Genomic DNA, 57,671 nt, shown 5'->3' on the forward strand with positions numbered 1-57,671 from the left:
CAAGGCGCATCTGCGCCTGGCTGATAGCTATGAGCCTTAAAGTATTTATCGTTATCAACATAATCAACCGAATAAGTGTGAACCTGTCCCTGGCCGCTTCTTGTGTAGTAGTCCACAGCTAATGCCGTCAGCGCACTAGAGTCAAGTCCTCCGGACAGAAGAGTGCAGACAGGGACGTCTGAGAGAAGCTGACGTTCAACCGTATCCTTCAGAAGCTCTCTAAGCTTCGCGGCAGTCTGCGTCTCATTGTCCTCATGCTCGTAGGTTTCAAGCTTCCAATAGGTATAGATTCTTAGGCCGCTCTTGCTGTAAATCATGGCCTGCCCAGGACGAAGCTCCCGTAAATGCGTATAAACCCCGTGACCCGGTGTTCTGGCTGGTCCGAGGATAAATATTTCTGCTAGTCCTTCAGCTCCTACAACAGGATCAACCTTCGGGTGCTCCAAAATGGCTTTGGGTTCCGAGCCGAAGATCAGTGTACCCTCTCGCTCGCTATAGAATAGAGGTTTGACTCCAAGCCGGTCCCTCGTAAAAAATACATGCTCCCGCACACTATCCCAGATCGCGAAGGCAAAGATTCCGTTAAGCTTATGAACAGAGTCCGGTCCCCATTCGATATAGGCCTGGAGCAGCACTTCCGTATCGCACTCAGTCCGAAATTTGTAACCCCGTTGCTTTAATTCTTCTCGTAGCTCAGGCGCGTTATATATTTCCCCGTTGTATACAACGGTATATATGTTGTCATCTTTATGGATAACCATGGGCTGAGCTCCGTTAGCCGGGTCCATGACACTGAGCCTTCGGTGTCCGAATGCACAAGGTCCATAGATCCAGGTACCACGGGCGTCGGGTCCTCTTTTACCCAGTGTCTCAGTCATAGTAAGCAATAAGGCAGCGTCCCCAGTTAGGTCTCGATTCCACTCGATAAACCCGGTAATTCCGCACATATATGGATTCATCCTCTCTCTTCGTTACTCTAAATATGCGGTTTGTTCCGCGGTGATACAAATTATGCCGAACCTAGGCATAAAATGTCTGTCCTTTATGGAAAACTATGCTTTGGAAGAATGAAAGGAGGATGGTCATGAAGAAGACATTTTATGTATCGGTTCAGGGCCGTTCGGTGCTTGAGGATCAGGGAGCAGCTGCTTACGAATGGGTTATCCAGGCTACACCAGAGGAAGCTGAAGAGCTTAGACGCAAGCTTTCTGCAAGCGCGGAAGCTGACGAAGATGGATTCATGGATTTCGTATTTCCTTGGCCGGATACTCCGGAGGATGAAATTTATGCACAATATTCAGAAAGAATCAATCGGGTGTACCAGGAGATTTACCGGCTTGGGACCACGGATACCCGCAGTCAGATGGCAAATTCAAAATTAATTCATGCATAATACTAAATTCAATAAGGAGTGTTCAGCATGTATACAATCAAGGACGCGAAGCTAACGAGAACTACAGACTATAATGGCAGCGCATGTGTTGAAATCGAAGTAACTCCGGTGGCCTCCGAAGAACCAGGGCTGCTTGTTTATGTGGCCCGGGCGGGGAATGGGGAAGATTTCGAAATTGTCCGAATGGTTCGGAACGAATCAAACCTCGCTATAGACTGGTACAATAACAATCTGCATAATGCTTATGAGGAAATCGCCGAGGAGAATTTTGGTGATGAAGGGGATCTGGATGCGCCGCTGCAAAGAGAACAATTCCGGCAAAGTCTTCTGGCTTCCGGGAGTATCTCGGCACAGCTGGAACAGATGCTGCCTAAAGGCAGCTAAGGGGCTGGGAGCAGCTATACAGAGCAGGCCCTCCCGGTGGCGGGAGGGCCTATAGTCTTTAGTAATGTTGCGGCCAGTTTGCGTCAGCAAGAACACGAATCCCTTGAATGACGTTATAGAGGAAGGCGCAAAAATAAATGATGGCAAAGATTGAAATATACATAAAGATTGAGGCAATATATTGGGCTGAGAACATAAAGATAAGCAGAGGGATCGCGGCAAGAACCGGAAACACATGGGAGAAAAGAGCCCTGCCAGCATGCTTTCGAACAAAAGCATCATCTGATATGAACCAAATAATTATAGGTAACAGAAAAGGGGCAAAGAAGATGCTAAAGTAGGACAGCGCTGCCAGGATTGGTCGCATACGTAGTTCACGCTCCTCAGGAGTAGTTATTATATATTACCCGAATTTCATAATTTCCTTTGACTTTAATCCAAGATACGTTATAATAAATAACGCATCCTTTTTTCTTTCTGGATCGCACCACATAAGATTACATATATGTCTCAGTAGCTCAGCTGGATAGAGCAACGGCCTTCTAAGCCGTCGGTCGGGGGTTCGAATCCCTCCTGGGACGTAATAAAAATCTCTCCTTTGGAGAGATTTTTTGCGTACCAATTAGAGGGATTTGAACCCCCAGAGGGGTTCGTCGTAGCAAAGCCACCTATGCCGAATGGCAGGGGGATGAGCGGAGTCTCGAGCTTCGTTCAGAGTATCCCTCCTGGGACGTTCTAGATGGATTTCACAGGTTCCTGATACCAGAAGAGTGCGTAGTCGTTCATGGTGGATGCATGGCCCAGCTGACGCAGCATTGTAGAGATATTGCCTCTATGATAAGTCCCGTGATTGACCACATGCAGCACAATTTCCGACAAGCGGGTTTGACGGATTCCCGCATATGGATTGTCAAGGAGAATGGTTTGCTCCAAATCGGCCTGGTTTTCGAGCCATTTTTCAAAGTGTCCCGCTAACTCATCAAAGCTTTTGACGCATTCATTCACTGAAGCCGGGATGCTCTCATTGAGAGACATGCACATTTGCAGTGCCTCTGGCATGCCCGTGCCAGTCAGCACAAGATACCACATTTTATCTACCGCATAGATATGATTAAGGGCGTGGGCGATTGTGGGGAAAGAGGAATTTACTTCTTGACTCAGTACAGAGGGCGGGAACTGCTTGATTCTCCCCAGGATCGTCTGGTTGGCCCATGTGTGGTATTTATACATTTCTACTGGATGATTCGTCATTTTTATCGTCTCCTTTTGGTTGGATATGGATTTGTATTTAAATCTGTTATTAATATAAAAAAAGAAGTATGACAGCAGTCTGTCATACTTCTTCATAAAGTTTGAGTGTATTTTTAAGCTGCTCTCTCAAGATCCCTCGCAGTTCAAAGGGTTCAAGAACTTCGGCACCGCTGCCAAAGCTCAGCAAAATGGACCAAAGCCAGCGCGCTTCCAGCGGCTTATATACAGGAATTCGCATCGTCATGCTTCCATCCGGATCAAAGTGCTTATCTACATGATGAAACTGATCGAGCACTTCGGCCAAGGCTTCCGGTCTCACCCGAATTACTACGTTCTCCACGTGATCTTGCCATTCCGAGTATGAATTCCCGGCCTTTTGGGATATCCCTTCATGTGGCTGAAAGAGCTCTGGTGACAAGAACAAATTCATCATCCGCGATAACCTGAACTCCCGATAATCCCGCCTTGTTCGGCAGTAAGCATAAACATACCAGTTGCTGTGCTTAAAATGAAGCCTTAATGGTTCCATATCACGGGTTGTGCGTTCATTTTTTGCATTAATGTAATCAAAACGAATGATATTCCGCTGCATAATCGCTGTGCGCAATAGAGGGAGCACGTCTAGCCCGGTGGTACGGGTTGCCAGGTCCACAGAAAGATTCGGGGTCCCATACTCGGGTCCAATCGTTTGCAGTCGTTCAATGGTTCCTTTTACACGTTCGTCTTCGAATACGGAGGAGAGGCTGCTGAGCACGGTAATCAGGGAATAGACATCGTAAGAACCGAGTAAACTTCGGTCCATTTTGTAACCGTCCATCATGCCATATCCGCCTTTGATTCCCTGATACGATATGACCGGAAAGCCCGCTGCGCAGATCGCATCAATATCCCGGTAAATGGTTCTTTGGGAGACTTGAAACTCCTCAGCCAGCATCGAAGCAGACAAAACCTCGTGATTCAGCAGCTTGTAGATGATGGAGATTAATCTTTCTAATTTCATCTATATCCTCCAGTTATTCCGTGTCATATTATAACCTCTCCTATGGAGAGGATTTTTGCGTTCCAGTAACGATAAAGCTGAAGCGGGCTCCTCCAAGAGCGGATCTTTCGCAGACCATCCTGGCTCCCATTCGTTCCGCAATCTGATAGCAAATGGCGAGTCCAAGGCCCGTCACTCCATGTTGCCCCTTATAGAACCGATCAAAAATAGCTTCGTATTCTTCCTCAGGTACTCCATCCCCGTCATCATCGATATGAATACTCCAATTGGGCTGTTCAAGTGAGGCAGAGCTGCTTATCACATTCCCTGCTTCTATACGCACGACAATGTGGCTGTGGGCATACCGGACCGCATTTTGCAGCAGGTTCACCAGTACCTGGAAGATCTGCTCCGCAGGTATTGTGACATTAACTGAGTCCCCAATAATCTCCAGCGTAATATGATTCTCAGCAGCGGCAGGGGCCAGCAGATCCGCAGCCTGTTCCGCCATGTTTCTAAGATCCTCTTTACTAAGTGTCCAGGGTTCATCTAGCGACTCAAGCCGCGACAATTGCAATAAGCGCTCGACCATATGAATCATTCGCCGCGCTTCCTTACTGATGACATCAAGGCCTTGGTCCACGGTGACAACCTGATCTTTGATGGCCATGGAGTAGCCTTGGATAGACATAAGCGGTGTCCTGAGTTCGTGAGAGACATTCTGCAGAAATTCAATTTGATAGACCTGATGTTTAGCGATTCTCTCTGACATTTCTTGAAAAGTGGCGATGAGCTCTCCGATTTCCGTACCATCCGCTTTTGGCAGGACTGGATTATGCGGCCGATAGGGCTCGTATTGACTCACAGCCTCGGTTAGTTTTTTCAGGGGACGTGTGGTCTTCCAGACGACCAGTAGACCGATTGCCAGAACAAAAAGAAAGCTGCCCAGAATGGCAAAAATCGTGGTGCTCAGCAGCTGTCCAACAATTGTCCGAAGGGAAGAGAGGGGAGCAAATACAACGATCTGGAGTGATGGCTCCTCATCAATTTTTTTGGTGGCATAGAGCATTTCTCTATGATCAAGCTTCATCACACCGTCTTCATCGAGAATAGGCACGTGCAGCTGAGCATTAATTTTCCTTGGATCACTGGCCGCTATAATAACATGTTTCGCATTTAGAATCATAAAATCCGCATCATACAGCTTGTCCTTGAACTTCAGCTTCAAGTCTTTGTCATCAATATCCCCGATATCTCCGTCGTTAAGAATCTGGACGGCCTTATCAATTTGACTGTGCAGCTCGGTCTTGGCCTGGTCAATGGTAAGGCTGTGAATCAGCCTGACAAATAGGAACACCGTGATGCCAACGGTGATGAACATCCCGGCAATCAAAGATAATAATACCCGGCCTCGGAGTGTCCTCATCCTGTTTTGACCAAGGCCTTATAGCCATATCCCCACAAGGTATCAATTTGGAATGAGGCTGCGTATTCGGATAGCTTCTTACGTAGTCTTTTGACCAAATCATCAACCACCCGTACATCCCCGAGATAATCAAAATGCCATACCTGCTGAATGAGCTGTTCACGTGTGAAGGGCCTTTCAAGATGTTTTGCGAAAAATACCAAGAGATCATACTCCCGTGAGGTGAGGACAAGCTCGGTCTCTTCCACGGATACTTTACGGAACTCCTCGTTCACCTTTAAATTCCCCGCCTGGATGACTTTGGAGAAGGCCTCTGATTCTTGATCCTGTCCTAACCGGACGAGGCGAAGCATGGATTTGACCCTGCCCACCAGTTCCCTAGGATTGAAGGGCTTGGTTAGGAAGTCGTTACATCCCAGCTCCAGCCCGATAATTCGGTCCATTTCATCCCCGCGGGCGGAGATCATAATAATAGGCATTTCCGTAAAAGTCCGCAGCTCAGTCAGCAGAGTTAATCCGTTAATACCGGGCATCATAATATCCAGGACCAGGAAATCGGGTTTGTGCAGACGCACTTCCTCAATTAAATGCTGTCCGTCCGGATACTCCGTGACATGAAATTCCTCTTTGCGTAAATACTCAGAGATCAAACGCAGGATGGAGGGATCGTCATCAACTACGAAAATGCTTGTCATCGCCTTACTCCTTCTCTCCCAGATTTAACGAGGCTCTTGTTACAATCTACCAAAAACAAGCAAAAACGGGAAGGCTTAAAGCCTTCCCGTCTCTAGCTCAGCCTATTTTTTTGTAGTTTTCTTAGTCGATGCTTTTTTAGCGGTTGTAATTTTGTGGTGAGCTTTCTTTACCAGTTTGTGATGTTTCTTGTGGGCTGCTTTGGTGACTTTTACCTTTTTCACAACCGGCTTCTTGGATGCCTTCTTCACATCGGACTTGGCTGCTGTCTTCTTGTCTGCCTTAACAGGAGCAGCTTTGGTGGAGTTCTTTGTGCTTGAGGCAGGCTTTGCAGCTGACTTAGTTGTGACAAGAGCTTTCGCTGGTGCGGCTACGGCAGCCTTGACCGCAGGCTTGACTGCTGGAGACTTAGCCGGACTTGCCATGGCACTGGTCGCTCCTCCTACCAAACTCACAACAGTTAATAGAGCCACCAAATTCTTTTTCCAATTCAACATGGTCATCACCTCTTCCTAAGATTAACTTCATCTTAACAAGACCAAGTGAGAGGCCCGTGTGAGAATTGTGTAAAAAGTATATGAATAGGCCTTCTATCTGGAGGCCAGACCGTGGAGTATGAACTGAATCGTCTGCTCAATCTCCTTCTCTTCATCCCACGGAAGATCGGGGGCGAGGAGCAGGTGAAAGATAAACAGACCGACAGCTGAGGAGACGGTAAAGCGGATAGCCGCGAGAGTAGGTACTTCCACCAGTTCCCCTTTATCCTGAAAATGCTTCACAATCTTTTGGAAACGATCTAAAATCTTCGCTCCAATATGTTCTATAAATTGCTCCTTCAAGGCCGGTTGAAAAGGAATCTCCTGAAGCAGGATTTTAATGATCTTAAGATGCTTGCGCGCAAAGGCGAGGCGGTTAATCAGAACCGCTCTAAGGAAAGCCTCAAAGGTAGGGTAATCCTTCTCTAAGACATCGTTGAAATTATTAAGAATGAATGGGGCAAGCAGCTTGCCCATCATCGGAGTTACGATAGAGAGCAGTAAATCCTTCTTCGTCTTGTAATGACGGAAGATCGTTCCTTCCGCCACACCTGCCATTTGCGCGATTTCACTGGTAGAGGCGGCGGCATACCCTTTTTGCGAGAATACCTCAACAGCAGCTTCAATAATCTTCAGCTGTTTCTCGGTAAGTTTTCGTTCATCTGTATGAAGCAGCGCTTCCAGCCATGGCTCTAGCGGCTCCTGATGGTGTGGCATGATGGTCAACCTCCTGTGTCACGTTTAAGGATTAATCTTCGTATTCTACCATACTTTACACATGCCTTTAAATCTTGCGATATTTACGCAGGGCTATGATATTTAGAAGAATGAACAAGGCGGAGAAGCCGGTGAGCACATACACATCCAAGGCTATCGCCCCCCAGCCCTGCCCGCGGATCATCACATCGCTGAGTCCTTTCGTGCCGTAGGTCAGTGGCATAATTACTTCAAATTTACGGAGCCAGTCCGGGAGCGTATCTATGGGGAACAGACCAGACAGGAACAACTGCGGCACGATAATGAGAGGAATGAACTGGATCATCTGCAGCTCGTTATTTGCATACGCTGAGATGAGAGTCCCTAAGGTTAGTGCGCTAAGTGACATTAGCAAGGTCAGAAGAATGACCAGACCAAAGGAACCTACCATCATGATGCCAAGGACCTGAGTACAGTACCATGAAATGAGAAGTGCCTGAATGATCGTGAAGATCCCGAACCCGCCAACATACCCGAGCACAATTTCATAACGCTTAAGCGGGGTAGCCAGTAATCGTTCAAGTGTTCCCGTTGTTCTCTCCCTGAGGAAGGAGACACCCGCAATCAGGAATACAAAGAAGAAGATGAAGAACCCGATAAGTATAGGGCCGAACTGGTCAATACTGGTCATATCCGCAGAACCATGGAGGTAACTGATGACTGGCTTAATGGAAGCCGCCTGGTTCTGAAAATGTTCCGCTGCTTTCTGCACCGCTTGGAGCACGGCACGGTTAACTGCGGGCTCACTGCCTTCAAGCTTGACGGCAGGTACATGTCCGTCAATTGTGATCAGTGCATCGATGGTCCGATCGCTAAGTGCGGCCTCAGCGAGATCTCGTCGATCATAATTGATAGTAGTGGCACCCTCAGCCTGTAGGCTGGATGTTAATATTGGTGATGTATTCAGCAGACCAAGTGTAGGCTTATATTCCTTCCCGTTAAAGACAAGGTTCATCAGAGTCAGGACGAATAGGGGGGCAATCAACATTAAGGCGAGAGTCCGTTTGTCCCGGCGGAACTGGCGTAAGATTCGAATTACGATAGCCCATATCTTCATGCTTGATGACCTCCATAATATACAAATGCCTCTTCAATAGAACGGGTGCCAGTTTGAGAGATCAGCTTCTCAGGTGAATCCACGGCCAGAAGCTTTCCCTCCCGGATCATCCCCAGCCGATCACATTTCTCCGCTTCATCCATGACATGCGTCGTTAGCAAGATCGTTGTTCCCTGTTGATTTAACAATTTTAGTTCCTTCCAAATCGCTTGGCGAAGCAGGGGATCGATCCCGACTGTGGGCTCATCGAGGACCAGAATGGGAGGATGGTGAAGGAGGGCGGCAGCCAGGGATAGACGGCGCTTCATCCCTCCTGAATATTGGTCTACTCGTTTATCCAGATGATCGCTAAGGGCAACGATTTCGGTAACCTCCATAATGCGCTTACGCAGGGAAGCCCCTTTCAATCCATAAAGTGCACCGAAAAACTCCAAATTCTCCTTTGCGCTCAGCTCGGTATAAAGGGCGTCGGACTGAGCCATATAACCGATTTGATTCAGAATGGACAGCTTTGGCATCAGCGTACCTTGAACGTGTACCTGACCGGTCGTAGCTTGCAGCGTTCCGGTAAAGAGCTTAACCAGGGTGGTCTTCCCCGATCCTGATGGACCAAGAAGCCCAAAGGTCTCCGCGGGGTGAATCTCAAGCGTAATATCCTCAAGCACAGTTTTATTCCCAAAACGTTTACTGACCCGGGCGGCCGTAATAACATTTGGATGCTCAGACATAGTAACACTCCTTCATTCAGATAATGAGTGAGTACTCACTTTTGTTTCGAGTATATCGGACGTTCCTGGATTTGTAAATGAGCAATAGTAAAGACTGCCGATTGAATCGGCAGTCTTGGATTTAAAGCGCTATATCACTTTGATTTTATTATTACCCGCAAGCTTCCTCAAATCAGCATTAATCTTTTCTCTCTCATCAGCTTCAAGCATTAGGGACAGGCCATAATGAAAGAAAGGAGGCTCGATTTGACGCTGCCAGCGAATTTGAGCATTTAAATCATACTCTTCTTCACTTAATTTGAGCCGCAAAATTCCTTTAATAGAATTGGAAAAAGCGTGGAGATTAAGGGGGGTCCGAATTTTGCATCCTCCCTTGCTGATATCGATTAAATCTGCTTCAGCAGGCTTACTTGTGATGATCGTACCATTAATCTCAGAAATTCGAATCCAGCAGCTCATAGGTTCTTCCATAGAGTAGCGGAAAGGTTCTTTTCTATTATTAGTGCCCATAGCCCCTCCAGAACATCGGTGTATAACGTAATTATACCTAATATTTGGATTTTATTAAACTTTATATTTTATATATCTTCAATACTTCTTCCATATATCAACTTTTAAATATATTTCTATGGTCACGGGTCCATTCTCCTAGATTTTTATATGTTTTTTCAATAATTTAACATTCCATTACAAACTACAAGAATTCTTTTAACAATCTTATACGAAAATGACATCATAGCACTTATGTATTAGGAAAAGGGTGAGCTGATGAATAAGGGTAAAGTATTCAGTATGTTAGTTGCTTCTGCACTGGTAACCTCAGCAGTAACAGCAGGGACAGCGGGTGCGGCAGCTGCAAAAACATCTAGTCCGGCAAAAACGACTGCAACGAAACAAACAACAACCAAGTTTAAAGTCATTAATTCAGGGCTTCAAGTAGATGGCGACAACATCAACTTGAGAGCGATTGAAGTGAATGGTACCAAGCTGTACTCGATCCGTGATTTGGCGGATGCGCTTAGTGCGGGGCTTAAGCTTGAGAATGGAAGTGTAGTTCTGAATGATTCTTACGGATACCACACCGTAACAATCAAACCTAATATTAAAAGCCTGCAGGTAGATGGCGCTACCCAAGATTTCAATGTGGCCCCTAAGCTTCAGGATGGCAATATTTATGTCGAGCTGAATACTACGGTGGACGCGCTCGGTGCTGAAATCGCAGGCAGCGGCAGCGTCTACAAATTAAAACGTCTGGAAGGCGAATTCTCTTCTCCTGGTTTTGATGAGAATGGCAACGTTATAGCAACCAAAGAGGATGGAGAGGCTCTGCAAGTATTCAAATTGCGTCCTTCAGTTGGTACTCCAAATGAAGTGCTGTCTTCGAATGAGGGTGCCGCAACTGCCGTAGTTTCTCCAGATCATAAATGGGGAGCCTTCACAGATGGCAATGGCCAGTTGTTTGTCTATGATCTAGGAACCGGCTTGACAAAGCAAATCGGGTCGGATAGTTCAGTGAAGACAGACCTTACCTGGTCCGCAGACGGCAAGAAAGTGTACTTTATCCAAGGTGACAAGCAAGAGAAGATTTCTTACATAACGATAGACAGCGGTGTACTTACCGAGGTCCTTGCAGATAAAGTGGAGAATAAGTCCGATCTTCAAGTATCGAGTGATGAGAAGAAGGTAGCTTACCTGGTTAACACAACAGGTGTTGCCAAGAATGATGCTGACAGCACTGAGGATTCCCTTAGCATTGATTTCTCTGGAGCTGGCGCACAGGTCTACTCTTTGGATCTGACAACCAAGGGCGCAAAGCCTGTACAGTTGACAAAAACTACGGACAATAAGCTGCTGCCTTCTATTCTCGCAGATGGAAGCATCGTCTATGTAAGTGCAGATCCGGATGGGAAAGATGTGAACAGTGTACTGAAAAGCATCTCTGCAGACGGAACCAAAGTCACTGATCTCATCTCGGATATTGATGTGACCTTGGATGTAGTGACAAAGGATGGAAAATTGCTGGTGGCTGGTCTGAAAGCGGATGGTTCTTCGCAGTTATTCGAGGTGACTGGTGGAGTCAAGAAAGAAATTTACAGCACACCGAACGGAATTTCCGAAGTTGCTGTATCCAAAGACGGCAAGATCGCGCTGATTAGTGATGGCAAGATTGTTCTAGTAGAAGGCGGAAAAGGCACTGAGCTAACTAAATAAATATAATTCGAGAATTCGAGAGGAGTAATTCAATCATGAAATTGTTCAAAAAAATCTCTTTGGTAGCCGTAGCTGCCGCATTCATTCTTTCTTCAGCAGGTGTAGGATCATCAGTTCAAGCTGCAGGATCTGTATCGGGTAAAATTACGATTAATGGTTCCACTGCACTTCTTCCACTATCATTGCAAGCTGCAAAAGAATTTCAAAGATTAAATCCTAAGGTGAAAATCGCCGCTTCCGGTAAAGGTTCTGTAACAGGCCCTCAAGCCGTTAATAAAGGTATTGCTCAAATCGGAGCTTGCGACTGGGATGCAAGCACAGATGTTCCTGGATTCAAAGCATTCGCGGGTCAAGTGGCTAACAAAGTAGCTGTAATTCCTTTTGCGACAGTGGTTAACAAAAACGTGGGTGTTGATAACTTGACTACTGACCAGCTTAAAGGGATTTACAGCGGTAAAATCACGAACTGGAAAGAGGTTGGCGGAAGTGACGCGGACATCGTTGTCATCACTCGTGCCTTCGGTTCCGGTACACGTGTTAACTACCAAGCCAAAGCACTTGGCGGTGGAGATATCGTGAAGAAGGCTAAGAATTACAAAGAAGTTGGATCCAGTGGTGATATGAAGACAGCTGTGTCTACAACTCCAAATGCTATCGGATATATCGACCTTGTGTATGTAAGTGGCGGTGACATGAAAGCAGTTAAACACAATGGTGTAGCTGCAACTGTTGATAATGTAATTAAAGGTACTTACAAAATTTGGTCCTATGGTTACTACATGACTAAAGGTCAACCTACTGGCGCTACTAAAGCTTTCATCGACTATGTACAAAGCAAGAAGTTCCAAGAAGGTTCACTGAAGAAGCTTAAATTCATTCCGATTTCTGCTATGAAATAAGAGGAAAGCTAAGCTGAAGTAGAATTAAAATGTAACGTTAACCAGCCAGCCCCTGTTCGGGGCTGGTTGCTGTATGGGAGGAAGCAGAACGAAATGAGCACACCAGTTCATGATTTACCTGCACAAAAGGGTACTTTATTGCAGACGCCGATTCAACCATCCAGTTGGAAGCGGGGCCGAGGATCAAGAGTGCGGTTCACCAATGGATTATTCAAATATTATTTCTTATTCAGCATACTGGCACTTTGTCTGGTGCTGGCCTTGGTTATTTTCTTCATCGGCAAAACAGCAATTTTGACCTTTAAGGACATCTCACTAGCCGATTTCTTTCTATCCTTTGATTGGACACCGGAAGAGGGCAAATTCGGAGCTGCTTCATTTATCGTCAATACGATATCCTTAACAGCTCTAACCTTAGTATTCGCAGTTCCCATTTCGATCGGAATGGCGATCCTGATTGCTGAAATTGCTCCAAAATGGCTGAAGTCATTTATACGTCCGATTCTCGACCTTCTGGTTGGTATTCCATCCATCGTCTATGGTTATCTGGGCCTGACGGTGCTGATCCCGATTATTCGAGAATTAAGTGGAGAGAATCTGGGAGACGGTATGCTTGCAGCTTCTCTGGTGCTGACCATTATGATTCTGCCTACAGTTAGCCGGATCAGTGATGACGCGATATCAGCTGTACCCAAGAAATATCGAGAGGCGGCTTATGCTCTTGGATCTACCCGACTGCAGGTAATTATGAAGGTTGTGCTGCCGGCTGCAGCAAGAGGAATTGCGGCTGCTGTCATTCTAGGTATGACACGTGCGATTGGAGAGACGATGGCTGTGGTGATGGTCATTGGTAACACGGCTCAGCTGGCGACATCCTTGTTCTCCCCAACCTCTGTGCTTACCAGTAATATTGTCATGCAAATTTCCAACGTGGAATTTGACTCTACCTGGAACTATGCTCTGCATATGATGGCCTTCCTTCTGCTGATTATCTCTTTTGGCTTGATTATGATTATTCGTCTAATTAGCAGAAAGAGAGGGGATGCCGCATGAGCAGCTTCACACCAACACGCAAGAACAAACGAGCACTGATTTGGGATAAGGCAGCTACGGGTTCCTTTTATGCACTGGGAGCTGCTGTCCTGCTGTTCATATTCTGGCTGCTGTATACCATACTTAGCAAAGGTCTGCCGGGTATCAATCTGGAGTTCTTGACTAAGCTGCCTGAAGAAATTGATGTAGGCGGAGGAATAGGGCCTGTTCTGTTCAACTCCTTCTACATTCTAATTCTGTCGTTAATCATTTCTATACCGATAGGTGTAGGGGCAGGTATCTACATGGCGGAATATGCGCCCAAGAACAAATTTACGGAAGGGCTGCGGATTTGCGTGGAGACTCTCTCTTCCGTACCTTCCATTGTGTTCGGGATGCTGGGACTGGCTATTTTTGCCGAGTATTTTGATATTGGCCTGACGATTCTGGGCGGTGCGGTCAGCTTGGCATTTCTGAATCTTCCAACCTTGGCGCGTGTCACGGAAGAAGCGGTCAGAGCGGTACCAACTGAACTCCGCAATGCCTCCTATGCGCTTGGAACGACCAAGTTCCAGACCATTCGCACTGTAATTCTGCCAGTATCCCTTCATGCCATTGTTACAGGGATCTGCCTGGTAGCCGGCCGGGCCTTCGGAGAGTCCGCGGTTATTATTTTGACAGCGGGGCTTAGTACTTCAGGAGAAATGTGGGACTTCAGCTTATTCTCGCCGGGCGAGACTCTTGCCGTTCATCTCTGGTATGTTCAATCCGAAGCCATTGTAGAGGATGCTAAGCAAATCGCTGACAAGTCTGCGGCGGTTCTGGTATTCGTGGTTCTTTTCCTCAATCTGCTGTTCCGTGTACCGCTTTGGTTCAATAACCGTAAGCTTAAGAAATAGGCAGGCACTTCCTAGATTCAACATAATTGCTTAGGCAGACGCTCCGCGAACGGATCGTTGTTCCAATCGCTGTTGTTTCCAGATTTTTTTCATTCCCCTTAGCGGTAAAAATCCGGACACAAAGGCGACCGCTATCGCTTTTCCACAATCGTTCCGTCCACTCCGCTGGTTAAGCGAAAATAACTGTAACCCAAAACTAACTTTACTGATACGAGCCGGTGACCAAACGCAGAGCAGCGATCCTCCACAGGAGAATCGCTGCTCTGTTAGCGTTTCGGTGAGAGCATGAAAGGGGGCTATCTCAGCTTGTAGAAATCTGCTCTGGGTCAGCCCTCTTTGTGTTTCTACAAAAGGCCCTTGATATCGGCTTCGATAGCTTCGGGTTCCGTCCGTGCGCTGAATTGCTTGATTACATTCCCATCACGGTCTACCAGGAACTTAACAAAATTCCACTCGATCTCTCCTGTATGGTAAGGGGATGGTGTACGATCGACCAGATGTACAAATAAAGGGTGCGCGTTCTCGCCTTTAACATCAATTTTGGAGAATAAAGGGAAAGTGACCTGATAATTAAGCTCGCAGAATTGTTTGATTTCCTCTTCAGTTCCAGGCTCCTGGCCGGCAAATTGATTGGACGGGAACCCAAGCACCACCAGTCCCTGATCCTTATACGTGTCATATAAAGCTTGCAGTCCCTTGTAATGCGGGGTAAGGCCGCAGGCGCTGGCCGTATTCACAATTAGGAGTACCTTTCCTTTGTACGCTTCCAGGGTAGTTTCTTTACCCTCAATCGTGGTTACTTTGAAATCGTAAATTGACATGTTAAGCCTCCTTTTATTGAATCTTCATCAAGGTTATTCTACATGATTGTGCGCACAGTGCTCAAATATGTTGGGTTAACTTAGCATGATTTCGGAGCGGTTAGCAAATGCTAAGTTTGCTAAGAATAGAGCATTCGACAAGGGGTTGTTAAGATGAAAAAGGTAAGCTTGGCATTATTGGTACTCTGGCTATCTATCGTTGCTGTGGGCTGTGGTGTCAATAAAAGTAATAACACATCTAGGACGAATCAGGGACAAACTAATACTTCTGGTAATGCTGCGCAGACAGCGCTTGAGGAGGTCAAAGCAAGCGGCAAGCTGCGGATTGGCACTGAGGGGACCTATGCTCCATTTACTTTCCATGATAGCACGGGGAAATTAACAGGGTTTGATGTGGAGATTGCTGAGGAGATCAGCAAGCGAATTGGAGTCCAGCCTGAATTTGTTGAGTCAGCGTGGGACAGCCTTATTGCGGGACTTGATGCCAAACGCTTTGATGCCGTTTTTAATGAGGTATCTATAACAGATGAGCGAAAAGCTAAATATGCTTTCTCAGATCCGTATATTGTGTCCAAAGCGGTGCTGATTGTGCGGCAGGATAACACAAGTATCAAGAAATTTGCCGATCTGAAAGGAAAAAAATCGGGTCAGTCTCTTACTAGTAATCTCAATAAAATTGCCAAAGAGAATGGAGCCCAGATTGTTCCGATCGAAGGGTTCAATCAGGCCATTGATCTGTTAACCTCGAATCGGATTGACGCCACGGTTAATGACGGCTTGTCGTTCCTGGATCTGAAGAAGCACAAGCCAGATGCGCCTATCAAGGTTGTGGATACATCAAATGCTGCTTCCCAAAGTGCAGGTCTGTTCAATAAAGGGGCCGATGACCTTGTGACCGCTGCAAATAAGGCCCTTGCTGATATGAAGAGTGACGGAACTTATTTGAAGATTTCCAAGAAGTACTTTGGAGAAGATGTCTCGAAATAACTTGATGGTAAAAGGATGCATGCCCAATGGATGAGCGTAAAATACAGATTTTGATGGATTCTCTGCTACCGCTGTTAAAAGCTGCGGTAGCTTTTACCGTTCCGCTGACTTTGATTTCATTTGCTCTGGGCCTCATTTTGGCTGTACTCACCGCTTTAATAAGGTTATCCAGTTGGAGAGTTGCGAGACTTATTGCCAGGTTTTATGTGTGGATCATACGTGGAACACCTCTGCTGTTGCAGCTCTTTATCATTTTCTTCGGTCTTCCCAGTATTGGGATCACACTGGATCCTTTAATAGCTTCTGTTATCGGATTCTCGCTGAGTGTAGGGGCCTATGGCTCGGAAATTGTTCGGGCTGCAATCCAGTCTATTCAGGCGGGGCAATGGGAGGCTGCATACTCGATTGGCATGACCCGTATTCAGGCGCTCCGTAGGATCATTTTGCCGCAGGCTGCAAGAGTGTCAGTTCCTCCTCTGGCGAATTCATTTATAAGTCTGGTTAAGGATACCTCTCTTGCTGCCAGTATTACTTATGTCGAAATGTTCCGAACAGCTCAGGAAATTGTTGCTGTCACTTTTGAACCTCTGCTTCTATACTCTGAAGCCGGATTTCTTTACTTAATGTTAAGTACCGTTCTATCAGGACTTCAAAATTTTCTGGAGAGGCGGTTTAACCGTTACTCCACAAGATAAGGAGATATGCGATGATTGAGGTTCACAATTTACATAAGTCCTTTGGTACACAAGAGGTGCTGCGGGGTATTGATCTGAAGCTGGACAAAGGGAAAGTGCTGGTGATTATAGGCCCTTCGGGTTCAGGAAAGACAACACTGCTGCGCTGTTTCAATCTGCTGGAACAGCCTGACAGTGGAACTCTGAAAGTGGGCGAGGTGGTTCTGGAATTTCATGAAGGATCCAAGCCAAAGCAGGAGCAAATTCTTAAGCTCCGCAAGCAGAGTGGAATGGTCTTTCAAGCCTATCATCTATTCCCGCATATGACCGCCCTGGAGAATGTGATGGAAGGGCAGATTACGGTTCAGAAGAAGAACAAATCGGAAGCACGGAAATTCGCGCTGGAGCTTCTTGCAAGAGTAGGTCTTGAGAATAAGACCGATTCATACCCTCATATGCTATCAGGAGGTCAGCAGCAGCGGGTAGGTATTGCCAGGGCCATGGCGGTTAATCCCGAGGTTCTGCTGTTTGATGAGCCGACCTCGGCTCTGGACCCGGAACTGGTGGGCGAGGTGCTTAGGGTAATGAAAGGTTTGGCTGCTGAAGGGATGACCATGGTAGTCGTTACTCACGAGATGAAATTTGCTGCCGAGGTAGCGGATCGGATCATTCTTGTGGATAGCGGCCGCATTATAGAAGAGGGTTCCCCGCAAGAAGTATTACAACATCCCAAGAACCCGCGTGCAGCACAGTTTCTAAATATTTTGACAGAAAATAAGCTTTAACAAAAAAATCTCTCCAAAAGGAGAGATTTTTTGATGACGTCCCAGAAGGGATGCTCTCGCACGCTCGAGACTCCGCTCATCCCCCTAGCCAAGAGGCAAGGGTGGCTTCACTACGACGAACCCCAACTTTGGGGTTCTCATCCCTCGGGACGCAAAAAAATCTCCCCAAAAGGAGAGATTTTTTGATGACGTCCCAGAAGGGATACTCTCGCAGGCTCGAGACTCCGCTCATCCCCCTAGCCAGAAGGCATAGGTGGCTTCGCTACGACGAACCCCACTTTGGGGTTCTCATCCCTCGGGACACAAAAAAATCTCCCCAAAAGGAGAGATTTTTTGATGACGTCCCAGGAGGGATACTCTCGCAGGCTCGAGACTCCGCTCATCCCCCTAGCCAGAAGGCATAGGTGGCTTCGCTACGACGAACCCCACTTTGGGGTTCTCATCCCTCGGGACACAAAAAAATCTCCCCAAAAGGAGAGATTTTTTGATGACGTCCCAGGAGGGATTCGAACCCCCGACCGACGGCTTAGAAGGCCGTTGCTCTATCCAGCTGAGCTACTGAGACATATGAAAAAATTCAAGCAAAAAGAATTTTACCACAACCTGGCTTGCTAAGCAACTGGAAAGTGAATAGAATTTAGCCAATCTTTTTAAATTGGGTACTCTCTATGCTATAATCTACGAAATAATTGAAAACGGCAGAAAGGAGGGACATTTATTAACACGCATGGACCCGAAGGAAGGGATAACGTTGTATTGTTTCCCAAGACACTGGATTTTTATCAGATGGAGTTAACCCGGATGCTGGAGACCGAGCGTTACGGCGAGGCAGGAGACCTGCTGGAATTTCTGCTTCAGTGTCAGGGACAGGAGCCCAGACAGTATGAAGAATGGAAGGCGCTGCTTGAATGGCTGAGAGATGCTTTTCCCGGAGTAGTTGGTGAAGGAAGCGAAGCCGACTTTTATGAAGAGAATGAAGAGTCACTGGCTCGCTTGCATATTGAAGCCAAGCTTGCTTTGGACAAAGATTATGGGAATAAGCTGCTTAAGGCCGCTATGGAAAGCCCTTTATCCGAGCATTCTCTTCTGGCCCTTGAGCAGCTGTCATATCTCGATATGCCTGAGATTGATGATGCGCTGCGCAGCTGGCTGGACAGGGAGAATGTTCATCCCCTGATTCAATTTCATATCCTGCAGACTTTGCGCCGGCGGGGAGCACAGGGGATTGTGTCGTTTCTCCGCGGACAGGAGCCGGTGGAAGTTGAGATTGAGACAGTCCCGTTAAAGTCAGGTGATTTCCCACCACAGGTCCAAAGAATATTGGAGCGTGTAGGTGATCAGACCCAGGTTCATAATCCAACTCTCTTTTATTTCGCTCAGGAATTCTGGTTCCAATTCGTAATGGGTGTATACGGAACAAGAGATTATGCGTCCATTCTGACCGAAGAAGATAGTACAATGGACATCTGGGCAGCAGCGCTGCATCAGACGATTTCTGAGAGTCTACCCGATGGCAAAAGCGACAGTGATATCAGATTGGTATATGGGATTACGGATGCGCTTCGCCTCCGTTTTGAGCAGGTGTACAGATCTATGAAACAGTTTGTTCATTCAGGACAAGGAAGATAATTAATGGCTGACAGTTCTTCCTGGTTCGCCCAGCCGTGGAACACTTGTAAAAAGCTGTATTGTTGTTTATAATGTAATGGTTGTTCTTGTTCTGTACGTGAGTAAGGAATAATGAAATTGAAGCCGGATACATATCAGGATTCAATATATGTGAACTTATTTTGGAGGGGAAAGCATAAAATGAAAGCAACTTGGGAAAAAATAGAGAAGAACCTCGGCGTTCTCGAGGTCGAAGTGGATGCGGATCGTGTATCTGCAGCGCTGGATAAAGCTTTTAACAAAGTAGTAAAGAAAGCAACCGTACCAGGATTCCGTAAGGGTAAAGTGCCTCGGCCAATTTTCGAAGCGCGTTACGGGGTTGAAAGCCTCTACCAAGACGCGATCGACATTTTGCTCCCTGAAGTATACAGCGAAGCTGTTGAGCAAACAGACATCTTCCCGGTAGATCGTCCTGAAGTGGACGTTGAACAGTTTGGTAAGGGACAAGTTTTCAAATTCAAAGCTAAAGTAACTGTTAAGCCAGAAGTGAAGCTTGGCGAATACAAAGGCATTGAAGTTGCAGCTGAGAACGTAGAAGTTACTGAAGAAGAAGTAGCTCAAGAACTTGAGCGTCTTCAGCAGCGTCATGCTGAGCTTGTTGTTATCGATGAAGAAACTGCACAGAACGGTGACACTGTCGTAATCGACTTTGACGGTTCTGTTGATGGTGTTCCTTTCGAAGGCGGTAAGTCTGAGCGTTATTCCCTTGAGCTGGGCAGCAACACATTCATCCCAGGTTTTGAGGAACAAGTGGTGGGCCTTGCAACAGGCGACTTCAAAGATGTTACTGTTACTTTCCCAGAAGCTTACCATGCAGAAGAATTGGCAGGTAAGGAAGCCGTATTTAAAGTGAAAGTTCATGAAATCAAGCGTAAACAGCTTCCAGAACTTGATGATGAGTTCGCGAAAGATGTTAGCGAATTTGATACTCTTGAAGAATATAAAGAAGATGTGAAGAAACAGCTTGCTGATCGCAAATCGAAAGAGAACGAAGCAGCTCGCGAATCCTACCTGGTTGATCAGGTTGGAGAGAAAGCTGAAGTTGAAATTCCAAGAGCTATGGTACAAGGTGAAGTCCAAAACATGGTTCGTGATTTCGATAACCGCCTTCGCACTCAAGGTATGAACCTTGAAATGTTCCTGAGCTTCTCTGGTCAATCTCTTACTGAGCTTCAAGAACAAATGGAAGGCGACGCTGAAAAACGCGTTCGCAACAACCTGGTTCTTGAACAAATCGCAAAAGAAGAGAACATCGAAGTTACTGAGGACGAGCTTAATGCGGAGCTGAACACTATGGCTGAAGCTTACAAGCGCACTCCAGAAGAAATCCGCAATATCCTTGCGGCTAATGGTTCCCTCGGAAGCATGCGTGAAGAAGTGTTGCTTCGCAAAACGATCCAATTTCTTCTTGAGAACAGCAAAGAAGTTCCAGCTGACCAGCTGAAACCATCTGCTGATGCAAAAGAAGAAGTGAAAGAAGAAGCAGCTGAAGAGAAGTAACTTCTATTGAACGAATAAGCTGATTCAGCATATAGTCTCACTATGCAAGGTATGACCTTAAGGCACGTATTTCAAATGCGTGCCTTATTTTTCACTAAGGAAGCATACATTTTCTTCCATAACGCTAGGATCTCCTGCTAAACTCCGTCATCACTTGTGTGAAAAATGACAGAGGTCCTTGAACATGGTAAAATAGGAAGTGTGATATACAGAATGACCTCAGTGTATGCTTTTTGGAGTTCTGTATGGATAATACGAATAGAGAAAAGAGGCTTGGGATTATGAGTATCGTACCTATGGTTATAGAACAAACGAGTCGGGGAGAACGATCTTACGATATTTATTCCAGACTTCTTAAGGATCGTATTATCTTTCTCAGTAACGCAATCGACGATGAGGTAGCTAACCTCGTGATTGCCCAACTCTTGTTTTTGGAAGCTGAAGACCCTGAGAAAGACATCCATCTATACATCAATTCACCTGGTGGTTCTATTACAGCAGGTATGGGTATATATGATACAATGCAGTTCATTAAAGCGGATGTTTCTACCATCTGTGTCGGAATGGCAGCGAGCATGGGTTCATTGCTGCTTACTGCTGGAGCACCAGGCAAGCGTTTTGCTCTGCCAAATAGTGAAGTGATGATTCACCAGCCTTTGGGGGGAGTACAAGGTCAAGCATCAGATATTAAGATCCATGCTGAATGGATCATCAAGACAAAACAAAAGGTCAACCAAATATATTTGGAACGCACCGGTCAAACTCTGGATAAGATTGAACGGGATACAGACCGTGATTTCTTCATGAGTGCGGAAGAAGCAAAGGCCTACGGGATTATTGACCAGGTCATTAATAAACCCATTAAATCTTAAAGGGGTGTATACCATACATGTTCAAATTCAATGAAGAAAAAGGACAATTGAAATGTTCTTTCTGTGGTAAGTCACAGGAACAAGTACGCAAACTTGTAGCCGGACCAGGCGTTTATATATGTGATGAATGTATTGAGCTTTGCACGGAAATTGTGGAGGAGGAGCTCGGTCACGAGGAAGAACTCGATCTGAAGGAAATACCGAAGCCTCGTGAAATTCGTGACATTCTTGACCAATATGTTATTGGACAGGATCAGGCTAAGAAATCTCTATCGGTAGCGGTGTACAACCATTACAAACGGGTGAATACTCAAAGCAAGATTGAAGATGTAGAGCTTCAAAAGAGTAATATCCTGCTTCTGGGACCAACGGGTTCTGGTAAGACTCTTCTTGCCCAGACTATGGCCAAAATTTTGAATGTTCCTTTCGCCATTGCGGATGCAACTTCTCTTACAGAAGCGGGTTATGTAGGTGAAGATGTAGAGAATATTCTCCTCAAATTGATTCAAGCTGCTGACTATGATGTGGAGAAAGCAGAACGCGGGATTATCTATATCGATGAAATTGATAAAGTTGCCCGTAAATCTGAGAATCCATCCATCACACGTGATGTATCCGGTGAAGGTGTTCAGCAGGCCCTGCTCAAGATCCTTGAAGGTACTGTAGCCTCTGTACCTCCGCAAGGTGGACGCAAGCACCCTCATCAAGAATTTATTCAAATTGATACAACAAATATCCTGTTTATTTGTGGCGGTGCCTTTGATGGATTGGAACAAATGATCAAACGCCGTGTAGGTAAGAAAGTAATCGGATTTAATGCTTCTGCTGATGGCCAGAAGGATCTTAAGCCAGGCGAATATCTTGGAATGGTTCTTCCGGAAGACTTGCTTAAATTCGGTCTTATTCCTGAATTTGTAGGTCGTCTGCCGGTCATTTCCACATTGGAGCCGCTTGATGAGACTACGCTAGTTCGTATTCTGTCCGAGCCGAAGAATGCTTTGGTGAAGCAGTATCAGAAGCTTCTAGAACTCGACAACGTGAAGCTCGAGTTTGAACCTAAAGCGCTTGAGGCTATTGCCCGGGAAGCAATCAAACGGAACACAGGAGCACGGGGTCTTCGCGCAATTATCGAAGGAATCATGCTGGATGTGATGTATGAAGTTCCTTCACGCGATGACATTACGAACTGTGTTATTACCGAGAAGGTTGTCGAGGAGAAAGTGATTCCTGAGCTTCAAGTTCAGAAGAAGAACAAACAAGAAGAGAGCGCATAAGGCTGATTAGCAAAGTGCTTGATTAAATAATATGCTGAATCTCCACCCTAATGGTCCCGAGTGGCCAGATGATAGGGTGGAGTTTGGCGTTATGGGAGAGACCTGAAAATGACATTCTTGAGACAAGATACCCGGCCTGTCAAAGTGGGGAATCTGACCATTGGCGGCAGTAATGAAGTGCTCATTCAAAGTATGTGTACAACGAAGACAGCGGATGTTGAAGCAACCGTTGCGGAGATCCTACGTCTAGAAGAAGCAGGCTGCCAGCTGGTTCGTGTAACCGTAAATAACGAGGAGGCAGCTGCGGCAATCAAGGAGATCAAGAAGAGAATTCATATTCCTCTAGTTGCGGATATTCACTTCAATTATAAGCTTGCGCTTCAAGCAATCGAGAACGGCATTGATAAGGTCCGGATTAATCCGGGGAACATTGGCCGCAGGGAAAAGGTTGAAGCTGTAGTGAAAGCCTGTAAGGAGCGTGGTATACCTATCCGTATCGGGGTAAATGCGGGCTCGCTGGAGAATCACTTGCTTGAGAAATATGGATATCCAACTCCTGAAGCTATGGTGGAAAGCGCACTTTACCATATAGGTATCTTGGAAGAACTTGATTTTCACGACATTATCGTGTCCCTGAAAGCTTCCGATGTGCCTATGGCTATTGCCGCTTATTCCAAAGCTGCAGAGGTTATTCCTTACCCGCTTCACCTTGGTATTACAGAGGCAGGGACCTTATTCTCTGGTACTGTGAAGAGTGCGGCAGGTATTGGTGCACTATTATCAATGGGGATAGGCTCAACATTGCGGATCTCACTCAGTGCCGATCCGGTTGAAGAAGTGAAGGTAGCCCGTGAGCTGCTGAAGACTTTCGGTCTGATCTCTAATGCTGCTACTCTAGTATCATGCCCGACTTGTGGACGATTGGATATTGACTTATTCTCCATAGCTAACGAGGTTGAAGAGTATATTTCTAAGATTAAGGTTCCGATTAAAGTATCTGTACTAGGCTGTGCCGTTAACGGTCCGGGCGAAGCGCGCGAAGCGGATATTGGTATTGCCGGTGCGCGAGGAGAAGGCATGCTCTTCCGTTACGGGGAAATGATCCGGAAGGTACCGGAAGCGGAGCTTCTGTCCGAGCTTAAGAAAGAGATCGACCATATTGTTGAAGTGTTCGAGAGAACAGGTGAGATACCTGGCCGTAAAGAACATATTTTGCGTTAATGATGAAAGCCGTGAACGGATTTGAACCGTTTACGGCTTTTTTGTTGACTAATATTGTTAATCACTCCTGTCCAAAAAACCTAAGTTTTGGCGTTTTACCCTCATACAAAAAGGCAATACTACCAAGTAGCAGGTTTTGAAAATGGGAGGTTGGTTAGCTATGGATTTAAGCATGATTATTATGGCGGTACAGCTGTTCTTCGCTGTAGTTATCGGAATATATTTCTGGAACTTGCTTCGGAGTCAGAAGGGTAACCGGAGTGCGGTAGACAGGGAGTCCCGCAAGGAGATGGATAAGCTGAGAAAGCTTAGGGCCGTCTCGCTTACTAAGCCTCTGGCAGAACGTGCTCGTCCTGCAACCATGAGTGATATTGTAGGCCAAAAGGATGGACTTAAGGCTCTGAAAGCTGCTTTGTGCAGTGCGAATCCTCAGCATGTCATTATATACGGACCGCCTGGGGTGGGTAAGACGGCAGCTGCGAGAGTAGTAATGGAAGAGGCGAAGAAGAACCCCTCGTCTCCATTTCGTTCAGATGCTAAATTCACAGAGATTGATGCCACAACTGCACGCTTTGATGAGCGTGGGATTGCTGACCCTTTGATTGGATCGGTTCATGACCCGATCTATCAGGGAGCGGGTGCCATGGGGGTCGCGGGTATTCCCCAGCCGAAGCCGGGTGCCGTGACCAAAGCTCATGGAGGGATTCTGTTCATTGACGAGATTGGTGAGCTGCATCCCGTTCAAATCAACAAGCTGCTTAAGGTGCTTGAGGATAGGAAAGTATTCCTCGAAAGCGCATATTATAACTCGGAAGACAATGGGACCCCGGCTTATATCCATGATATCTTCCAGAATGGGCTTCCTGCTGATTTTCGATTAGTGGGAGCAACGACCCGTTCGCCTCAGGAGCTCCCTCCTGCCTTAAGATCCCGCTGTATGGAGGTTTTCTTCCGCCCTCTTCTTCCCGAAGAGATAGCCCAAATTGCGGAGGATGCTGTGAAAAGGATCGGACTTGAGCCTTGCAGTGAAGCGGTTGAAGTCATCAAGAAGTTTGCTACGAACGGCCGGGAAGCTGTGAACATGGTACAGCTTGCGGCCGGACTTGCTCTAACGGAGAAACGAAATCACCTGCTCGCATCGGATCTGGAGTGGGTTGCTACAAGCAGTCAGTTGGTACCAAGACCTGAACGCAAGATCTATGAACATCCGCAGGTAGGTGTGGTTAATGGTCTGGCAGTATATGGACCTAATATGGGGGCTCTACTCGAGATAGAAGCGACTGCCGTCCTAGCCGTGAAGGGGATGGGGAACTGCAATATAACAGGGGTTGTTGACGAGGAGGAAATTGGTGGGGGGAATCGGACCCTTCGCCGGAAGAGCATGGCCAAAGGCTCTGTGGAGAACGTCTTGACTGTACTCAAGAGCATTGGGCTCGATCCTTCAAATTATGATCTCCACATCAACTTTCCGGGTGGCACACCGATTGACGGGCCATCTGCAGGACTTGCCATGGCAACCGCTATTGCTTCCGCGATACGGAATATTCCGGTCGATAACCGGATTGCGATGACAGGTGAACTTGGCATACATGGCAAGGTCAAACCGATCGGCGGAGTTGTGGCCAAGGTGGAAGCCGCCTTTCAGGCTGGTGCAACGACCGTATTGATCCCGAAAGAAAATTGGCAGAGCCTGTTCGAGGGCCTTGACGGAGTTAAAGTAATTCCGGTAGAAACGTTAAAAGAAGCTTTCCAGCATGTGTTCGGTCCTGAGGCGGAGCGCAGCTTTAGTTTTACAATCGCAGGGGAAGTATTTACTCAGCCTGCAGCAGCTTTTTTTCAAGTGGACTCACCCCATACGGAATCACTGTGAGGATCGAGCGGCTGTTTGGCAGCCGCTCTTCGTTGGTGTTTTAAAGGAACATTTGCTAAAATAGGAATAATATCTCCTGAGAAACCTGAGTTTTTAAGGGGGAACCATCAGGCAGACGCAACATATTAAAGCTGAGAACCATTGGAGGTGCTAAAACGATGGGAACCCACAAATTAAGCAAAGGTCGTCGTTTTCCTTTGCTGCCACTACGGGGGCTGCTAGTCTACCCTAGCATGGTCCTGCATTTGGATGTAGGACGTGAGAAGTCCGTTAAGGCACTGGAAAAAGCTATGGTTGACGATAATTTAATTCTCCTATGTTCTCAATCTGAAGTGAATATTGAAGAGCCTACCCAGGAGGATATATTCCGAATTGGTACAGTGGCTAAGGTCCGTCAAATGCTCAAGCTACCTAACGGAACGATCCGCGTTCTTGTTGAAGGCATGGAGCGGGCTGAAATTATTCAATATTTGGATACGGAAGAATATTACGAGGTTATCGCAAAAGAACTGCCTGAGGAGGAATCAGCCGACCCTGAGGTCGATGCTTTGATGCGTACGGTTCTTACCCAGTTTGAACATTATATTAATTTGTCCAAGAAAGTGACTCCAGAGACGCTTGCCGCTGTCTCGGACATTGAGGAGCCAGGGCGTCTGGCCGATGTAATTACAAGTCACTTATCGCTGAAGATCAAAGAGAAGCAGGAAATTTTGGAGACAGTTGATGTTCAGAAACGGCTTGAGAAACTGCTCGACATTCTGAATAATGAGCGTGAAGTTCTTGAGCTGGAGCGCAAGATCAGCCAGCGCGTCAAGAAGCAGATGGAGAAGACGCAGAAAGAGTACTATTTACGCGAGCAGATGAAGGCGATCCAGAAGGAGCTTGGCGAGAAAGAAGGCCGGGCGGGTGAAGTGGAAGAGCTGCGCGGTCAAATGGAAGAAAAGCAGCTTCCCGAGAAGGTTCGCGAGAAGGTTGAGAAGGAGATTGACCGGCTTGAGAAAATGCCGGCCAGTTCGGCAGAAGGCGGGGTAATCCGTAATTATGTGGATTGGCTGCTTAGCTTGCCATGGTCTAATCAGACGGAAGATGACCTTGATCTTTCAAAAGCAGAACAAGTCCTGAACGACGATCACTATGGTCTCGACAAGCCCAAAGAACGTGTGCTCGAGTACTTGGCTGTACAGAAATTGGTTAAGAAGCTGAAAGGACCTATTCTGTGCCTTGTGGGGCCTCCAGGTGTGGGTAAAACCTCCTTGGCACGCTCCATTGCACGTTCGCTGGGTAGAGAATTTGTGCGGATCTCTCTTGGCGGTGTCCGGGATGAAGCGGAGATTCGCGGTCATCGGAGAACCTACGTAGGCGCCATGCCTGGTCGTATTATCCAGGGGATGAAGACGGCAGGCACACTGAATCCGGTCTTTCTGCTTGATGAGATCGATAAGATGGCATCGGATTTCCGCGGGGACCCTTCTGCCGCGCTTCTCGAGGTGCTGGATCCCGAGCAGAACAATACATTCAGTGACCACTTTATTGAAGTACCGTTCGATCTGTCTAACGTGATGTTTGTTACTACGGCAAATGCGGTCCATAACATTCCTCGTCCGCTTCTGGATCGGATGGAGATGCTCTATATTCCAGGTTATACGGAGCTTGAGAAGCTTCAGATTGCCTCGCGTTATCTTTTGCCTAAGCAGAAGAGAGAACATGGTCTGGAGCCGGAGCAGCTTATTATTGGAGAAGAGGCCTTGCTGAAGACGATTCGTGAATATACAAGAGAATCAGGTGTGCGCAATCTGGAGCAGCAGGTTGCCGCACTCGCTCGTAAGGCAGCAAAGCGCATCGTCTCAGAGGAGATTGAATCGATAGAGATACTTCCTGATAATATAAAAGATTACTTAGGTGTACCTAAGTTCCGATATGGTGTTGCTGAGCTTGAAGATCAGATTGGCACGGTGACCGGACTCGCCTGGACTGAAGTTGGCGGTGAGACATTGGTTATCGAGGTTACCGTTGTACCTGGAACCGGCAAGCTTACGCTGACCGGGAAGCTTGGAGATGTGATGAAGGAGTCCGCTCAGGCTGCATTCAGCTATACACGTTCCAAGGCGAAGGAGCTCGGAATTCCGGCGGATTTTCATGAGAAAAACGATATTCATATCCACATCCCTGAAGGAGCGATTCCCAAAGATGGCCCTTCGGCCGGCATCACAATTGCTACCGCGTTGATATCTGCGCTGACGAACCGATTGGTCTCCAAGGATGTGGCCATGACTGGGGAGATTACGCTTCGCGGGCGGGTGCTTCCGATTGGCGGATTGAAGGAGAAGTCTCTAGCAGCTCACCGTGCAGGCTATAAGAAAATTCTGCTGCCTAAAGATAACGAGCGTGATCTTAATGATATTCCAGAGAGCATTCGGAGTGAGATGACATTCGTACCGGTATCACATATGGATCAAGTATTGAAGCACGCGCTTACTGAACAAGTTGAAGTGCACTAGAGAGGAAACACTAGAATGAAAGTAACAAGTTCTGAATTTATTATCAGTGCTGTAAGGCCTGAACAATACCCTGAGGATGGCTTGCCAGAGATTGCTCTGGCAGGTCGTTCCAATGTGGGTAAGTCCTCACTGATCAACCGCATGATTAACCGAAAAAATTTAGCCCGGACCAGCTCTACGCCTGGTAAGACACAGCATTTGAATTACTACCGTATCAATGATGCGCTTTATTTTGTTGACTTTCCCGGATATGGCTACGCCAAGGTGTCCAAGGTACAGCGTCAGGTTTGGGGTAAGATGATTGAGGAGTTCTTGACGGTTCGTGAACCGCTGAAGCTGGTGCTCCTTATCATTGATCTAAGGCATCCCCCTTCCAAGGATGACGAATTGATGTATGACTGGCTTAAGCATTATGATCTTCCGGTATGTGTAGTTGCGACGAAAGCGGACAAGATTCCGAAGAGCCGTTGGCAGAAGCATATCAAAATTATTAGAGACGCACTGGTTATGCGTGCGGGCGATGAACTTATTATGTTTTCCTCAGAGGCGGGTATTGGTAAGGATCAGCTTTGGAGTTTAATTGAAAGACACATTGAAGATCAGGACTCGGAAGTTTCGGAGGCAAGCCCTTCTTCGGACTGAACAAAAAGTGATGATATGGAACACACAGTCTTTAGATCAATCCATATAATTCGTGAAATTAAGAGGGAACGGGAGAACTTACAGCAGGAAAGTGAGCAAGTTAAGGGATTTTTACTCCTTAAGTAGCCAAATTCCGTTTTTTTCTAAAATTCGCTGAAAAATCATGATTTGATTACCGAGCAATTGCTTTAATGAGTAGTGTATAATTAACTACAAAGGATTAAAAGAATTGAGGAGATTTTTATGGCTCAGCGGTTAGCCACAGAGTACATTAAAGCCAGTTTGCGATTGACGGAAGTTCAAATGGCCGAATTTATTCACAGAATAGATGATCCCCACGTAATCCAGCGGATTAAGGTGCTGGATGGGGGTGGGCAAGAAGTAGTTCTTGAAGATGATCAGGGAGAGGAACTGCATCTGCCTTTTGATCGTAAGGACGGTTATTATATCTGTGAAGCATCTTTCCGCTTAATAAATCCTCCTATTACTAATGTTATGCGCCGGTTGTTCGCAGCCTATAAAGGTTCTGGTTTGGTGAACCGAATCTACAATGGATTTATGGTCATGTATCATTACGAGGATGGCCAGGTACGCAAAATTACCGAATATAATGGGGACTCATATAAGCTCGTATTTGAGTATAAGAATACAGCCGAGGAACTGCAGCGTCTATTCCGCTTGAATGAAGTAGAGATGGAGATCGGACGGATTCACCGCGCGATTAATCATTTGCTGGATCAGCGTATTACATCGAATGATGAGCAGCACATTATGCAAATTGATGAAGAACTTCGCCAGAATACACGCCGTTTGTTCGTGTTGGAGGCCTAAGACATTCCGCCCTGAAAAATGGGCGGTCTTTTTTTTGATTAAAGTTCTAAAAAGTATTGCATTTGTCCTGAATAGATGTTATTTTTAATCTCGTTGAAAAGAATATAGGAACCAGGATTCACTCAGGACATTATGTTACGAGAGATTTTTCCCTCGGGAAGTGAATGACGTAGGTCCTAGCGGATGAAATTTTTCAAACATTTTATTCCTAGGAAGGGGGAACCGGAAGGTGGAATATTCAACTTTCGGAAGACACGTTGCTGTTGATACTTGGGGAGTCGATTTTGAGGTGCTGAACAATGCTGAGCTATTGCAAGCTCATTTGGTGGAAGCCGCTGAAGCGTGTGGCGCTACGGTATTGTCCGTGCAAGCCAAGCAGTTCGAACCACAAGGGGCTACGGTCCTTGTAATGCTGTCAGAGAGCCATCTCTCGATTCATACTTATCCTGAGAGAGGTTTTGCAGCTGTTGATTGTTACACATGTGGAGAAACAGTTGATCCACAGCTCGCCATTGATTACCTGGTATCCATTTTGAAACCGGAGAAGGCTTATGCGAAGAAGTTGATTCGTGGACTCGGAGAACTTACAGTTGAGACTCCTGCTATGGGGCAACAAGCTGAGCTGGTTTAAACCGGAAATGATTGATTAACGATAACATTTGTATGTACTTCACACTTGATCTTGTGTGGGACAATGAAGTAACCATGGATATTTCCATGGTTATTTGTTTTAATATCTGTCTATTCTGTTACTAATCGTACATCAGAACTTCATAAACAATTCATAAAAAACGCAGGGTAATCCAGAGTGAATGTGATATAATTAACAAGGTGAGACATACTAATTTTACTGAATTATCTAAAGGCAGGAGGACTTGCAATGCACATTGTCGTAGTCGGGTTGAACTATCGAACGGCGCCTGTGGAGGTTAGGGAACGCTTTACATTCGCAGACAAAGATATGCCGGCAGCGCTGTCGGAGTTGAAACGTACCAAGAGTGTATTGGAAGGCGTTGTAATTGCCACCTGCAACCGCACAGAAATCTATGTAGTCGTTGATCGTCTCCATATGTGCGGGTACTTCATCCGCAGCTTTATTGAACAATGGTTTGGGGTGTCGCGTCAAGAATTCACCCAACATTTATATATGTATGAAGACGAGCAAGCAATTCGTCATTTGTTCCGTGTGGCATGTGGACTGGATTCCATGGTACTTGGAGAAACGCAAATTTTGGGTCAGGTAAAAACAAGTTTTTTACAGGCCCAGAGTGAGAAAGCTACAGGAACTTGGTTCAACATGCTGTTCAAACAAGTCATTACGCTGAGCAAACGGGCACATTCCGAGACGGCTATTGGAGAAAGTGCAGTTTCTGTGAGTTATGCGGCAGTTGAACTCGGCAAACGGATATTCGGGGATTTCGCCGGGAAGAGCGTGCTCATTCTCGGAGCAGGCAAGATGAGTGAGCTTACCGTCAAGCACCTGTATGCGAGTGGTGCTGAGCAGGTGCTTGTAGCCAATCGTACGTTTGCACGCGCGCAGGAGCTCGCAGGAAAGTTCAATGGAACGCCATGTACCATGCAGGAAGCCATGGAGCATTTGAAAGATGTAGATATTATCATCAGCTCTACAGGAGCTGAAGGTTATGTCCTTACCTCGTCACAGGTAGCCCAAAGTATGAAGAAACGCCCATCGCGTCCACTCTTCATGATCGATATCGCCGTGCCACGGGATATTGACCCGTCCATATCGGAGCTGCCCAATGTATTCCTGTATGACATCGATGATCTTGAAGGAATTGTGGAAAGTAACCTGGAAATGAGACGGACTGAGGCGCTTAAAATCGAGAGCATGATTGACCATGAAATGGCTGTGTTCGCGAACTGGCTTCAGACACTAGGGGTTAAGCTGGTGATTCGTGCCCTCCAGGAGAAGTCCTCTTCGATCTACGAGGAGACACTACAGAGTATGTTTAACAAGCTTCCTGAGCTGGATGAGCACCAACGTACAGTTATCCGCCGTCTCACGAAGAGCATTGTGAACCAAATGATGCATGATCCGATTAACCGGATCAAAGAAATGGCTGGAGAGAAACAAGGCGAGCAGGCTTTAGAGATGTTCACCCAAATTTTCGCTCTGGAGAAACAGCTTGAATCAGCAAAGGCCTTGGAAGACAGTAACAATAAGCCAGCTGATACAGCGAAAACACAGGACGCCTCTAAGGTGTCTATTCATGACAAAGCGCTAAAGATGGCGCGGGTGTCTATATAAGGCGGTGATCAGCCTTGACGCTGCTTAGTGAAATTTATGATGCGATAATCTATATATATGCCCTGAGCCTTCTGTTTTATTTCTCGGATTGTATTCGCCGCAATGGGAGTGCAAAGCGAATGGGCGCAGGGCTTCTTGCTTGTGTGTTTGCCTTGCAGTTAACCAGCTTCAGTGTGTGGCTTTGGCAGGATGGTACGGATGCTCTGCTCTCCAACTATAACTATGTGTTTCTTGTTTGTCTGAGTCTGGTTACCGCGGCATTTGTTCTTACTTTTCGTCAAAAGACAGAGTTCACCGTGCTTCTTATCAGTTTAGTTGGATTTGTGCTGACCGTATTAAATAGATTGAGCTATAGATCGGTGGATTACTCCTTCCATCACTCACAGACTTTTAAAGGCTTGATCAGTCTTCACATTGCTCTTGCAGGCATCAGCTACGCCGCCTTAACGCTGTCAGCTGTATTTGCCGTCATGTATCTGTTTCTTCACAGGAAGCTTAAGCGGAAGAAATGGAACGATACGGTCAGAAGACTGCCGAGCCTCGATGCGCTTGAGAACTATATTAATATTTCCATGCGCTGGGGGACTTCACTGCTTGCTGTATCCTTGATCGTCGGGGTATCCACTGTGGCTGCTGAGAACCGATGGGATCTCTTGGTAGACAAGAAGATGTTCTTCACTTTCATTGCTTTGGTGGTCTATTTCCTCTACTTTGCCGGTCGAAAAATGAAGAAGTACAGCGGCCGGGTCATGGCTAAGTGGGCGATTATGGGTTATGTCGTAACCATAGCCAATTACTTGTTGAACTCGTGGTCAGCATTCCATCATTGGGCCGGAAAGTAGGTTCTCACAATGGCGAAATATATACCGATTATGATGAAAGCTGAGGGTCTTCGCTGTGTAGTTATTGGCGGAGGACCGGTAGCTGAACGCAAAACACTCGAACTGCTTCGATCTGGAGCAGATATTAAGCTCATAAGTCCGTCTGTAACAGGACCGCTTAATCAAGCTGCCCAAGAAGGCAGCTTGATTTGGTATAATCGCACCTTTAGGGAGGGAGACCTGCAGGGTGCGTCATTGGTGTATGCCACTACAGATCAAGCCGAGGTAAATGAGAGGGTAGCACGAGAAGCTGGCCAGCTTGGAGTGCCTGTGAACATCTCAGGGCCTGGTCTTGGAGGCACGTTCATCTCCCCAAGCGTTGTCAGACGGGGGGATCTTATTATTGCAGTCAGTACGTCTGGAGCGGGTCCTGCCGTTTCGGCAAGGATAAGCCGTGAAATTGATCAAAGCTACGGCGATGAATACGAGATGTATATTGATTTTCTTAGCAGGGTTAGGGATGTAGTTAAATCAACGGTTCATGACGGGGCGAGGAGACGTAAGCTGCTTAAGGCTGCAGCCGAGATGGATATACTGAGTGATATTCGTAGCGGCGTGTTCAAGCCTTGGAGTGAACAGCAGATCGAGGCTTGGATAAAGGGTAATGAATCTTATAACTAGTACATAAAGGAGCTTGGGAAGATGCGTACGATCATTGTTGGAACTAGACAAAGTCAGCTGGCACTAACTCAGACTGGGCAGGTTATAGAGGCTTTGAAGGAACTGTGCAAACTTCATTCCCTGCCTTTTGAATTTGAAATCAAGAAAATCGTAACCAAAGGAGATCGCATCCTTGACGTAACGTTGTCCAAAGTCGGCGGTAAAGGGCTTTTCGTGAAAGAGATTGAGCAGGCTATGCTAGATCAAGAGATTGACCTTGCTGTTCACAGTATGAAGGATATGCCATCCGAGCTGCCTGAAGGTCTGATGAATGGGGCAGTTCCTAAGCGCGTAGATCCAAGGGATGCACTGATTTCCAAGGGGGGCTTGACACTGGAGGAGCTTCCGCAGGGGGCCAAAGTAGGTACAAGCAGCCTGCGCCGTGCCAGTCAGCTTAAGGCTTACCGTCCTGATCTAAATATTGAGGCTATTCGCGGAAATATTGATTCCCGTCTGAAGAAGCTGGAGACCGAAGGCTTTGATGCAATCATTCTGGCTGCGGCTGGCCTGTTCCGGATGGGCTGGGAGGATCGTATTACCTCCTACCTCCCTGTAGATATTTGTCTGCCGGCGGTAGGGCAAGGCGCGCTGGGTATTGAATGCCGTGAGAATGATGAAGAGGTTCGGCACTTGTTGTCGCTATATAACGATCCGGAGACTGCAATTACCGTGGCTGCTGAGCGGAGTTTCCTCGGAGCTTTAAATGGAGGCTGTCAAATCCCGATCGGGGCATTTGCGTCATTGATTCCTTCAGAGACCCCGGGATCCACAAGTGAAACCCGAATTGAACTTACCGGGTTGGTAGGTTCGCCGGACGGAAGTGTAATTCTTAAGGATAGTCTCTCGGGTGATGATCCGGAATTGCTGGGAAGAGAAGTGGCTTCCACCCTAAGATCCAGGGGTGCGGAGGAAATATTGTCTGAAGTTAGGGGATGAGATAAGCATGGCGGGAAGAGTATATCTTGTTGGAGCAGGACCTGGGGATGCTAGACTGATCACGGTGAAAGGTCTTGCTTGTATTCAGAGGGCAGATGTTGTTGTGTACGACCGTTTGGCTAGCCCCAGACTTCTGAAGCATATGAAGCGTGGAGCGGAGAAGATCTATGTCGGCAAACGTACTAACCGTCATACGATGAAGCAGGAGGACATTAATCAGCTTCTTGTTGATCTGGCTCTTGAGGGAAAGATCGTGGCTCGTCTCAAAGGCGGAGATCCTACGATTTTTGGAAGGGTTGGAGAGGAAGCAGAGCTGCTTCGTGAGAATGGGATCGAATACGAGATTGTTCCTGGGATTACATCCGCCATTTCCGTACCTGCGTATGCCGGGATTCCCGTAACACACAGGGACTATGCTTCCTCACTCTCTATTATTACGGGACATGAAAGTCCGGATAAGCTGGAGCATTCAATTCAATGGGATAAAGTAACTCAAGCTACGGGAACGCTAATTTTCATGATGGGTGTATCGAACATCGGTTATATTAGCCGTCAATTAATCAAGCACGGCCGGTCTCCTGAAACCCCGGTTGCGCTGGTTAGATGGGGTACAAGAGCTGAACAGGCTACCCTTACAGGAACATTGGCGGATATCGAGCAAAAGGTACTGGATACTAATTTCCAGCCGCCTGCAGTAATTGTTGTTGGCGATGTCGTCCTGCAGCGCGACAAGCTCAAATGGGCGGAATCTCTCCCTCTATTCGGCAAGCGAATCTTGGTTACACGTTCCCGGTCTCAGGCCAGCGAACTGGTGGAGAAGATCGAGGATCTTGGTGGAGAGCCTTATGAATTCCCTGTTATCGAAACAAGGCTTCCTGAAAGCGAAGAGAGCAAGCGAGATGTGGCTGATGCCATGACGCAGCTGTCTTCCTATGACTGGGTATTCTTCACCAGTGTGAATGGGGTTGAGTACTTCTTCGAGCACCTATACCGTCTGGGTAAGGATATACGGTCTCTTAATGGTGCTCGTATTGTTGCGGTGGGACCGGCTACCAAGGATGAGCTTCAGCGCAGAGGAATTATCTCCGAGGCTCTGCCGGAACGATTCCAGGCAGAAGGGCTTGCTGAGTCTTACGGGGAGCAGCTTGAAGCCGGTCAGACAGTCTTCCTGCCGCGCGGGAACATGGCCAGGTCCTGGCTGCCGGAATTTTTGCGTGAGAAGGGGCTGTCGGTCACCGAAGCCATAATGTATGAGACTGTGGCTGTAAGCGATGAAGATGATGAATTATTGAAATTAATCGAAAAAGGCCGTATCCACGCAATTACCTTCACGAGCTCTTCAACCGTTAGAAATCTGGTAGAGGCGCTTACGCGAATGGGACTTAAGGATCCGGTCCATGCTTTGAGCAATGCGGCCACTCTATGTATAGGTCCAGTAACGGCGAAGACAGCCGAAGAATATGGCTTTAAGGCTGCGATGGTCGCGGAGGAAGCGACTCTGCATAGCATGATTCATTCATTATGTGATTGGAATTTGAGAACATCAGCTGAGCATTAGACGTTATTATACAGATCGATATCATTAAGGAGGCATCACTACAATGGCATTTCCAATTGTTAGACACCGTAGATTGCGTCAAAATGCTGCAATTCGGGGACTTGTACGTGAGACTGTGCTTACGGTTGATGACTTTATTCAGCCTATCTTTATCACTTATGGAAGCGGAGTTAAGAACGAGATAAGCTCCATGCCTGGAGTCTTCCATTTCTCTCTGGACACGCTGGAGGAAGAACTGAAGGAGATCGTAGAACTTGGCATTTCTGCCGTGCTTCTGTTTGGGATCCCATCTGAGAAGGACAGCGTAGGTACTTCAGGCTTTGACGAGAACGGAATTGTACAGGAAGCTACTAGAGTCATCAAGTCCTTGTATCCCGACCTGCTGGTTGTGGCGGATACCTGTCTCTGTGAATTTACAGACCACGGACACTGTGGCATGGTTCATACCTTTGAACGCGATGGCCATGTGCACGGAGATGTTCTCAATGACGAGTCCTTGGAGCTGTTGACCCGGACTGCCGTGTCCCAAGCCCGGGCGGGGGCGGACATTATAGCACCTTCCAACATGATGGACGGATTCGTGTATGCGATTCGCAAGGGACTTGATGAAGCCGGATTCTCTCATGTTCCCATCATGTCTTACTCGGTAAAATATGCATCGGCGTTCTATGGACCATTCCGTGAAGCTGCAGACTCAGCTCCTCAATTCGGAGACAGAAAGACCTACCAGATGGATCCTGCGAATATCCGCGAAGCTCTTCGTGAAGCTGAATCTGACGTACAGGAGGGTGCGGATATGCTGATGGTGAAGCCTGCGCTCGCCTTTATGGATGTCATTCGCGTTCTTCGTGACCAATTTGATCTTCCACTTGTAGCTTATAACGTCAGCGGGGAGTATTCCATGGTGAAGGCAGCCGCCCAGCAGGGTTGGATCAATGAGAGAGCGATTGTAACGGAAATGCTGCTCGGAATGAAACGGGCGGGTGCGGATATTATCATTACGTACTTCGCTAAAGATATGGCCCGCTGGCTGCGTGAGCAGCGTAACTAGACTGGCTTGGCAAATCCAATCATTCAGGTAAGGGGTGTCTCAGGCATGAGTAACAATTCCGCAGGCCGCCGTGATGAGCAGTCACGTCAGGCTTTTGATCAGGCAAAGAAATATATTCCGGGAGGTGTCAACAGTCCGGTACGTGCTTTTAAATCCGTAGGGCTTACACCGATTTATATCGAACGGGGCGAAGGCCCTCGTGTCTACGATATTGATGGCAATTCGTTTATTGATTATGTGGGTTCGTGGGGACCGCTCATTATGGGCCATGCCCATCCCGAAGTAGTTAAGAACGTGCAGGACGCGGCAGCGAAAGGGACAAGCTTCGGCGCGCCTACACTGCTTGAGACGGAGATGGCCAAGCTGGTAACAGAACGTGTCCCGTCCATAGACATTGTGCGTATGGTAAGCTCGGGAACTGAGGCAACGATGAGTGCGATTCGCTTGGCAAGAGGCTATACCGGCCGGAACAAGATTATGAAGTTTGAAGGTTCATACCATGGTCATGCGGACAGCTTGCTGATCAAGGCCGGTTCTGGCGTTGCAACTTTAGGCCTGCCAGACAGCCCAGGCGTACCGGAAGGGGTGGCAGCTAACACGATTGCCGTACCTTACAATGATCTGGAATCGGTTAAGCTTGCTTTTGAGAAATTTGGAGAAGAACTCGCAGCTATCATCGTAGAGCCCGTAGCCGGTAATATGGGCGTTGTACCGCCGCTTCCAGGTTTTCTGGAGGGGCTCCGTGAAATTACGAACCAATATGGCAGTCTGCTGATCTTTGACGAGGTCATGACAGGGTTCCGTGTTCATTTGAATTGCGCACAAGGCCGATATGGCGTAACTCCTGATCTTACCTGTCTGGGTAAAGTTATTGGCGGCGGCCTTCCAGTTGGCGCATATGGCGGCCGAAGAGAGATTATGGAGCAGATCGCACCTTCAGGGCCGATCTACCAAGCGGGTACTCTTAGCGGCAACCCATTGGCGATGACTGCAGGCTTCACCACCTTGTCTCTACTCACTCCAGAGGTATATGAGCGGCTTGAAGTCCTTTCTGCAAGATTGGAAGCGGGTCTTAATGCCAATGCGAAGGAGAAGGGAATACCGCTATCTATTAACCGTGTCGGCTCTATGGTGTGTCCGTTCTTCACGGATGAGAAGGTCATTAACTATGAAACGGCCAAGACAAGTGATCTTAACCTGTTCAATAGATATTTCGCGGCATTGGTGGACGAAGGAATCAGCGTTCCTCCATCCCAATTTGAAGGGATGTTCGTCTCGGGTGTCCATACAGTAGATGACATTGATGCGACGATTGAAGCTAACCGCCTGGCCCTTCAGAAGATATGAGTTACAGAGGAAGTGCGGTCAGACGCGGAGAATGGCTGGAAGTAATGCCGGGCAGGCTTCCTCAGAATACAGACAGTCCGCATTCCACTGTTCATCAGTGGCTTAAGGAGACTTTGAGGGTACCTCCCAAGCTGCTCTCCAGATTGGAACAGCAGGATGGAATCAAGCTGGCAGGAGACCGTATTCGGATACGGCTCTTTCCGCCTCGTGATTATGGATTTGAGCCATATTGGGCTGAACTTCATGTACTGTATGAGGACGACTATTGTCTTGTGGTGCATAAACCGGCAGGCATGAAGGTTCACCCGACTGGTAACGAACGGCAGCCAACGCTCGCACATGTGGTAGCGGCTCATTATATGGGCCAGGGCGAGCAGGTTGCCGTTCGCCATATTCACAGGCTCGATGAATTCACCTCTGGGCCGGTTCTCTATGCCAAGAATGAATATGCTCAGCTTATACTGGATGAGGCCATGAGTGTGAAGAAGATTGAGCGTGTCTATGTAGCTGTGGTTCAGGGCAGTGTTGAAAGTCCTGCCTTCAGGGTGGAAGCGCCTATTGGACGGGATCGTCATCACGCGAAGCGTCAGCGGGTCTCTGATACGGGCAAGCCCGCGGCAACCCGGGTAGCTCTTCTGGACAGCTTAAGGGAAGCCAGCCTTGTGCGTTTAACTCTCGAAACAGGAAGAACCCATCAGATCCGCGTACATATGAGCCATATCGGTCATCCCCTTGTAGGCGACGAGCTGTACGGGGGAAGCACCCGGTATTTCAGTTACCAGGCATTGCACGGGGAATCCCTGACTTTTCCACACCCGTTAACAGGAGAAATTGTGGAGGTTAGGGATCCTTGGCCCAAGGACTTTACAGAGCTGCACCGCAGGCTATCCTTAGAATCATAGAGAGAAACTTACGGGTCTGCCAAAAAGAATGGCATGCTCTCCTTTTTGAAGCATATAGATTAAACGAGTGAAGAAACCTTGTTTGGATATGCGTAAAAGGAGGTTATACCCTTGGCAGATCAATCCTATGGGTTAAGGTTTGATATCTATGAACGTGTTCATTTATCAGAAGAAGTCATCGGCATTCAGGAATTGGTTGAGCTGGAGCTCCTCCCAAGAATTCAGGTTGTTCCGGGTGATGAATATGCGTCGCTTCGGGGGCATTTGCATGTATCCGGTCTATACCGCGGTGATGGAGGGACACAGGAGCTATCGCATCTCATTCCTGTCGAAATCACGGTTCCGCTGAGCCGGGTTAATCGGCTTGAGGATATTACGGTCGAGATTGAGAATTTTGATGTCGATGTTCTGAACCCGCACAGCTTGAATATTACGGGTGTTCTTTCTTTGCGGGGAATTGAGACCGTAGCTTTTGTTCCGGGAACAGAAGAGTGGAGCGATGAGGGATACACTGTATCCCATGAGGCCGAGCGCGTAGAGCAGAAGGAAAGTACAGAAGATTTTGTAGATCAGAAGGACAGATTAGATACCCGGGATGAAGCAATCACACCTTCGGCAGTCAACTACGATCCGCCAAGCGCTGAGCCCATCTGGTCGCTTCCAGCGCTTGAGGAGCAGAAAGAAGAGTCTCCTCTATTGTCTAAAGAGAGAGTGACCACACCAGCTTCAGCGCCCGTTTCTTCTCTCTCGCCGTTATGGGCGGACAAGGAATCGAATGAGGGTATTGGGCCTAAGGGGAATAAGGACGAAGGATCTCGAACCTCCTCTCAGAATCAACAGCTTGAAGAGGCGCATTCCTCAGAGACTCTGAAAGCCTCGCATACCGAGGAGTCTGTCCAGGGTCAAGCTAAGCTTGAAGAGGGCGACAGAGTCTCTACCGCTGAAGAATATTTGGAGAACGTTCAAGAAGTAGAAGCTGCTGAACCCGTAACCGAACTTGCAACCGAATCTGTAACCGAACCTGCTATAACCGAACCCCAAGTGGAAGAGCGGCCTGAGTTAAAGATTGCACTTGGCAGCAAGAAGGTGACAGATCAAGCCGCTGATGATCATGTTCCTCTAAGTACATTGCTTCAGTCCGGGCGTCCGACTAAAGAAGCGGAAGCGCTGGAGACCTTGGTGCAGGAAGCCCAGGAACCACTATCTGAAGACAAGGAAGATGTTCGCTGGAAAAATTTATTTATCTCAGGGGTACAGGAGCAGACTCCTTTCCGGCAGGTGAAGCTTGTTATTGTGCAGCGGGAAGAGACAATTGATGTGATTGCGGACCGGTACCAGATTAACCCCCGCGAACTTCTGCTCTACAACCGGTTGTCCGAACAGAGCCTGGAAGAAGGGCAAGTCCTTTATATTCCTTAATACCTATGATGAACCTGTGCCGTATGCACAGGTTTTTTTGTCGTATTATAGGAGGTTGAAACTGCCTATTATTGACTATCGATGCCATCCACGTTATTATTATAGGGATAAATAAGCAAAGACATCGAACGGGAATAGTAGGCAGTGTGCCCTTCAGAGAGCGGAATTGCAGGCGCTGTGAGGTTTCGCAGGATGCAGCTGACCGAAGTCGCCCGGGAGTCGTCCATTTGAGCAGATCTCTTCTGTCAGAATGGGCCGGTTACAGCCGTTATCTGTCTGAGTGTCGCGAATAAGGGCTTCTTTCTGATGGAGGAGTGCTGTTAAGTCTATTTGCGAAACAAAGGTGGTACCACGAAAGATAAGCCTTTCGTCCTTTGAGACGAAGGGCTTTTTTTGTTTTTTTCACTTATTCCGCTTCTTTTATGGGAATAACTGCAAGAAATGGAACGCCAATTAAATTAAAACTCCCCTATAATATCGGAGGTATGTGTAATGTCAGAAATGAACCAAGAGACGTCCTCGGCAAATATGCCAACGACGTATGATCCGAAATCTGCGGAAGCGAAATGGTACAGTTATTGGAAGGAAGGCAACTTTTTTGAAGCGGGGAGCCGTAAGGATGCCGAAACCTTTACGATCGTAATCCCTCCACCGAATGTAACAGGTATGCTGCATATCGGGCATGCGCTGGACTTTACACTTCAGGACATTATGGTTAGAGCTAAGCGGATGCAGGGTTATGATGCCCTATGGCTTCCTGGTACCGATCATGCGGGGATTGCTACCCAGACCAAAGTAGAGCAAAAGCTTCGTGAACAGGGAGTTACCCGGTATGACCTGGGACGCGAGAAATTCCTGGAGAAAGTATGGGAATGGAAGGATCAGTATGCTGAGACCATTCACGAGCAATGGGCCAAAATGGGCTTCTCTCTCGATTACTCCCGTGAACGGTTCACGCTGGATGAAGGACTGTCCAAGGCCGTACGAGAGGTGTTCGTGAAGCTGTACAACAAAGGATTAATCTATCGCGGAAAACGCATTATTAACTGGGATCCGGCAGCGCGGACCGCGCTTTCTGATATCGAGGTTGAGTATAAAGAGGTGAACGGTCACCTGTATCATTTGCAGTATCCATTGAAGGATGGAAGTGGACATATTACAGTGGCCACCACACGTCCTGAGACAATGCTGGGAGATACGGCAGTAGCTGTGCACCCTAAGGATGAGCGTTACGCCCATTTGATTGGACAATCGTTGGTGCTCCCAATCGTGGGCCGCGAGATTCCGATCATTGCAGATGAGTATGTAGATAAGGAATTTGGAAGCGGCGCGGTGAAAATTACCCCGGCACATGATCCGAACGACTTCGAGGTAGGTCTGAGACACGATCTGCCGCAAATTACAGTTATGGATGAGACAGGAACGATGAATGCGGATGCAGCCAAGTATCAGGGGCTTGACCGCAGTGAATGCCGCAAACAAATCGTACGGGATCTGCAGGAGCTTGGAGTGCTTATCCGCATTGAGGATCATGTTCACCAGGTAGGTCACAGTGAAAGATCGGGAGCTGTGGTAGAGCCTTATCTGTCAACCCAGTGGTTCGTGAAGATGGGACCACTTGCAGAAAAAGCGATTGAAGCGCAAAAATCGGGTACGGGAGTTAATTTTGTACCGGATCGTTTTGAGAAAATATATCTGCACTGGATTGAAAATGTGCGTGACTGGTGTATTTCCCGGCAGCTGTGGTGGGGACATCGGATTCCAGCTTGGTATCACGAGACCACCGGTGAGATTTTTGTAGGTACGGAGGCCCCTGAAGGATCAGAGTGGCGTCAGGATGAGGATGTACTGGACACTTGGTTCAGTTCAGGCCTGTGGCCGTTCTCAACCTTGGGCTGGCCGGATGTGGATCATGAGGATTACAAGCGGTTCTACCCAACGAATGTGTTGGTTACCGGCTACGATATAATTTACTTCTGGGTAGCGCGAATGATCTTCACCGCCCTTGAATTTACAGATCAAATTCCGTTTAAAGATGTGCTTATTCACGGTCTCGTCCGTGACAGCGAAGGGCGTAAAATGTCCAAATCGCTTGGCAATGGGGTTGACCCGCTTGAAGTCATTGAGAAATATGGCGCAGATGCGATGAGATACATGATCTCAACCAGCAGTACACCTGGCCAGGATCTTCGTTTCCGCTGGGAGAAGGTGGAGCAGGCCCGTAACTTCGCGAACAAGATCTGGAATGCTTCCCGCTTCGCGCTGATGAATTTGGAAGGCGTAAAGTATGAAGACATCGATATCACTGGTAATTTGAGTACAGCAGACCGGTGGATACTGCACCGATTTAATGAAACGGCACGGGATATTACCCGTCTGATCGATGCTTACGAGTTTGGAGAAACGGGACGCTTGCTGTACAACTTCATTTGGGATGATCTGTGCGACTGGTATATTGAATTCGCGAAGCTCACCTTATATGGGGAAGATGCGGCTGCCAAGAGCAAGACGCAATCCGTGCTTGCCTACGTACTTGACCGTACACAGCGGCTGATCCACCCATTCATGCCATTTATTTCCGAAGAAATTTGGCAGCATCTCCCTCATAATGGAGATACGATTACTTTATCCGAGTGGCCTAAATACGATACCGCTCTCGAAGCTCCGGACGCGGTTGAAGAGATGAACCTCTTGATAGATGTTATCCGCGCAGTGAGAAACGTTCGTGCCGAGGTTAACGTTCCAATGAGCAAGAAGGTAGAACTGATCGTGAAGCCGGGTTCTGACAGAGCTCATAACATTATCAGCCGTAACGAGAACTATGTTAGAAGGTTCTGCAACACCTCCGAGTTCTCCATAGCTATAGACGCCGAAGCACCGGACAAAGCAATGAGTGCGATTGTAACCGGAGCTGAGCTCTACTTCCCTCTTGCGGGATTAATAGATATCGGACAAGAAATCGCCCGTCTTCAAAAAGAGTTCGAGAACCTTACCAAAGAGGTAGAACGAGTTGAGAAGAAGCTGGGTAACGAAGGCTTTGTTGCCAAGGCTCCGGCTAAAGTGATTGAGGAAGAGAAGGCGAAGATGCAGGACTACTCCGAGAAGCGTGCCAAAGTATTGGCCCGCATGGAAGAGCTCAAAGGCTAATCTGCCATGCGTCGAAAGAGCAGCGCATCCCGAAGGGAGAGCGCTCCCTGCACGCAGCAACAATAAAAGCCCCCTAGTAGGAGCGCCTTGCCTAAAGCGTACCCCCGAATGGGGGTGACAAGCGGCTTGCAGCACGCATGATCCAAGTACGGGCAGGAGCACAAAAGTCAAGCGTACCCCCAAAGGGGGTGAAAAGCGCTCCATGCGTCACAGAAGATCAGGTGCTCATCACCCCGCCTCCCACCAAAACATTCGGGTGTCCAGAGGGAAGTCCCTCTGGGGCCCTCCCTAGTAGGGAGGGTTTGGGAGGGTAATCCCACCAAAGGAGCAGGTTCTAACATGCAGGACGACACAACTACCCCTCTGCAGACCTATGCAGAAGCAGTCGATTGGATTAACGGCTTGATCCCTTTTGGCATCCGGCCAGGTCTGGAACGGATAGAAGCGCTCATGGAGCGATTCGATAATCCGCACCGGAAGTTAAAGTTCATTCATGTAGCGGGAACGAATGGTAAAGGCTCTTCCTGCGCTTTTTTGACAAAAACGCTAGTAGTCAGCGGATATACGGTGGGAACCTTTACGTCCCCGTATATCACTAAATTCACGGATCGATTCCAGTATAACGGGGAGAACATTCCGGAAGAGACTCTGGTTGAACTTGCGAACCGCCTCTATCCGCATGTTCAGGAGCTGGCTCAGGCCGAGCTTGGCTCTCCTACCATGTTTGAGGTGAGTACGGCGATAGCCATCCTGTATTTTGCCGAAGTCTGCTATCCCGACGTTGTAGTATGGGAGACAGGCCTTGGTGGAAGAATGGATGTTACTAATATTGTTACACCGATTGTCTCTCTGATCACGAATATAGGCCTCGATCATACGGATATTCTGGGAGATACCATCGAACAGATTGCCCGGGAGAAAGCTGGAATTATCAAGCCGGGCGTTCCTGTAGTCAGCTGTGTCCAGCAGCCTGAGGCTGTGGCCGTTCTGAAAGAGACAGCCGCTGCCAAGAAGAGCACACTCTATTTGCTTGGCGATCAGTTTGAATACAAGCGTCAAGATGTCACATCTACTGAGCAGCACTTGACTTTCAGCGGGCCATTCCGCAGCTTTGAGTTCAGTATCTCTCTACTGGGAGAGCATCAATGCAAGAATGCGGCCGGAGTCATGATGGTGCTTGAGGTATTAAGGCAGTATATGGCTTTTGTGCTTGAGGATGAAGATGTGACTGCCGGATTCAGGGATACATTCTGGGCAGGAAGAATGGAGCGGGTTTCGGATGAACCGCTGATTGTGATTGATGGAGCGCATAACCCGGAAGGGGCTGAGACGCTCGCGAAAAGTATTCAAGAGAATTTTCAATACAATAAACTTAATTTGATGATGGGGATGCTTAGCAATAAGCATCATCACGCCTACTTGAAGCATATATTACCAATAGTGGATACGCTTATCCTTACCGAGCCGGATTTTCGCAGGGCGATGGAAGCGCAGAATCTGTATGAACTGGTACAGCAGCTGCGGGATACGGCAGCGAAGCCAGGTTTGGAAGTTATAGTAGAACGTGACTGGAAGGCAGCTCTTGAGCTGCTGAAGTCGCGGACGGAACGGGAAGATCTTGGGGTGGTTTCAGGCACGCTTTATTTGATTTCCGACGTGCGCGCAGCCCTTTTGCATCAAACCGATTCTGAAAAAGGTTGGTGAACATTTTGTCCAAATCAACAATAGAACACGTACACTTTATCGGCATCGGCGGCTATGGAATGAGCGCGATCGCCCGCGTCATGCTGGAGATGGGCTATACAGTTACCGGATCCGACGTGGCCTCCCAAGAGTTAACTGAGAAGCTTGCCGCCAAGGGGGCGAAAATATATATCGGACATACCGCATCACAAGTGCAAGGAGCTGATCTGGTTGTCTATTCCACCGCGCTGCCTAAGGATAATGTGGAGCGGGTAGAGGCGGAGAAACAGGGAATTCCTGTTATTCACCGGGCTCAAATGCTGGCTCGCCTTCTAAATGAACGTAAAGGAGTCGCGGTTGCAGGAGCCCACGGGAAGACAACAACCTCCTCCATGATCGCTCTGGTTATGGAAGAATGCGGGGCAGATCCGACTTTTATTATCGGCGGAGAAATCATGAATATTGGCACCAATGCCAAGGCAGGACAGGGTGAGTATGTGGTGGCCGAGGCTGACGAGAGCGATGGATCGTTCCTGCAATACCATCCGACTCTTGGGGTCGTAACCAATATTGAAGCCGATCATCTTGAGAATTATGATGGTAACTTTGATCGATTGAAGGAAGCTTATGTTCAGTTCCTGAATCAGATTAAGCCGGACGGCAAGGCGGTAGTAAGCGGTGACGATGAGAATATCCGTGAACTGCTTCCTAACCTCTCTGGCCAGGTGATTACCTACGGTATTCATCAGCAGTGTGATTATATGGCTTCGAACATTATCCTTGGAGACCGCAAGGTTACCTTCACGCTTAGCACTCAAGGGGAATCCCTTGGACAAGTAGAATTGTCGGTTCCAGGCCAACATAATGTCTATAATGCAATGGCTACGATCATCGTATGCTTGGAGGCAGGTATTCCTTTTCAGGATATCGTAAGAGCCATCGCTCTGTTCTCTGGGGCCAAACGGCGTTTCCAGGTCCTTGGCGAAGCTCGGGATATTCTGGTAATTGATGATTATGCCCACCATCCGACCGAGATTGAGGCAACGATTAACGCTGCCAAAGCCACGGGCAAAAGAATTATTGCGGTGTTCCAACCGCAGCGCTATACGCGGACGTTCTTCCTGCTGGACGCTTTTAGCCGTGCTTTCTCGGAGGCCGACGAAGTGATCATTACCGATATTTACTCCCCTGCGGGTGAGAAGCAGATTGAGGGCGTTCACTCTTCCAAGCTGGTGGAGCTTATCAAGATGAACAGCAATGCAAGTGCCCGCTATATTCCTACGAAACAAGAGGTCATTACGGATCTTGAAGGACGGATTAGACCTGGTGATCTAATTCTGACTATGGGCGCAGGAGATATTTATAAAGTGGGTTATGCTTTAGCGAATCAACTGAAATCCGAATAAGATTACACGAACCGTCAGGGCTTCCTGGCGGTTTTTTCTATTGTTTTGTAACTTCTAGCATAACTCCCACAGCTCCAACATATAGCTTATCTATATAGTTGGGACAAGGAGAGTGTGTCAGGTGAATAAGGCAAGAATGACATTTCGATTTGATGAGCCACAGGCGGAGAGAACTGAGGCTATGCCGCAAAATAATATAGAAGCAGAAGCAGCCCCTGATTACTCGAAACATGCTGAACAAGTTGAACATGTTGAGCAGAACAATTATGTATCTGCTCCCCTTGTTATGGACCCTCTGGGGAACTGGGGTGAGCCGTTCCTGACTCATACTCATTCGGGTGCTGAATTTATTCCTGAAATCAAAGATAACAAACTCCTCGAGATGAATACCGCGCTGAGCGATGATATCGCCTCACATGATGACGTGTATTATATTCCTCCAAAACGGTCTTCCAGATGGAGGATTGTGGGGTCCATAACAGCTGCTCTAGTTACAGGTACTTTGTTCGGATTTGTCGTATTATCTCTGTTCAACAAAGACATCTCTCTGCCCATTCCAGGAATATCATCGGTCAAACCGGACAGCACGGTAAGCTCGTCATCGGTATCTGTTCTGGGTCAAGCGGATAATCCGGATACCCAGAAAGGCAATATTCCGATGGTAAAGGCGGTACTGCCTGAACAAGCCTATTACTTCCTCCAATATGGAGTCTTCAGTACGTCCCAAGGAGTGAAGCAGGCTCAGGAAGAACTCCAGCAATCAGGTGTAGCTGCGGCCAGAGACACGCTTGATAATAAACGGGTATATGCTGGAGTGTCTACTGAGAGAGAACAGGCCAAGCTGCTGAGCAGTCAACTGAAGTCAAGCGGTGTGAATTTGATCGTTCATGAGATACTCTATCCAGCGCAGACTGAGATCGAGTACAGCGGAGATATAGGCGTACTTGATCAGTATCTGGAGGAAAGCGCAGATTTGGTTAAGCTGCTCAGTGTCACCTCCGCCTCTCTGCTCGAGACGAAGGATGCCCAGAAGCAAAGTCAGGCCGAAGTAGCTAATTTAAAAGAAAAACACCGTGAATGGACTGAGAATGCTTCAGCCGTTAAGGGCGGGCTGCTAAGTGATAGGAAGAAAACCGCCGAAGCCATGGAAAAAGCGATGAACACGGCAGTCGAGGCATTTGGGCAATATAATTTGAATGGTTCCAAAACCCATTTATGGGAGGTCCAAACGGCCATGATGGAGTATATCCTTCTTCAGAAGGAACTTCTGGGAATCGATAAACTGTAATTAGCCTGCAAATCCGGCTGGGATATGGAAATACCTCCCCATGCCGGATTTGTGTTTGTATTGCTATGGAATTAACCTTATAATAATAAAGTGTCAAAAAATGGCGAGGAATCCGAATCTACAAAAGGAGGATTCATTTTTTTTGGAAAATAATCAGTCACGTCTAATTATTCTAGCCTCTTCGTCCCCTAGAAGAAGGGAATTGATTGCAGGCTTACATATTCCATTTGAAATCGTTCCAAGTCATGCAGACGAAACAACACCTGAAGACTGGGCCCCTGAGCGAATCGTATCTGAACTTGCGCTTCGCAAGGCTTCAGCGGTCTACCAATCCCTGGTTCCAGCAAGAACAGACTCGGTTATTGTCGGAAGCGATACTATTGTGGTGCTGAATGGACGAGTCTTAGGGAAGCCTTCTTCTAGGGAAGAGGCGGCCTCCATGCTGCGTTCACTACAAGGCCAAAGCCATCAGGTATTCACTGGCGTGACTTGTATAGACGGGGCGACAGGGCATACTTTGACAGATTACCGCGTTACGAAGGTTAAGATGAGAGCACTATCCGAGGCTGAAATATCAGCTTATGCAGAGAGCGGGGAAGGACTGGATAAGGCTGGTGCCTATGCCATTCAAGGTCTTGGAGCGACACTTGTCACTGAAATTCAGGGCTGCTATTTCAATGTAGTGGGTCTCCCGTTATCTCTTTTAAGTGAAATGCTTAAGCAGTTTGATATTTATGTATTATAATCCAGAACATCATGGTGCTGCTCACGAATTATGGAAGAGAGGAAGTTACGATGGAGCCAGCAACCTACATGCTGCGTGACATCCCCCATGATGAACGACCACGAGAACGCATGATGCAATATGGGGCTGGCGCGCTCAGCCATGCCGAACTGCTTGCAATACTCCTGAGAACCGGAACACGTCAGGAGTCTGCGCTGCATATGGCACAGAGAATTCTGAATCTGGCCGGAGGCCTTCGGAATTTAATGGATCTCAGTGTGGAAGAATTAATGCAGACCAAAGGAATTGGAAAAGCCAAAGCGATCCAGCTTAAGGCTGGATTTGAACTTGGAATCCGGGTGTCAGGGGAGAGAAAGCCGGACCCGACTACGATTCGAAGCCCGCGTGATGCGGCGGATTTGTTGATGGAGCAGCTGCGTTATTTGAAGAAGGAACATTTTGTCTGTTTATTTTTGAATACAAAAAATCATATCATAGCTCAAGAGACACTCTCCATAGGCAGCCTGAATGCCTCCATTGTTCATCCTCGTGAAGTTTTTCGGGCAGCCATTAAATGCAGCAGTGCTTCTGTTGTGTGTGCTCATAATCACCCGAGCGGTGATCCTGCGCCGAGCCCGGAAGATATCCAGATTACGCAGAGACTGTGTGAAGCAGGTCAAATCGTAGGAATCGATGTCCTGGATCATATCGTCATTGGGGATGGGATTTTCGTTAGTTTGAAGGAGCAAGGTCTCATGTAATATAATAGCTTAGACACATAAGGAAAGGGAGTTACAGCATGCTAGGTGGTTTTACGAAAGACTTGGGAATTGACTTGGGAACAGCAAATACACTTGTTTATATCCGTGGAAAAGGAATTATTGTTAGAGAGCCGTCAGTTGTCGCTCTTAATACAGATACAAAAGCCATTGTAGCTGTTGGCGAATCCGCGAAAAAGATGATCGGAAGAACACCGGGGAACATACGTGCAATCCGTCCAATGAAAGACGGGGTCATTGCTGATTTTGATACAACAGCAACTATGATTAAATATTTCATTCGTCAAGCTCAGAAGCAGCGTTCTTTGTTCCAACGCCATCCGAATGTAATGGTGTGTGTACCTTCCGGAATTACAGCCGTTGAACAGCGTGCTGTTGAAGATGCGACAAAGCAGGCAGGGGCTCGTGAAGCTTACACGATTGAGGAGCCGTTTGCAGCAGCTATTGGGGCTGATCTTCCGGTATGGGAGCCAACAGGCAGTATGGTTGTCGATATCGGTGGAGGAACAACCGAAGTGGCGGTCATTTCACTTGGCGGTATTGTAACCAGCCGTTCTGTTCGGGTTGCAGGTGATGAAGCGGATGAATCTATCATTCAGTATATCAAACGCCAATATAATCTAATGATCGGTGAGAGAACAGCAGAGCAGCTCAAGATGGATGTGGGCTCTGCAATGCCGCTGGATCAAGTCGAGACTATGGAAATTCGGGGACGTGATCTGGTGACAGGGCTTCCTAAGACCATTACCATTACCTCGGATGAGATTTCAGAAGCTTTGGGCGATACGGTTAATGCGATCGTGGATGCTGTTAAAGTAACGCTTGAGAAATGTCCTCCAGAGCTTGCCGCCGACATTATGGACCGGGGGATTGTTCTTACAGGTGGTGGAGCACTGCTTCGCAATCTGGACAAACTGCTTGCCAATGAGACTGGAATGCCTGTCATTGTTGCAGAGAATCCGCTGGACTGTGTAGCTATTGGAACAGGCCGTGCACTAGATAATATTCATTTGTTCAAATCGAGAAGCAGTTCAGCCATCAAATCTAGAAGATAGTGTTCGAAGAAGACAGCCCTTGTATTGGGAGAGAAAAAGTAAGATAAGAGGGTGTTGGAACTGTTTAAGCTGCTAGGAAACAAGAGATTGTTTATATTATTGATTGGACTTATCCTGTTTGTTGCTGTGATGGGATTTACACTCGGACCACGGGCAGGCTTGTCCTGGCCCGAGAAGTTCATCAAGGATACGGTAGGCTTTGTCCAATCTGTATTCTACAAGCCCGCTCGCGCTGTAGCGGGCTTCTTTGAAGATATCAGCAATCTGCGTTCTCTTCAGGAAGAGAACAAAGAGCTGAAGATTATGATGGCCCATTATTCCCGTGAAATGCCTAAGATTAATGCCTTGCAGAATCAGGTAGAGAGCTTGCAGAATGATCTTAAATTCACCGAGGCTCAGAAGAATAGTAACAAATTTGACCTGGCCATCGTCGATGTAGTTAGTGTGAATAACGATCCTGCCAACCGAACTTTGGTAATCAATAGAGGCAGCAATGACAAAATCAGAAAAGGCCTGACCGTTATTTCAGATAAAGGCATGGTCGGCATTGTTAGTGAAGTAAGTAACTTTACTTCCACGGTTAAGCTGCTTACTTCCATGGATTCCAGAGACATTACTTCACCTGGTATCGCGGCTACGGCCGTTGGGAAGGAGAATACCTCTTTCGGGATCATTGAGGATTATGACCAGGAGACGGGTACCTTTCTCATGACCAAGATTAATCAGAATGATCCGCTTGCCAAAGGCGATCAAATCGTAACTTCTGGAGCGGGTGGAGCTTTTCCTAAGAACTTACCTATCGGTACTGTGGTAAGCCGCCAGCCTGGTAACGGATTAACGGCCACCGCAACAATCAAGCCTGCAGCCAGTTTCGAGAACTGGAAGAGCCTGTTTGTTGTAATCACTTGGGAGGTACCGAAATAATGGCACGTCGTTATGTGATGACCCTGCTGTTATTTCTCTTATTCATCGTGGAGACCACGATTGTTCCACTGTTGATTCCAGGGGCTTGGCAGACACGGATCATTCCGCATCTTGTCTTTGTAGTGATCCTGTTTTCGGCAGTCTACGATCATCGTTATATTGCACTAATGTTAGGATTAGCTTTCGGTATGCTTCATGATGTGGTGTTTTATGGCATTATGATCGGTACTTATTCTTTTTCCATGGGATTATCGGGTTATTTGATGGGACTCGTATTCCGTTCCCGGCGAGCTTCTTTATTGGTCATGATGATTGTTGTCGTGATTGGAAGTCTGCTGATGGATTCTATGGTTTTCGGCATATATACGATATTTAAGATTTATAAATTGCCTTACACCTATGCACTTGTTGACCACATTATTCCAACCATGATTGTACAGCTGATCTTTGCTCTGGCCATTTACGTGCCCTTGCGCCGTCAAATCGATAAACTCGTGAAACGGCGTCCCCAGGAGGAGGCTGCTTGACTTTCAGACGTCATTTTCAATGACGAAGGAGGAAATGGGAGGCTCATTCACGAATTGATGTAAGGGGAGGGACAGGCTTATGACAGTAAAATCAAACCATGTAACTATAAAAGGCACCAAAGATGGCCTGATATTCCTGCTTGACGATCAGTGTGAATTCTCAGAGCTCCTTGAAGATCTTAAATATAAAGTGGAACACAGCCATCAGAATATTTTAACCGGGCCTATCATTCATGTAGATGTAAAGGTGGGCCTGAGAGAGATTACAGAGGACCAAAAGAATGAAATTCTGGACACGCTTAAGCAAAAGGGAAATCTGCTTATCCGTTCAATTGACACGCCGGCATTGGACCCGCAGACCGCGGACCAGAATCAATTGACGATTCATACAGGGATAGTCCGTTCAGGGCAGGTTCTTCATCACGATGGGAATTTGCTGTTTTTGGGCGATGTGAATCCTGGCGGTACATTAGAATGTACGGGAGATATTTTTATAATAGGTGCATTACGGGGAATGGCGCATGCCGGGGTTAACGGGAACGAAGCAGCTGTTATAGCCGCTTCATTCCTGGCACCAACCCAGCTCAGAATTGCGGAGGTCATTAGCAGACCCCCGGATGAATGGGAGAATAGAGAGACAAGCATGGAGTTTGCTTATTTGAAGGACGGAGCCATGCAAATTGACAAAATTACGAATATTGTCCGAGTACGGCCGGATTTAAGCTCATTTAAAGGGGTGTAGATTATGGGAGAGGCTATTGTCGTCACTTCGGGGAAAGGCGGCGTCGGAAAGACTACGACGTCAGCCAATATAGGCACAGCGCTTGCGCTGCTTGGAAAAAAAGTATGTCTGGTTGATACGGACATTGGTCTTCGCAACCTTGACGTTGTCATGGGACTCGAGAATCGAATTATATATGATTTATGCGATGTGGCAGAAGGGCGCTGCCGCTTAAATCAGGCGCTAGTGAAGGACAAGCGCTTTGATGAGCTGTATATGCTTCCAGCTGCACAGACCAAAGATAAGAATGCCGTCTCTCCGGAACAAGTCCGGGATATCATTCTTGAACTGAAGAAAGAGTATGAATATGTGATCATCGATTGTCCGGCAGGAATTGAGCAGGGATTCAAGAATGCCATTGCCGGCGCGGATCAGGCCATTGTGGTAACCACTCCGGAGCATGCAGCAGTTAGGGATGCGGACCGGATTATTGGACTTTTGGAAAGTTCCCACATTAAATCTCCCAAGCTGGTTGTCAACCGGATTCGGGTAAATATGGTTAAGTCCGGAGACATGCTCGATATCGAAGGGATTCTGCAAGTGCTGAATATCGACTTAATCGGGATTGTCCCTGATGATGAGCTCGTAATTAAAGCGGCGAATACTGGCGAGCCGACGGTCATGAATCCCGATTCCAAGGCTGCGATTGCTTACCGCAACATAGCTCGGCGTATTCTGGGTGATACGGTTCCCCTGATGCAGCTGGATCAGAAAAAGGGCGCGTTTACGCGCTTTAAGAAGTTTTTTGGAATGGGTTGATCGGTTTTGCTTTTCAAATTAAAAAAGTTAGATTGGTCAATGGTCTTTATCCTGGGCGTATTTATGATCTTCAGCTTTCTACTTGTGCGAAGTGCGATTGCCCCCTCGCTTGATCAATTCCATGGCTATGACGTTAGAACCCTGATATTTTACGTGTTAGGGTTCATTGTTATTCTGGCCGTTTCCTTGGTGGATTACAGGGTTCTGCTCGATTACAGCTGGTATATTTATGGTGCGGGTTGTCTTTTGCTGGTGGCGGTCTACTTATTCGGGGCAGACATTAATGGGGCCAAGAGCTGGTTTATGCTTCCAGGAGGACTTCAATTCCAACCTGCAGAACTGGTCAAGTTCATCCTGATCCTCACAACCGCTTATTTGTTAGGCAAGCGCGGCGGACACCCTCTACATTTCCGGAAAGACGTGATTCCGATCGCCGGGGTGACGCTTCTGCCTTTTTTGCTTGTATTAATTCAGCCGGATCTCGGCAATGCCATTATATATCTGGTTGTGCTGGTAGGCATGCTGTGGATTGGCAACATTAAATATAATCATGTCATAATGGGGCTTACAGCTTTGGTTGCTGGCCTTATCTTGTTTGTAACTGTGTTTAATACGTATAATAAGCAAATTCACGACTTTATGTATGATCATGACAAGCTCCATTGGTATCAACGGATCAATACTTTCGTCAATCCCGGGGAGGCATCCCGTGATGATAAGCATCAATCTGCGTATGCCTTGATTGCGATTGGTTCTGGAGGCCTGCTGGGAGATGGCTATATGGAGGGAGATTTGAAGAACAGGAAGTTTGTTCCTTATCCATATTCGGATTCCATCTTTGTCGTGGTCGGTGAGGAGTTCGGATTTGTAGGCGCTTCGGTTCTTATGATGGTCTATTTTCTATTCATCTATAGAATGATCATAATAGCTATGCGGTGTTATGATAAGCGTGGGGCATATATAATCGTGGGGATTATAGCCATGTTTCTCTTTCAAATATTTGAAAATGTCGGAATGATGATTGGCTTAATGCCCATCACTGGCATCACGCTCCCTTTTATAAGTTATGGGGGCACATCACTGCTGCTGAACATGCTGAGTATTGGCATTGTTTTTAGCATTAGTCTGCATCAGGAGAAATATGATGTCTGAATATACCGGAGTACGGAGCGATCTGCAGTTGTTTTGCAGTTGCCTCTTATGCTCCGGTTTTTTGTTGTTAAGGAGGTACATGTTCATATTTAGCGGTTACTCCTCATAAGATGAAACAAGCTATATTATACAAGCTGTAAAGGGGAGTAGCGCTATGGACTTGAAGTCAGGTGTGAAAAAGCGCAGAGAAGAGCGGATCAGACAACTCTTAGCCGCTCCATTGGATCATTCCATGCTTAGTAAGCCGCTATGGGAGGCATCTGAACATCCTTCCTCTTATGAGATAATACAGGAACCCATTAAGGACACTAATCATACAAATGTCTCTGAATATCAGGAGCCTGATCCGGAGCTCATTTGGAAACAGAACAATGCTAGATGGGTAGAGGATATAGAAACGATGAATATGAGAGATCCGGGCAGAGGAACCCCCCGTAGAACAGCTTCCTTCTGGAAAATGTTCCTTCTGCGTGCCTTGGTTAGCTGCATGATATTTGGTGGGCTATGGGGCATTTTTCGCTATCAGCCCGCGTGGTCGCTTCCTATCCGTCAATTTGTCGCTAAGGCGCTTACGCAGGAAATTGATTTTGGGGCCGCGCAGGTCTGGTACGAAGAGCATTTTGGCGGGGCGCCTTCCTTCATACCTATTTTCGGTCAGACCAAGGACAAGGGGCAGAAAGTTCAGAGTTTGAGAATATTCTCCTCTCCTATGGAGGGAACTATTGCTATGCCGTTTGCTTTGAATTTGAAAGGGGTAGAGGTGCTGCCTTCTGTCAAAAGCCTCAAATCTGGCGATTCGCAGGTGAAAAGCGTTGATACAGGCCGGGTAACCGAGGTTACCCAAGACGTGAATACCGGACTAACGGTGCAAGTACAGCATGCAGGTGGCTATTACTCGATATACGGACACTTGAGCATTACCAATGTTCAGGAAGGGGACTGGGTTGAAGGAGGGGAAGTAATAGGCGGCTTAAAGAGCTCGGAGGCAGGTAATCCGAAAGCTTTGTATTTTGCTATGAAAAAGGACGGTCATTATATTGACCCGTCTGACATGGTGTCTTTTGATTAGATTCGCAGGGATTCAGTTCTCCGTTCACCCCTTATTTGTTGTCATTATGCTCGCCTCCGTCCTCACTGGCCGATTTCTCGAGCTGATTGCCCTCTTCGGTATCGTCTTTGTCCATGAGCTTGGCCATGTGGCCGCTGCAAGATGGTTTGGTATCCCCGTAATATCCGTAACCATGCTTCCATTCGGCGGTAATGCTGTTATGGAGGACAACGGGAATATTACAGCGGGAAAGGAGATTGTAATCGCGTTAGCGGGCCCCCTTCAAAACCTGCTTTTAATCGGAATCACGCTGCTTCTGTATCAGAATGGAGTTTGGGAAGGGGCTTTTCCGGTTTACTTTATAAAGTGTAATTTGCTGATTGCATTGTTTAATTTACTGCCGATCCTTCCCCTCGATGGCGGAAAGATCAGTCAGGCCCTATGCAGCTTGTCGTTATCTTACCATTCGACCATTCTTTGGTGCACCAGGATAAGTGTGCTGTTCAGCGGGCTAGTTATTATCTATGCCGTAGGCCTGTGGCTTATGGGTGGTGCTCTTCAGCTTAATTTGCTGCTGATCGGCAGCTTTCTCTTGTATTCCAATATGACCGATTACCGAAATGTCCATTATCGATTTCTCCGTTTCTTAATGAACCGGGACAAATCGTTCTCACAGCATTTGATTCAAGGCAGTCTGGTACAGCCTATTATTGCAGAGACATCGAAACCTTTGGACAGGATCTTGCGTCTATTAAGGCGAGAGAAATATCATTTTATCTATGTAATGAACCATGAGGGCCAGATTATGGCGGTTGTACCGGAACAGAAGGTTATTGCCTCCTATTTGACGGGGAGATCGGATCATTGAACCTGTTTCCATGGTATAATTTGATGGCAACAGTACGGCAGAGCGTAAGTAGGGGTGAGTATATGAAGCAGATGATTGTTCGCTGCGAGCCGGACTCTACACAGATGGCACTGCTCGAGCATGGCAGACTTGTGGAGTTCGCGATTGAGCGTTCTGAAGAGACTGGCGTGGTAGGCAGTTTGTTTAAAGGGCGTGTAATTAATGTAATTCCAGGCATGCAGGCGGCTTTTGTGGATATCGGGCAGAAGAAGAATGCTTTCCTTTACATTGACGATGTACTGCATCCTCATTTAGAGAAGCAGCCAAAGCTCAAACCATCCATTACGGAGCTCCTTAAGGTTGGACAAGAACTTATTGTTCAAGTTGTTAAAGATGCTCTGGGGACGAAGGGTGCCCGGGTTACTACGCATTATTCACTGCCTGGAAGATGGATTGTATATATGCCCATATCTGGGTATGTTGCTGTATCCAAGCGGATTGAGAGAGAGAGTGAGAGGAATCGCCTCAGGCAACTCGGGGAAGAACTTCGCCTGGAAGAAGAAGGTTTAATCATACGGACTGTGGCAGAGAACGAACGGGCTGAAGCCATCAAGGAAGATTTGCTATTTCTGCGTGCACAA

General features: G+C 47.3%; 55 protein-coding genes, 2 tRNA genes and 1 other annotated feature (2 of these 58 running past the window's edge). Of the genes, 44 read left to right on the top strand and 13 right to left on the bottom strand.

The window, feature by feature from the left end; translation table 11 throughout:
* On the bottom strand, window positions 1-947 hold the 5' portion of the coding sequence (asnB, locus tag ACRRNK_RS05795) for an asparagine synthase (glutamine-hydrolyzing) (RefSeq protein ID WP_433946815.1). 898 nt of this gene lie to the left of the window's left edge; 947 of the gene's 1,845 nt are visible here — the first part of the coding sequence; its start codon is at window positions 945-947; its stop codon lies beyond the left edge, outside the window.
* Window positions 948-1,084: 137 nt separating this feature from the next.
* On the opposite strand from asnB, the gene ACRRNK_RS05800 reads away from it, so the two are divergent.
* Both ACRRNK_RS05800 and ACRRNK_RS05805 read left to right on the top strand, forming a co-directional pair.
* Window positions 1,085-1,393: a hypothetical protein gene (locus ACRRNK_RS05800; protein ID WP_433945841.1), complete on the top strand. Its 309-nt coding sequence runs from the start codon at window positions 1,085-1,087 to the stop codon at window positions 1,391-1,393.
* A gap of 27 nt (window positions 1,394-1,420) precedes the next feature.
* The gene (locus tag ACRRNK_RS05805; RefSeq protein WP_433945842.1) at window positions 1,421-1,777 is read left to right on the top strand and encodes a hypothetical protein; all 357 of its coding nucleotides are present in this window, start codon (window positions 1,421-1,423) and stop codon (window positions 1,775-1,777) included.
* A 58-nt stretch (window positions 1,778-1,835) separates the two neighbouring features.
* On the opposite strand, the gene ACRRNK_RS05810 is transcribed toward ACRRNK_RS05805, so the two are convergent.
* On the bottom strand, window positions 1,836-2,144 hold the full coding sequence (locus ACRRNK_RS05810; protein WP_433945843.1) for a DUF4870 domain-containing protein: 309 nt from the start codon (window positions 2,142-2,144) through the stop codon (window positions 1,836-1,838).
* A gap of 140 nt (window positions 2,145-2,284) precedes the next feature.
* On the opposite strand from ACRRNK_RS05810, the gene ACRRNK_RS05815 reads away from it, so the two are divergent.
* A tRNA-Arg gene (locus ACRRNK_RS05815) sits at window positions 2,285-2,358 on the top strand.
* Window positions 2,359-2,512: 154 nt separating this feature from the next.
* Here the strand turns inward: ACRRNK_RS05815 and ACRRNK_RS05820 are convergent.
* The 9 genes from ACRRNK_RS05820 to ACRRNK_RS05860 all read right to left on the bottom strand — a co-directional run bounded on the left by ACRRNK_RS05820 (window position 2,513) and on the right by ACRRNK_RS05860 (window position 9,713).
* Window positions 2,513-3,028: a DinB family protein gene (locus ACRRNK_RS05820; RefSeq protein WP_433945844.1), complete on the bottom strand. Its 516-nt coding sequence runs from the start codon at window positions 3,026-3,028 to the stop codon at window positions 2,513-2,515.
* Window positions 3,029-3,110: 82 nt separating this feature from the next.
* Entirely contained in the window at window positions 3,111-4,028 is a 918-nt protein-coding gene (locus ACRRNK_RS05825; protein WP_433945845.1) for a helix-turn-helix transcriptional regulator, read from the bottom strand.
* Between the two features lie 40 nt (window positions 4,029-4,068).
* A complete protein-coding gene (locus tag ACRRNK_RS05830; RefSeq protein ID WP_433945846.1) occupies window positions 4,069-5,433 on the bottom strand; it encodes a sensor histidine kinase in 1,365 nt (454 codons plus the stop codon).
* Window positions 5,430-6,128: a response regulator transcription factor gene (locus ACRRNK_RS05835; protein ID WP_433945847.1), complete on the bottom strand. Its 699-nt coding sequence runs from the start codon at window positions 6,126-6,128 to the stop codon at window positions 5,430-5,432. Before ACRRNK_RS05835 ends, ACRRNK_RS05830 begins: the two co-directional genes overlap by 4 nt.
* Before the next feature lie 102 nt (window positions 6,129-6,230).
* Window positions 6,231-6,623 carry a hypothetical protein gene (locus ACRRNK_RS05840; RefSeq protein WP_433945848.1) on the bottom strand — a complete coding sequence of 131 codons (393 nt, stop codon included), beginning with the start codon at window positions 6,621-6,623 and terminating at the stop codon, window positions 6,231-6,233.
* Window positions 6,624-6,716: 93 nt separating this feature from the next.
* Complete coding sequence (locus ACRRNK_RS05845; protein ID WP_433945849.1) at window positions 6,717-7,379, bottom strand: TetR/AcrR family transcriptional regulator; 663 nt, start codon at window positions 7,377-7,379, stop codon at window positions 6,717-6,719.
* A gap of 67 nt (window positions 7,380-7,446) precedes the next feature.
* Complete coding sequence (locus ACRRNK_RS05850; RefSeq protein WP_433945850.1) at window positions 7,447-8,475, bottom strand: ABC transporter permease; 1,029 nt, start codon at window positions 8,473-8,475, stop codon at window positions 7,447-7,449.
* A complete protein-coding gene (locus tag ACRRNK_RS05855) occupies window positions 8,472-9,203 on the bottom strand; it encodes an ABC transporter ATP-binding protein (RefSeq protein WP_433945851.1) in 732 nt (243 codons plus the stop codon). Before ACRRNK_RS05855 ends, ACRRNK_RS05850 begins: the two co-directional genes overlap by 4 nt.
* A 129-nt stretch (window positions 9,204-9,332) precedes the next feature.
* Window positions 9,333-9,713 (bottom strand): PilZ domain-containing protein, encoded by a 381-nt coding sequence (locus ACRRNK_RS05860; protein ID WP_433945852.1) that lies wholly within the window; start codon window positions 9,711-9,713, stop codon window positions 9,333-9,335.
* A gap of 258 nt (window positions 9,714-9,971) precedes the next feature.
* Here ACRRNK_RS05860 and ACRRNK_RS05865 point away from each other — a divergent pair, with 258 nt between their 5' ends.
* The 4 genes from ACRRNK_RS05865 to pstA all read left to right on the top strand — a co-directional run bounded on the left by ACRRNK_RS05865 (window position 9,972) and on the right by pstA (window position 14,244).
* A complete protein-coding gene (locus ACRRNK_RS05865) occupies window positions 9,972-11,414 on the top strand; it encodes a stalk domain-containing protein (RefSeq protein WP_433945853.1) in 1,443 nt (480 codons plus the stop codon).
* Between the two features lie 35 nt (window positions 11,415-11,449).
* Window positions 11,450-12,313 carry a phosphate ABC transporter substrate-binding protein gene (locus ACRRNK_RS05870; protein WP_433945854.1) on the top strand — a complete coding sequence of 288 codons (864 nt, stop codon included), beginning with the start codon at window positions 11,450-11,452 and terminating at the stop codon, window positions 12,311-12,313.
* Window positions 12,314-12,406: 93 nt separating this feature from the next.
* Window positions 12,407-13,366 (top strand): phosphate ABC transporter permease subunit PstC, encoded by a 960-nt coding sequence (gene pstC, locus ACRRNK_RS05875; RefSeq protein ID WP_433945855.1) that lies wholly within the window; start codon window positions 12,407-12,409, stop codon window positions 13,364-13,366.
* Window positions 13,363-14,244, top strand: a complete 882-nt coding sequence (gene pstA / locus ACRRNK_RS05880; protein WP_433945856.1) for a phosphate ABC transporter permease PstA — start codon at window positions 13,363-13,365, stop codon at window positions 14,242-14,244. Before pstC ends, pstA begins: the two co-directional genes overlap by 4 nt.
* A gap of 344 nt (window positions 14,245-14,588) precedes the next feature.
* Here pstA and ACRRNK_RS05885 read toward each other — a convergent pair whose 3' ends face one another.
* Window positions 14,589-15,065, bottom strand: coding sequence for a glutathione peroxidase (locus ACRRNK_RS05885; protein WP_433945857.1), 477 nt, complete (start codon window positions 15,063-15,065; stop codon window positions 14,589-14,591).
* Window positions 15,066-15,218: 153 nt separating this feature from the next.
* On the opposite strand from ACRRNK_RS05885, the gene ACRRNK_RS05890 reads away from it, so the two are divergent.
* The 3 genes from ACRRNK_RS05890 to ACRRNK_RS05900 are packed head-to-tail and all read left to right on the top strand — an operon-like array spanning window position 15,219 to window position 17,511.
* Entirely contained in the window at window positions 15,219-16,052 is an 834-nt protein-coding gene (locus tag ACRRNK_RS05890; RefSeq protein WP_433945858.1) for an amino acid ABC transporter substrate-binding protein, read from the top strand.
* A gap of 26 nt (window positions 16,053-16,078) precedes the next feature.
* Entirely contained in the window at window positions 16,079-16,747 is a 669-nt protein-coding gene (locus ACRRNK_RS05895) for an amino acid ABC transporter permease (RefSeq protein WP_433945859.1), read from the top strand.
* An 11-nt stretch (window positions 16,748-16,758) separates the two neighbouring features.
* Entirely contained in the window at window positions 16,759-17,511 is a 753-nt protein-coding gene (locus ACRRNK_RS05900; protein ID WP_433945860.1) for an amino acid ABC transporter ATP-binding protein, read from the top strand.
* Between the two features lie 491 nt (window positions 17,512-18,002).
* On the opposite strand, the gene ACRRNK_RS05905 is transcribed toward ACRRNK_RS05900, so the two are convergent.
* A tRNA-Arg gene (locus ACRRNK_RS05905) sits at window positions 18,003-18,076 on the bottom strand.
* 236 nt (window positions 18,077-18,312) lie between these two features.
* Here ACRRNK_RS05905 and ACRRNK_RS05910 point away from each other — a divergent pair.
* The 34 genes from ACRRNK_RS05910 to ACRRNK_RS06075 form a co-directional block, all read left to right on the top strand.
* The gene (locus ACRRNK_RS05910) at window positions 18,313-19,140 is read left to right on the top strand and encodes a hypothetical protein (protein ID WP_433946816.1); all 828 of its coding nucleotides are present in this window, start codon (window positions 18,313-18,315) and stop codon (window positions 19,138-19,140) included.
* Window positions 19,141-19,320: 180 nt separating this feature from the next.
* Window positions 19,321-20,679, top strand: a complete 1,359-nt coding sequence (gene tig / locus ACRRNK_RS05915; protein WP_433945861.1) for a trigger factor — start codon at window positions 19,321-19,323, stop codon at window positions 20,677-20,679.
* A 281-nt stretch (window positions 20,680-20,960) separates the two neighbouring features.
* On the top strand, window positions 20,961-21,551 hold the full coding sequence (gene clpP, locus ACRRNK_RS05920) for an ATP-dependent Clp endopeptidase proteolytic subunit ClpP (protein ID WP_433945862.1): 591 nt from the start codon (window positions 20,961-20,963) through the stop codon (window positions 21,549-21,551).
* Window positions 21,552-21,568: 17 nt separating this feature from the next.
* On the top strand, window positions 21,569-22,825 hold the full coding sequence (clpX, locus tag ACRRNK_RS05925; protein ID WP_433945863.1) for an ATP-dependent protease ATP-binding subunit ClpX: 1,257 nt from the start codon (window positions 21,569-21,571) through the stop codon (window positions 22,823-22,825).
* Between the two features lie 108 nt (window positions 22,826-22,933).
* The gene (ispG, locus tag ACRRNK_RS05930) at window positions 22,934-24,046 is read left to right on the top strand and encodes a flavodoxin-dependent (E)-4-hydroxy-3-methylbut-2-enyl-diphosphate synthase (RefSeq protein WP_433945864.1); all 1,113 of its coding nucleotides are present in this window, start codon (window positions 22,934-22,936) and stop codon (window positions 24,044-24,046) included.
* 160 nt (window positions 24,047-24,206) lie between these two features.
* A complete protein-coding gene (gene lonB / locus ACRRNK_RS05935) occupies window positions 24,207-25,916 on the top strand; it encodes an ATP-dependent protease LonB (RefSeq protein WP_433945865.1) in 1,710 nt (569 codons plus the stop codon).
* A gap of 158 nt (window positions 25,917-26,074) precedes the next feature.
* Window positions 26,075-28,414 (top strand): endopeptidase La, encoded by a 2,340-nt coding sequence (lon, locus tag ACRRNK_RS05940; RefSeq protein ID WP_433945866.1) that lies wholly within the window; start codon window positions 26,075-26,077, stop codon window positions 28,412-28,414.
* A gap of 15 nt (window positions 28,415-28,429) precedes the next feature.
* The gene (yihA, locus tag ACRRNK_RS05945) at window positions 28,430-29,056 is read left to right on the top strand and encodes a ribosome biogenesis GTP-binding protein YihA/YsxC (RefSeq protein WP_433945867.1); all 627 of its coding nucleotides are present in this window, start codon (window positions 28,430-28,432) and stop codon (window positions 29,054-29,056) included.
* A 243-nt stretch (window positions 29,057-29,299) separates the two neighbouring features.
* Window positions 29,300-29,887, top strand: a complete 588-nt coding sequence (locus ACRRNK_RS05950; protein WP_433945868.1) for a non-ribosomal peptide synthetase module — start codon at window positions 29,300-29,302, stop codon at window positions 29,885-29,887.
* Between the two features lie 229 nt (window positions 29,888-30,116).
* The gene (gene speD, locus ACRRNK_RS05955) at window positions 30,117-30,518 is read left to right on the top strand and encodes an adenosylmethionine decarboxylase (protein ID WP_433945869.1); all 402 of its coding nucleotides are present in this window, start codon (window positions 30,117-30,119) and stop codon (window positions 30,516-30,518) included.
* A 249-nt stretch (window positions 30,519-30,767) separates the two neighbouring features.
* A complete protein-coding gene (hemA, locus tag ACRRNK_RS05960) occupies window positions 30,768-32,156 on the top strand; it encodes a glutamyl-tRNA reductase (protein ID WP_433945870.1) in 1,389 nt (462 codons plus the stop codon).
* A gap of 119 nt (window positions 32,157-32,275) precedes the next feature.
* Complete coding sequence (gene ccsA / locus ACRRNK_RS05965) at window positions 32,276-32,998, top strand: cytochrome c biogenesis protein CcsA (RefSeq protein WP_433945871.1); 723 nt, start codon at window positions 32,276-32,278, stop codon at window positions 32,996-32,998.
* A gap of 9 nt (window positions 32,999-33,007) precedes the next feature.
* A complete protein-coding gene (locus ACRRNK_RS05970; protein WP_433945872.1) occupies window positions 33,008-33,658 on the top strand; it encodes a precorrin-2 dehydrogenase/sirohydrochlorin ferrochelatase family protein in 651 nt (216 codons plus the stop codon).
* A 21-nt stretch (window positions 33,659-33,679) separates the two neighbouring features.
* A complete protein-coding gene (gene hemC, locus ACRRNK_RS05975; RefSeq protein WP_433945873.1) occupies window positions 33,680-34,633 on the top strand; it encodes a hydroxymethylbilane synthase in 954 nt (317 codons plus the stop codon).
* 7 nt (window positions 34,634-34,640) lie between these two features.
* Complete coding sequence (gene cobA / locus ACRRNK_RS05980) at window positions 34,641-36,191, top strand: uroporphyrinogen-III C-methyltransferase (RefSeq protein WP_433945874.1); 1,551 nt, start codon at window positions 34,641-34,643, stop codon at window positions 36,189-36,191.
* Between the two features lie 43 nt (window positions 36,192-36,234).
* On the top strand, window positions 36,235-37,242 hold the full coding sequence (hemB, locus tag ACRRNK_RS05985) for a porphobilinogen synthase (RefSeq protein WP_433945875.1): 1,008 nt from the start codon (window positions 36,235-36,237) through the stop codon (window positions 37,240-37,242).
* Window positions 37,243-37,287: 45 nt separating this feature from the next.
* Complete coding sequence (gene hemL / locus ACRRNK_RS05990) at window positions 37,288-38,589, top strand: glutamate-1-semialdehyde 2,1-aminomutase (RefSeq protein ID WP_433945876.1); 1,302 nt, start codon at window positions 37,288-37,290, stop codon at window positions 38,587-38,589.
* Window positions 38,586-39,491: an RluA family pseudouridine synthase gene (locus ACRRNK_RS05995; RefSeq protein WP_433945877.1), complete on the top strand. Its 906-nt coding sequence runs from the start codon at window positions 38,586-38,588 to the stop codon at window positions 39,489-39,491. Before hemL ends, ACRRNK_RS05995 begins: the two co-directional genes overlap by 4 nt.
* Window positions 39,492-39,602: 111 nt before the next feature.
* Complete coding sequence (locus ACRRNK_RS06000) at window positions 39,603-40,910, top strand: LysM peptidoglycan-binding domain-containing protein (protein WP_433945878.1); 1,308 nt, start codon at window positions 39,603-39,605, stop codon at window positions 40,908-40,910.
* 115 nt (window positions 40,911-41,025) lie between these two features.
* Window positions 41,026-41,288 (top strand) — a binding site (T-box leader).
* A gap of 123 nt (window positions 41,289-41,411) precedes the next feature.
* Window positions 41,412-44,057, top strand: coding sequence for a valine--tRNA ligase (locus ACRRNK_RS06005; RefSeq protein ID WP_433946817.1), 2,646 nt, complete (start codon window positions 41,412-41,414; stop codon window positions 44,055-44,057).
* A 339-nt stretch (window positions 44,058-44,396) separates the two neighbouring features.
* Window positions 44,397-45,761: a bifunctional folylpolyglutamate synthase/dihydrofolate synthase gene (locus ACRRNK_RS06010; protein WP_433945879.1), complete on the top strand. Its 1,365-nt coding sequence runs from the start codon at window positions 44,397-44,399 to the stop codon at window positions 45,759-45,761.
* Window positions 45,762-45,766: 5 nt separating this feature from the next.
* Window positions 45,767-47,146, top strand: a complete 1,380-nt coding sequence (gene murC / locus ACRRNK_RS06015; protein ID WP_433945880.1) for a UDP-N-acetylmuramate--L-alanine ligase — start codon at window positions 45,767-45,769, stop codon at window positions 47,144-47,146.
* Window positions 47,147-47,267: 121 nt separating this feature from the next.
* Entirely contained in the window at window positions 47,268-48,434 is a 1,167-nt protein-coding gene (locus tag ACRRNK_RS06020) for an SPOR domain-containing protein (RefSeq protein WP_433945881.1), read from the top strand.
* Window positions 48,435-48,576: 142 nt separating this feature from the next.
* On the top strand, window positions 48,577-49,179 hold the full coding sequence (locus tag ACRRNK_RS06025; RefSeq protein WP_433945882.1) for a Maf family protein: 603 nt from the start codon (window positions 48,577-48,579) through the stop codon (window positions 49,177-49,179).
* Between the two features lie 50 nt (window positions 49,180-49,229).
* Entirely contained in the window at window positions 49,230-49,919 is a 690-nt protein-coding gene (gene radC, locus ACRRNK_RS06030; RefSeq protein WP_433945883.1) for a RadC family protein, read from the top strand.
* Window positions 49,920-49,957: 38 nt separating this feature from the next.
* Entirely contained in the window at window positions 49,958-50,992 is a 1,035-nt protein-coding gene (locus tag ACRRNK_RS06035; protein ID WP_127201008.1) for a rod shape-determining protein, read from the top strand.
* A gap of 51 nt (window positions 50,993-51,043) precedes the next feature.
* On the top strand, window positions 51,044-51,916 hold the full coding sequence (gene mreC, locus ACRRNK_RS06040; protein ID WP_433945884.1) for a rod shape-determining protein MreC: 873 nt from the start codon (window positions 51,044-51,046) through the stop codon (window positions 51,914-51,916).
* Window positions 51,916-52,443: a rod shape-determining protein MreD gene (gene mreD / locus ACRRNK_RS06045; protein WP_433945885.1), complete on the top strand. Its 528-nt coding sequence runs from the start codon at window positions 51,916-51,918 to the stop codon at window positions 52,441-52,443. Before mreC ends, mreD begins: the two co-directional genes overlap by 1 nt.
* A gap of 79 nt (window positions 52,444-52,522) precedes the next feature.
* Window positions 52,523-53,185: a septum site-determining protein MinC gene (gene minC, locus ACRRNK_RS06050; protein WP_433945886.1), complete on the top strand. Its 663-nt coding sequence runs from the start codon at window positions 52,523-52,525 to the stop codon at window positions 53,183-53,185.
* Between the two features lie 3 nt (window positions 53,186-53,188).
* Complete coding sequence (gene minD, locus ACRRNK_RS06055; RefSeq protein ID WP_251377881.1) at window positions 53,189-53,983, top strand: septum site-determining protein MinD; 795 nt, start codon at window positions 53,189-53,191, stop codon at window positions 53,981-53,983.
* A 6-nt stretch (window positions 53,984-53,989) separates the two neighbouring features.
* Window positions 53,990-55,135 (top strand): FtsW/RodA/SpoVE family cell cycle protein, encoded by a 1,146-nt coding sequence (locus ACRRNK_RS06060; protein ID WP_433945887.1) that lies wholly within the window; start codon window positions 53,990-53,992, stop codon window positions 55,133-55,135.
* A gap of 154 nt (window positions 55,136-55,289) precedes the next feature.
* Window positions 55,290-56,204 (top strand): peptidoglycan DD-metalloendopeptidase family protein, encoded by a 915-nt coding sequence (locus ACRRNK_RS06065; protein ID WP_433945888.1) that lies wholly within the window; start codon window positions 55,290-55,292, stop codon window positions 56,202-56,204.
* Entirely contained in the window at window positions 56,197-57,051 is an 855-nt protein-coding gene (locus tag ACRRNK_RS06070; RefSeq protein WP_433945889.1) for a M50 family metallopeptidase, read from the top strand. Before ACRRNK_RS06065 ends, ACRRNK_RS06070 begins: the two co-directional genes overlap by 8 nt.
* A gap of 62 nt (window positions 57,052-57,113) precedes the next feature.
* A protein-coding gene (locus ACRRNK_RS06075) for an Rne/Rng family ribonuclease (RefSeq protein ID WP_433945890.1) crosses the window boundary here: on the top strand, window positions 57,114-57,671 show its 5' portion. 675 nt of this gene lie beyond the right edge of the window; only the first 558 of its 1,233 coding nucleotides appear in the window; the start codon lies at window positions 57,114-57,116; its stop codon lies beyond the right edge, outside the window.

This window comes from Paenibacillus sp. SN-8-1 (assembly GCF_050995535.1).
Lineage (GTDB): Bacteria > Bacillota > Bacilli > Paenibacillales > Paenibacillaceae > Fontibacillus.

Coding starts and splice junctions, on each gene's coding strand:
- tig (WP_433945861.1), top strand. CDS start 19,321: ATGAAAGCAACTTGGGAAAAAATAGAGAAGAACCTCGGCGTTCTCGAG.
- clpP (WP_433945862.1), top strand. CDS start 20,961: ATGAGTATCGTACCTATGGTTATAGAACAAACGAGTCGGGGAGAACGA.
- ACRRNK_RS05950 (WP_433945868.1), top strand. CDS start 29,300: ATGGCTCAGCGGTTAGCCACAGAGTACATTAAAGCCAGTTTGCGATTG.
- ACRRNK_RS05890 (WP_433945858.1), top strand. CDS start 15,219: ATGAAAAAGGTAAGCTTGGCATTATTGGTACTCTGGCTATCTATCGTT.
- ACRRNK_RS05830 (WP_433945846.1), bottom strand. CDS start 5,433: ATGAGGACACTCCGAGGCCGGGTATTATTATCTTTGATTGCCGGGATG.
- ACRRNK_RS05900 (WP_433945860.1), top strand. CDS start 16,759: ATGATTGAGGTTCACAATTTACATAAGTCCTTTGGTACACAAGAGGTG.
- ccsA (WP_433945871.1), top strand. CDS start 32,276: ATGGGCGCAGGGCTTCTTGCTTGTGTGTTTGCCTTGCAGTTAACCAGC.
- ACRRNK_RS05820 (WP_433945844.1), bottom strand. CDS start 3,028: ATGACGAATCATCCAGTAGAAATGTATAAATACCACACATGGGCCAAC.
- ACRRNK_RS05995 (WP_433945877.1), top strand. CDS start 38,586: ATGAGTTACAGAGGAAGTGCGGTCAGACGCGGAGAATGGCTGGAAGTA.
- minC (WP_433945886.1), top strand. CDS start 52,523: ATGACAGTAAAATCAAACCATGTAACTATAAAAGGCACCAAAGATGGC.
- ACRRNK_RS06005 (WP_433946817.1), top strand. CDS start 41,412: ATGAACCAAGAGACGTCCTCGGCAAATATGCCAACGACGTATGATCCG.
- minD (WP_251377881.1), top strand. CDS start 53,189: ATGGGAGAGGCTATTGTCGTCACTTCGGGGAAAGGCGGCGTCGGAAAG.
- hemA (WP_433945870.1), top strand. CDS start 30,768: ATGCACATTGTCGTAGTCGGGTTGAACTATCGAACGGCGCCTGTGGAG.
- mreD (WP_433945885.1), top strand. CDS start 51,916: ATGGCACGTCGTTATGTGATGACCCTGCTGTTATTTCTCTTATTCATC.
- ACRRNK_RS06010 (WP_433945879.1), top strand. CDS start 44,397: ATGCAGGACGACACAACTACCCCTCTGCAGACCTATGCAGAAGCAGTC.
- yihA (WP_433945867.1), top strand. CDS start 28,430: ATGAAAGTAACAAGTTCTGAATTTATTATCAGTGCTGTAAGGCCTGAA.
- radC (WP_433945883.1), top strand. CDS start 49,230: ATGGAGCCAGCAACCTACATGCTGCGTGACATCCCCCATGATGAACGA.
- hemC (WP_433945873.1), top strand. CDS start 33,680: ATGCGTACGATCATTGTTGGAACTAGACAAAGTCAGCTGGCACTAACT.
- ACRRNK_RS05870 (WP_433945854.1), top strand. CDS start 11,450: ATGAAATTGTTCAAAAAAATCTCTTTGGTAGCCGTAGCTGCCGCATTC.
- clpX (WP_433945863.1), top strand. CDS start 21,569: ATGTTCAAATTCAATGAAGAAAAAGGACAATTGAAATGTTCTTTCTGT.
- ACRRNK_RS05910 (WP_433946816.1), top strand. CDS start 18,313: ATGCTGGAGACCGAGCGTTACGGCGAGGCAGGAGACCTGCTGGAATTT.
- ACRRNK_RS05835 (WP_433945847.1), bottom strand. CDS start 6,128: ATGACAAGCATTTTCGTAGTTGATGACGATCCCTCCATCCTGCGTTTG.
- lon (WP_433945866.1), top strand. CDS start 26,075: ATGGGAACCCACAAATTAAGCAAAGGTCGTCGTTTTCCTTTGCTGCCA.
- ACRRNK_RS05825 (WP_433945845.1), bottom strand. CDS start 4,028: ATGAAATTAGAAAGATTAATCTCCATCATCTACAAGCTGCTGAATCAC.
- ispG (WP_433945864.1), top strand. CDS start 22,934: ATGACATTCTTGAGACAAGATACCCGGCCTGTCAAAGTGGGGAATCTG.
- ACRRNK_RS05895 (WP_433945859.1), top strand. CDS start 16,079: ATGGATGAGCGTAAAATACAGATTTTGATGGATTCTCTGCTACCGCTG.
- ACRRNK_RS05855 (WP_433945851.1), bottom strand. CDS start 9,203: ATGTCTGAGCATCCAAATGTTATTACGGCCGCCCGGGTCAGTAAACGT.
- ACRRNK_RS05845 (WP_433945849.1), bottom strand. CDS start 7,379: ATGCCACACCATCAGGAGCCGCTAGAGCCATGGCTGGAAGCGCTGCTT.
- ACRRNK_RS05850 (WP_433945850.1), bottom strand. CDS start 8,475: ATGAAGATATGGGCTATCGTAATTCGAATCTTACGCCAGTTCCGCCGG.
- ACRRNK_RS05865 (WP_433945853.1), top strand. CDS start 9,972: ATGAATAAGGGTAAAGTATTCAGTATGTTAGTTGCTTCTGCACTGGTA.
- cobA (WP_433945874.1), top strand. CDS start 34,641: ATGGCGGGAAGAGTATATCTTGTTGGAGCAGGACCTGGGGATGCTAGA.
- lonB (WP_433945865.1), top strand. CDS start 24,207: ATGGATTTAAGCATGATTATTATGGCGGTACAGCTGTTCTTCGCTGTA.
- ACRRNK_RS05800 (WP_433945841.1), top strand. CDS start 1,085: ATGAAGAAGACATTTTATGTATCGGTTCAGGGCCGTTCGGTGCTTGAG.
- pstC (WP_433945855.1), top strand. CDS start 12,407: ATGAGCACACCAGTTCATGATTTACCTGCACAAAAGGGTACTTTATTG.
- pstA (WP_433945856.1), top strand. CDS start 13,363: ATGAGCAGCTTCACACCAACACGCAAGAACAAACGAGCACTGATTTGG.
- hemB (WP_433945875.1), top strand. CDS start 36,235: ATGGCATTTCCAATTGTTAGACACCGTAGATTGCGTCAAAATGCTGCA.
- ACRRNK_RS05885 (WP_433945857.1), bottom strand. CDS start 15,065: ATGTCAATTTACGATTTCAAAGTAACCACGATTGAGGGTAAAGAAACT.
- ACRRNK_RS05810 (WP_433945843.1), bottom strand. CDS start 2,144: ATGCGACCAATCCTGGCAGCGCTGTCCTACTTTAGCATCTTCTTTGCC.
- ACRRNK_RS05805 (WP_433945842.1), top strand. CDS start 1,421: ATGTATACAATCAAGGACGCGAAGCTAACGAGAACTACAGACTATAAT.
- ACRRNK_RS06065 (WP_433945888.1), top strand. CDS start 55,290: ATGGACTTGAAGTCAGGTGTGAAAAAGCGCAGAGAAGAGCGGATCAGA.
- ACRRNK_RS05840 (WP_433945848.1), bottom strand. CDS start 6,623: ATGTTGAATTGGAAAAAGAATTTGGTGGCTCTATTAACTGTTGTGAGT.
- ACRRNK_RS05860 (WP_433945852.1), bottom strand. CDS start 9,713: ATGGGCACTAATAATAGAAAAGAACCTTTCCGCTACTCTATGGAAGAA.
- hemL (WP_433945876.1), top strand. CDS start 37,288: ATGAGTAACAATTCCGCAGGCCGCCGTGATGAGCAGTCACGTCAGGCT.
- ACRRNK_RS05970 (WP_433945872.1), top strand. CDS start 33,008: ATGGCGAAATATATACCGATTATGATGAAAGCTGAGGGTCTTCGCTGT.
- ACRRNK_RS06035 (WP_127201008.1), top strand. CDS start 49,958: ATGCTAGGTGGTTTTACGAAAGACTTGGGAATTGACTTGGGAACAGCA.